Source organism: Xanthomonas sp. NCPPB 1067, assembly GCF_020783795.1.
In the GTDB taxonomy this organism is placed as follows: Bacteria; Pseudomonadota; Gammaproteobacteria; order Xanthomonadales; family Xanthomonadaceae; genus Xanthomonas; species Xanthomonas melonis.
Map to the genome: position 1 here is coordinate 115344 of NZ_JAJGQG010000001.1, position 56113 is coordinate 171456.

Sequence of the window (56113 nt, forward strand, 5' to 3'; positions counted from 1 at the left end):
GCCGGTGCAGCGACGTCGCCATGCAGCGTGCCGCCATCGGTCTGCGGCAACGCGCGCGGTGCGCTCTGGCCGCTGAGATCGTGCTCCTCCCAACTCCCCGGCGCACGTGCCGCGGGCGTATCGCCGTGCAGGTGTGCCGGCATGCCGGCGCCAGCCATGCCCGCGGCGCGTTGCACTGCCGGCAGATCGATCGCCGCCAGGCGGCCCCAGGCGAAGGCCTGCCGGTTCATTGCAATGGCGGCGCCATTGAGCTCGATCGCACGCATCAGCGCCGCATGCGACAACGGCACCAATCCGTGTTGCCAGGCATAGCCCAGCACGAACAGGTTGCTGGCGATGGCATCGCCCAGCAGGGCGGTGGCCAGTTGCGTGGCATCCAGCAGCAACGGCTCGCGCCCACCCAGTGCGGTACGCACGCCGGCGATGATCTGCGCGGCGGGGAACTGCAGGTCCGGCTGGGTGGTGAACGTGCCCGGCATCGCCTCATAGGTGTTGAGCACCACCTGGGTACGGCCGTCGCGCACCTTGGACAAGGCCCAGTAATCGTTGACCACCACCATGTCGCAACCCAGCACCAGATCCGCTTCGCCGGCAGCGATGCGCACCGCGTGGATATCGTCGGGCCGGCGGGCGATACGGATATGCGTGGTCACCGCGCCGCCTTTCTGCGCCAGGCCGGTCTGGTCCAGCACCGTGGCGCCCTTGCCCTCCAGATGCCCTGCCATGCCCAGCAAGGCGCCGATGGTCACCACGCCGGTACCGCCGACGCCGGTGATCAGGATGTTCCAGGGTTGTTCCAGCGTCGTGCGTTGTGGCGGCGCAGGCAGTGCCTCCAGCAATGCGCTGGCGTCGCGTTGCTTGCCCTTGCGTGGCACACCGCCATGCACGGTGACGAAGCTCGGGCAAAAGCCCGAAACGCAGGAATAGTCCTTGTTGCAGTTGGACTGGTCGATCTGGCGCTTGCGCCCGAACTCGGTCTCCTTCGGCAGCACCGATACGCAGAAACTCTTCTCGCCGCAGTCGCCACAGCCTTCGCACACCAGCGAGTTGATCATCACCCGCTGGGGCGGGTCGATGAGCTTGCCGCGCTTGCGGCGGCGGCGCTTTTCGGTGGCGCAGGTCTGGTCGAAGATCAGGATCGACACGCCCTTGACGGTGCGCAGATGCTGCTGCACCGCGTCCAGTTCGCCACGATCATGAAATGCGACCTCGGCAGGAAAAAGGTCGCGTCGCCGCGTCCACTTGCCGATGTCGTCGCTGACCACCACGATCTCGTGGATGCCTTCGGCACGCAGCTGGTGGGCGATATCGGGCACGGTGAGCGTGCCGTCCACCGGCTGCCCGCCGGTCATCGCCACCGCATCGTTGTAGAGGATCTTGTAGGTGATGTTGACGCCGGTGGCCACCGACTGCCGGATCGCCAGCGAGCCGCTGTGGAAATAGGTGCCGTCGCCCAGGTTCTGGAACACGTGCGGCGTGTCGGTGAACGGCGCCTGCCCCGACCACGTCACCCCTTCGCCGCCCATGTGGGTGAAGGTGTCGGTGGCGCGATTCATCCACGTCACCATGTAATGGCAGCCGATGCCGCCCAGCGCACGCGAACCCTCCGGTACCGCGGTGGAGGTGTTGTGCGGGCAGCCGGAGCAGTAATGCGGCACGCGCGGGAACTGCGCCCGTGGCAGCGCCATCTCCGCTTCCTTGGCTTCCATCCAGCGCAAGCGCTGCTCGATCGATTCGGTATTGACCGTGCTCGTCTGCAGCAGGCGCAGGATGCGCTTGCCGATCACCGCGGCAATGGTGGCCGGGGTCAGCTCGCCGGTGGAGGGCAGGATCCAGGCGCCTTGCTCGTCGTACTTGCCGACGATGCTCGGCCGCGCGCCCGCGCTGGCTGGCCAGTTGTAGAACAGCTCCTTCATCTGGCGCTCGATGAAGGCCTTCTTCTCTTCCACCACCACGATATCTTGCAGCCCGCGCGCGAACGCGCCGATGCCCAGCGGTTCCAGCGGCCAGGTCATGCCGACCTTGTAGACGCGGATGCCGATCTGCGCGCAGGCGCGCGCATCCAGGCCCAGGTATTCCAGTGCCTGCAACACGTCCAGGTAGCTCTTGCCGGTGGTGACGATGCCCAGCCGTGCCTGCGGGCAATCCAGCACCACCTTGTCGATGCCGTTGGCGCGTGCGAATGCCTGCGCGGCCGCCACCGCATAGCGATGCAGGCGCATTTCCTGATCCACCGGCGGGTCCGGCCAGCGGATGCTCAAACCGCCCGGTGGCAGCGCGAAGTCCTCCGGCAGCACGATGCTGCGCGCGAACGGATTCACCTCGACCGACGCGGAGGACTCCACCGTCTCGGCGATGGTCTTGAAGCCGATCCAGCGCCCGGTGTAGCGGCTCATCGCCCAGCCCAGCAGGCCCATCTCCAGGATGTCCTGGACCCCGGCCGGATTGAGGATGGGCATCATCGCGCTGACGAATTCGTCTTCCGACCCGTGCGGCAGGGTCGAGCTGCGGCAGGCGTGGTCGTCGGCCGCCAGCGCCAGCACGCCGCCAAACGGCGAGGTGCCGGCGGCATTGCCGTGCTTGAACACGTCGCCGCTGCGGTCCACGCCCGGCCCTTTGCCGTACCACATGCCGTACACGCCCTGCACTTTCGCGCCGGGGAACAGGTTGGTCTGCTGGGTGCCCCAGACCATGGTGGCGGCCAGGTCCTCGTTGAGGCCGGGTGTGAAGGTCACCCGGGACGCCTCCAGATGCTTGCGTGCGCGCCACAACTCCAGGTCCAGCCCGCCCAGCGGGCTGCCGCGGTAGCCGCTGACGAAGCCGGCGGTGTCCAGGCCGGCGGCCTGATCGCGCAGACGCTGCATCAAGGGCAGCCGCACCAGCGCCTGCACGCCCGACAGATAGATGCGGCCATCGGCGCGCGTGTACTTATGTTCCAGCGTGTAGTCCGCATCCACTCGGCCGAGCTCCGGCGTGTTGGCAGAGTCGGGAGAGGAAAGTGCAGCGGTACTGGTCATGGCGTGCCCGGAAAGGGTGGCTGGGACCTTGAACGTGTCATCTGAAACTGCATGACCCGCCTGACGGTTCCAAAAACGGCATCGGCAAGTGTACCAGCCAGCCTTCACCCGCCTGGCCGGTTTGCGGATGCACAGCCGCCGCGCTGCGGTTAGGATGGGAGCGGGAAGGGTCGTTTGCTGTCAGGGGAAAACACAGTGAAAAGGAAATACGCATGGGCCGCCCTGGCCCTGCTCGGGGGCGTGTGGTCGTTGGCGCAGGCGCAAACTCTGCCCAAGCCCAAGGAGTTCTATTTCGACGAAGACCGCGCCACGACCAAGCCGGTGGTGGCGGTGCAGGGGCAGGGCGATGCCGTCGTCGATCGGCTGGCCACCATGGTGCAGCGTGACGCACGTGCGGCCGAACCGCGCGCGCAGCTGGCCTCGCTGGCCTACGCCGGTGGGCGAACGCAGCTGGGCGACGAGCTCTACCAGGGGGCGTTGGGGCTGGTCTCCAATGGCAGCCAGCAATACCGTGCCATTACCTGGAACTACGGCTGGGACCTGTTGCGCGCCGACAAGCCGGACAAGGCGCTGCAGCAGTGGGCCAACCTGGCCAACGGCCGGCCGGCCACGCCGCAATGGTTGCCCACCGCCGCCGCATTGGCGCTGTGGCGCGCCGGGCGCAAGCAGGAGGCGACCGAATGGTATGCCGCCGCGGTGCGCACCTGGCCGGATCGCTGGAGCAGTACCGCCAACTACGCCAGCCTGCTGCCGGACTGGCGCGACGCAGAGCGGGCCAGCCTCGCCGAGGTCCATGCGGCCTGGCAGGCCAACCCACCAGCGTTTCCGTAAGCGCCGCGCCGCGCTGCGGGGATGTCCTGCAGCGCGGGTCGTGCAGTGCTGAGGCTGGGCCAGGCACGCTCTGCCGATCAACCAGGCTCGATCTGGTGCGCCGGCAGGCCGCTTACCTGAAACGAGGACGCGTAACCTCGATTCCGCCAGCTCGTCGAAAGGTTCTACCGGGTCTGTACGCCTGAGTGGAACGATGGCTGAGCGCGTTGCTGTCCGAGGTTGCGAGGTCGCAAAGCGCTTGGCCTGTGGCTTGGCTGCAGGCCCTTGCCCGCCCACCATCGCAGGACACGCCGCAAGTACGTCCGTGCAGGCTCTTACGCGGCCTCCATGCCGCGTAAGGTCCCGCGACGGTAAGCGGGCAAGGACCAGTCGCGTTGGTCGGTGCGCGTGGTTCAACAAGCGGCCCGCAGACCACGGGCGCGGTCCTCGTCTTAAATAAAACCACCAGCCAACCGTCTGGTGTGGTGTCCTCGCCGCTTGGGCATGGATGCCGCATCGAGCCCATGGACGGGTCACGGCGTGTCCCGCGGGGAGCGGCGAGGGGCCCGTGCCGTCGCATGCTGGCTTCCGCCGATGGAAACAATGCCGCAATTGCGGCTTCGAGGTGATCGAAACTCGGTGGCGTGCGCCGCGCATCCGTCAAGCAACGCATCCACCGCTGCGCACACCGCGCGCCATGCGATCCTGTGCATCGCTTTCCCACGGACACGATCACCCCATGGCGGTGGATGCATTTGCCTTGATCCTGGCGATGTTGGGCCTGGGCCTGCTGTTCGCGCGGCTCAAGGTGTTGCCCGAGAACAGTGCCGATGTGCTCAACCGCATCGTGCTGTACATCTGCCTGCCGGCCTCGGTGCTGACCTATGTGCCGCGGCTGCACCTGGACGCCTCGTTGGGCGGGGTGATCGCCACCCCGTGGCTGCTGACCGCGCTCATCGTGCCGTTGCTGTGGGGCTGCAGCCGCCTGCTGCGGGTCGGCCGTAGCGAATACGCCGCGCTGCTGATGTGCGTGGTGTTCACCAACTCCAGCTTCATCGGGTTCCCGATGGTACGCGCGCTGCTGGGCGACCAGGCGTTGCCGTACGCGGTGGTCTACGACCAGTTCGGTACCTTCGTGCTGCTGTCCACCTTCGGCCTGTACGTATTGGCGCGCTACAGCGGCGATCGCCCGCCGACCACCAGGACGATCCTGGGCCGGGTGTTGCGATTCCCGCCCTTGTGGGCACTGCTGTTCGCGCTGACCCTGATGCCCGAGCAGCCCCCGGCCTGGATCGGGTCCGGTCTGAAGAGCCTGGCCGATGCCATGCTGCCGCTGGTGATGCTGGCGGTGGGCTTTTCACTGCAACTGCGCCTGCCGGCCGACGAACTCAAGCCGCTGGCGCTGGGCCTTGCGTTCAAGCTGGTTGTCATGCCGATCCTCGCGCTGCCGCTGTCGTGGGCGCTCGGCCTGCATGGCCTGATGCTGCAGACCAATGTGCTCGAATCGGCCATGCCCAGCATGATCACCGCCGCCGCGCTGGCCATCTCGCATCGTCTGGCGCCGCGTTTGGCCGCGGCCATGGTCGGCTACAGCATCCTGTTGTCGTTGCTGACCCTGCCTGCATGGGCCTGGCTGCTGGCGCAACTGGCCGGATGAGCCCAGGCGCGCCTGGGCGTACCCGCTGGACGGCTGGCCAGTCCAGGCGCATGCGCTGGCGGGCAGGCCGTGTTGCGTCGCGATGCCTGCCTGGCCCCATCTGCGGGGTACGCCTGCAGCGGACGATGTGCGGCAGTCCCCAGCGGTGATCGCCTGGGGTTCCCGCAGCCCCGCTGCCGCGCCTGGCGTTTTAACGCGTTTCGACTACCTCCTCACCTTGTCGCGGTGTACGCTGCCGGCTTGCTCCCGGAAGCGAGGCGTGCATGAAGACAGTTCTGGTGGCCGCCTCCAAGGGCGGCGTCGGCAAGACCACGATCGCCACCAATCTGGCCGCCTATGCGGCGCTGCAGGGCCAGCGCACGGTGCTGGCCGATGCCGACCCGCAGGGCTCGTCGACGCGGTGGGCGCAGCGGCGCGCCAGCCTGGACAGCGCCGTCCTGCCCATCGATGCCACCAAACGCCGCAACTGGCAGGCGGCCGTACCCGAGGGCACCGATCAACTGGTCATCGATGCACCCGCCGGTGCGATGGCCGACGATCTGGGCGGGTTTCTGGACCATGTCGACGCCGTCGTGGTGCCGGTGTTGTCCTCGGCGCTGGATATCGAAGCAGTGGTCGGCTTCCTCAACACCCTGGCCAAGGTGCCGCGCGTGCATCAGCGCAAGCTGCCGGTGGGTCTGGTGCTCAACCGCGCCCGCCCGTGGACCCAGACCTCGCAACAGGCCGCCGACATGATCGGCAGCTGGCCATATCCGCTGGTGACGCAGCTGCGCGACACGCAGGCCTACGTGGTCATGGCCGGACTGGGCCGCAGCCTCTTCGACTATCGCTCGGCGCAGGTGCGCGACCATCAACAGGACTGGGAGCCATTGCTGAAATGGCTCAAGAAGTCCTAGAACCGGAAAGTTTCCAATGCGCGAATTGATCTTGTTGCGACATGCCCATGCCGAGCCGGCCGACACCGGTCAGGCCGATCTGGATCGCCCGTTATCCCCGCACGGCATCGCCGAGGCCGAAGCGGCCGGGCGTTGGCTGCGCGAGCAACGGCTGGTCCCCGACCGCGTGCTGTGCTCGCCGGCCAGGCGCGCCCGCGAGACGCTGGAGGCGGTACTCGAACTCACCGGCTACATCGAACAGCGCCTGGACGAGCGCATCTACGAGGCGACGCCCGGCACCCTGGCCAGCCTGGTGGACGAGCATCGCGATGCCGAGCGCCTGCTGCTGGTGGGGCACAACCCCGGGCTGGAACGCCTGGCGGCGCTGATGCACAGCGGCCAGACCGGCGATTACCGTGGCATGCCCACCGCCTCGATCGCGTTGCTGGCACTGCCGCTGGAAGCCACCATCGAGCCGGGCATCGCCCGTCTGACTGCCTTCTGGTGGCCCTGATCCGTGTCATCGTCGTTGCGCTGGTACGCCTGGCTCGCGCTCTGGGTCACGCTGCCCTGCCTGGCGCAGCAGAAGGTGCATTCCATCGACCCGGCGCAATCGCGCTTCGGCTTCGAGATCAGAACCCGCTTCGGCATGAAGATCGAAGGGATTTTCCCGCGCTTTCGCGGTGAAGTGGTCGAGCTGCCCGACAAGCGTCAGCAGGTGCGGTTCCGGCTGGACGCCACCCAGGTGGAGATCCCGGGCAAGGACCGCTACACCGGCTGGATGCGGGGCGAGGACTTCTTCGACGTGGCGCGCTATCCGGTGGTGGAATTCGAATCGCTGCCGTACACCGACGACGCGATCAAGGACGGTGGCGACATCACCGGCAACCTGACCATTCGCGGAATCACCCACATGGAGACGCTGCATGTGGCGCCCGCCGAATGCGCGCGGCCGGGCTATGATTGCGAGGTGATCAGCCGAGGTACGGTGCTGCGTGGACGTTATGGAATGAATGCGTGGCAGATGGCCCTGGGCGACAGGGTGACGTTCATTCTGCGTGGGCGCCTGCAGGAGGCAAGGCGCCCGTGAAGTTGCTGTTGAAGGGCTTCGTGCTGGCAACGCTGTTGCTCGGCACCGGATGCGCCGGCCTGTCGAACATCGAACGCAACCGTGCCGCCGGCGTGGCCGCCGCCGCGCGCAGTACCGTGGTGGAGTGCAGCCAGGCCAACCACTGCGCCCAGCCGTCGCCGCTGCGCGCGTTGGGGGGCGAGGCCATCACCGCCTCTACCCCGACGGTGCCGCGGCATTACGCCACCATCCTCGATCACGGCGAGCAATCGCTGGTGGCCCGGCTCAACCTGATCCGCAGCGCCACCCGCAGCATCGATCTGCAGACCTACATCTTCGACAAGGACGACAGCGCGCGCATGGTGCTGGACGCCTTGGTCGATGCCGCCAGGCGTGGCGTCAAGGTGCGCATCCTGATCGACCAGCTGTCGGCGATCGCCGATCTGCAGATTCTCGGTGCGCTCGCCGGCAGCCATGAAAACCTGCAGCTGCGTATCTACAACCCCACCTTCGGCAAGGTCAAACTCAATTACTTCGATTACGCCGGCAGCGTGCTGTGCTGTTTCCGGCGTTTCAACCAACGCATGCACAACAAGCTGCTGGTGGTGGACGATGTGCTGGGCGTGGTCGGTGGGCGCAACTACCAGGACGACTATTACGACTGGGACAGCGAATACAACTTCCGCGACCGCGACGTGATCCTGGCGGGGCCGGAAGTGCGCGCGATGGCGGCCAATTTCGATGCGTTCTGGCGTGCACGGCGCAGCATCCCGGCCGAGCGTCTGAACGATGTGGGCCGGCTGCTGCTGGAGCAGGGCGTGCCGCCGATGCCGTCGGCACAGTTCCGGCGCCCCGAACGGGTGGCACGGGTGGACCGGGAGGCGCGCGATCCGCAGTTCGTGCGCGATGTCTTCGTCACCCCGGCCATGCCGGTGCGGCGGGTGCTGTACGTGGCCGACCTGCCGCAGAAGCACCGCAGGGAACCTGCCTCCAAGGCGGTGTCCACCGCCCCGGAACTGGACAGCCTGATCGCCGGCGCGCAGCAGGAAGTGCTGCTGCAGACGCCGTACCTGGTGCTGTCCGACGAGGCGCAGGCCATCTTCCGTCAATTGCGCCAACGCCCGCAGCCGCCGCGCATCGTGGTGTCCACCAACAGCCTGGCCGCAACCGACAACCCCATCGTCTATGCGTTGTCGTACAAGTTCAAACGCCGCAACCTGCGCGAGCTGGGTTTCAATGTGTACGAATTCAAGCCGTTTCCGCTGGATGCGCCGGTGGACTACGCCAACCTGCTGCCGGATCCGCTCAATCCCGATGCCGCCAGCGACGATGACGAGCGCGGCACCCGCCTGATCGGCGGCAGCGCGGCCGGCAACGCGGTGCGCGGCAGCGGCGGCGCCAGCGGCACTGGTAGCGCGCAGAGCGCGCCGGCCAGCGCTCTGCGCGGCAGCAGCGGCAGTGGCCGTGCGCCCGGCGGCAGCGAGGTCGATCGCCGCGTATTGCGCACCGAAACGCGCCCCTCGTTCCTGGGCACCCGTGCGGTCAACAAACCGCTGCCGGTGACCCGGGCCGGCGCGCGCATGGGCTTGCATGCCAAGTCGCTGGTGGTGGACCGCCGCATCGGCGTGATCGGCACGCACAACTTCGATCCGCGCAGCGAGAACTACAACACCGAGGCGGCGGTGGTGATCGACGATGTGCGCTTTGCGCAGGCGCTGGCGGCCAGCATCGAACGCGACATCGGCCCGGAGAACGCCTGGACGGTGGCGCCGCGCGAAAAGCCGCCGCTGCTGAGCGGCTTGAACTACAGCGTGGGCAAGGTGTCCGAGGCGCTGCCGGTGCTGGACTTCTGGCCATGGCGCTACGCCACCAACTACGAGTTCCAGCCTGGCCCCGGCTGCCCGTTCCCGCTCAAGCGGCAGGACCCGCAGTTCCGGCAGTGCTATGTCGCCGTGGGCGATTTCCCCGAGGTCAACGTGGGACCGAAGTGGCTGCTGGTGCGCATGCTCACCGCCTTCGGTGCCGGTCTGGTGCCGATACTCTGAGCACCGCGCGGTCGGCCGCGTACACCGGCGCCGCATGCAGCACCGGGACCCGCACCACCCGGGATTGAAGACGACCGCGGGTCGTCGGGTCCGATTCCGCCAGCGTCCGACAAGCAACGACCCCGCTCGGCCTGTTACCGTCCTGGCGTGAACCACCCCGTGGCTGCATTGCATCAGGCCCCGGCCCCGCAACCGCTGTTGCGATTCCCAATCCCCAATCCCCAGCCCATGACCTTCCGCGAACCCGTCGACCTCGCCGCCCTCAACGCCAGCAGCCGCAACACCCTGATCGAACATCTAGGCATCGTGTTCACCGATGCCGGCGACGATTGGCTGCGCGCCACCATGCCGGTGGATGCGCGCACCCGACAGCCCTACGGCCTGTTGCACGGTGGCGCATCGGTGGTGCTGGCAGAGACCCTGGGCAGCAGCGCCGGCAATCTGTGCGTGGATATGCGCAGCCAGATCTGCGTGGGGCTGGAGATCAATGCCAACCACCTGCGTGCCGCCACCCAGGGCCTGGTCACCGGCACCGCGCACGCCGTGCACGTGGGGCGCAGCACCCAGGTCTGGGACATCGTCATCGAGAATCCGGCCGGGAAACGGGTCTGCGTGTCGCGCCTGACGCTGGCCGTGGTGGCGCGCAGCGATGGTTGAGTGCGCCCGGCAAGCGCATGGGTGGAACAGCGCCGTGCGCGGCCGGCACTGCACCGCGGCCAAGCTGCTGTCACAATAGCCGTGCCTCCTTCCCCTGTTACCGGTCCCGTTGGTCGAATGAGCGAGTCATCCCTGGACGCCACGCGCGATGCTGGCGGTGTGCTGCGCTGGTTCCGGTACCTGTATCGGGTACCACTGTTGTTGCTGCACCTGAGCCTGTGCCTGCCGGTCACCATGCTGTGCGTGGTGGCGCCGCCGCTGGCGCGCATCCGCATCGGCCGCGACGACACGCTGGAATACGTGATGATCCGCTGGTGGCAGGGCAACCTGATGCGCATCTTCGGCTTCCGCCTGCGCCGTTTCGGCAAGCCGCTGCCCGGCCCCACCTTGTTCGTGGCCAACCATGTCAGCTGGGTGGATATCCCGATGCTGCACAGCCAGCGCGTGATGGGCTTCGTGGCCAAGCGCGAGATCGCCGGATGGCCTCTGGTGGGGTGGCTGGCGGCCAAGGGCCAGACCATCTTCCATCAGCGCGGAAATACCGAATCGATGGGCGGGGTGCTGCAGGAAATGCTGCAACGCCTGCGTGGCGGCAGACCGGTCGGCGTGTTTCCGGAAGGACGCACCCGCGGCGGCACCGAGGTGGGACCATTCCACGCGCGCATCTTCCAGGCAGCGGTCGAAGCCGGCGTCCCGGTGCAGCCGGTCGCGCTGCGCTATGGCGTGCGCGGGGATGCACAGGCGGTGGTGGCCTTCGGCGAACGCGAAAGCTTCTTCGCCAACATCGTGCGCCTGCTCGGTGAGCCGCCGCGGCTGGCGGAAGTGCATTTCCTCGAGCCGATCGGGGCATTCGACATCGAGGGGCGTCGCCGTCTGGCCGATACCTCACGGCAACGCATCATCGCCGCGATGGAATCCTGAGCCGACGATGCGCGCGCCCCTGCCTCCCGCGGTCGCCACGGCAGTGCCCGGCCGCACGCGCGCATGAACGCCTCCGATTACCTGCCGCCGCGCTGGCTGCGCAACCCGCATGTGCAATCGGTGCTGGGCAGCAGCGCCCTGCGCCGGATCCGCAGCCGCCAGCTGCTGAGCGCCAGCGGTGCGGTCACCAGCGAGCATATCCTCGATGGCGGCGATGGCGTGCGCCTGCAAGGCTGGCTGAGCGTGCCGCCCGGCGATGCACCGGTGCGCGGCACCGTGCTGCTGCTGCACGGCTGGGAAGGCAGCGCCGATTCCAATTACATGCGGCTGACCGCCGCGCGTTTGCTGGGTCTGGGCTACCAGGTGTTTCGGCTCAACTTCCGCGATCACGGCGGCACGCATCATCTCAATGTGGACCTGTTCCATTCCGATCGCATCGACGAAGTGGTCAATGCGGCGGGCGATCTGTGGCGGCGCTTTCCCGCCCCGCAACTGCTGGCGGCCGGGTATTCGCTGGGCGGCAACTTCGCGCTGCGGCTGGCCCTGCGCGCCCCGGCGGCCGGGCTGCCGCTGGCCCGCGTGGCAGCGGTGTGCCCGTTGCTGGATCCGGCCGCGACCATGACCCAGCTGGAAAAGGGCCCGCAGTTCTACGATTGGTACTTCCGCCGCAAATGGCGCGACTCGTTGCTGCGCAAGCGCAAGCTGTTTCCCGACCAGCACGGTTACGACGATGCCACCCTGGCGCTGGACATGCGCGGACTGATGGCCTGGCTGGCGGTGCAGCACACCGGACACGGCTCGCTGGAAGCGTATTTCGACAGCTATTCGATTGCCGGCGACCGCCTGGCCGGCCTGCAGGTGCCCTCGGACATCCTGATGGCCGAGGACGACCCGGTGATTCCGTACGCAGACTTCGCCGCCTGGCGCCTGCCGACGCACGCGCAGCTGGAGATCGCGCGCTGGGGCGGGCACTGCGGATTCCTGGAAAACGCGCGCGGCGACGGCTTCGCCGAACGCTGGGTGGCCGAGCGGCTGACGGCGGCGCGCTGACCGTGCCGACACGACTTCCGTGGATGGATGCAGTGGTCGGCGTTCTGGCAGTGGTTGTCGTTGCGTGATGATACAGAGCGGCTAACAAGACGACTGCGCAGCCGCCAGGCGGGCGCGGCCGGTGCTCGGAATCGGCATGGATCACCCGTACACGCCAGCCGCAGCAGCGCGCATCGTTACAATAGCGGTTTGTCCGGGACACGCCGCCGCCATGCAAGACGCCATTCTTCAAGCCCTGCGCCGCAACGCGGCCGACGATGCGGTGGCGCTGGCCCGCGAGTGGGCGGCCAGCACACCGGACGATGCGCAGCCGCATCGGTGGTTGGGGCTGGCCCTGCAGCAGCAAGGTCAACCGGCGCTGGCCTTGGCCAGCATCCAGACCGCGCTGACGCTGGCGCCGGAAGACGCTGACCTGCACCTGTTGCATGCTGGGTTGCTGCTGGCCGCGCGCGACCTGTCCGCAGCCGACGCCGCGTTGTCGCGCAGCACCGCGCTGGACCCCAACCAGTTCAACGCCTACGTGATGCAGGCGCATCTGGCGGTGGCGCGCGGCGATCTGGACGAGGCGCAGCGGCTGAGCCGCACCGCCGGGCGGCTGGTGCCGGAGCATCCGCAACTGCTGGCGGTCGATGGCGTGGTGGAGATGCGCCGCGGCCAGGCCGACCGCGCGCTGGCCTTGCTCACCCGCGCGGCGGAACAGTTGCCGGACGACCCGCGGGTGATGTTCGCGCTGGGCTTTGCCTACCTGCAGAAGGAGCATTTCGCCTTCGCCGAGCGCGCGTTCGAGCGCGTGGTCGAGCTCAACCCACCCGGCACCGCCTTGCGCGCCTTCATTGCCCAGCTGGCCCAGCGGCAGGGCCGCCTGGACGATGCGCTGGCCGCGATGGAGGCGGTGCTGGAGCAGCCCGGCGGCGACAGTCCGGCAATGCGCCGGCTGGCCGGCGAGATGGAGTTGCAGGCCGGCCGCCCCGATCAGGCCGCCGCGCACCTGCGCCTGGCGCTGGCGCACTGGCCGTCGGACCGGCGCACCCTGCATGCGCTGCTGACCGCCTGGGAGCGCCTGGGTGCGGTGGATGCCGCGCGCGACACGCTGGATGCGGCGCTGGCCACGTTCAGCGGCTCGCACGACCTGTGGCTGGCCCGGCTGGCAGTGGAACCGGTGGGAGGGCCGCAGGCCCAGGCGGTGATCGAGCGCTGGCTGCTGGCCATGCCCGAGCATCTGCCGGCGCTGGAAGCGTTGATGCGCGTGCACGACATGCAGGGCCATGCCGACGAAGCGGAAATGGTGGCGCGGCAGATCGTGGCAGTGGAGCCCGGCCGCATCAGCGGCGAGCAACGCATCGTCGAGGCCCTGCTCGCGCGCGACCCTCCGGCGGCGATCGCCTGCGTGCAATCGCTGATCGAGTCCTTGCCCGCGCCGCAGCAGACCGTGCTGCGGCCCTGGCTGGGCAATGTGCAGGACCGCGCCGGCCAGCCCGACGCCGCCCTGTCCACCTGGATGCAGTTCCAGCGCGAGCAGGCCCCGCACCGCCTGCCGTTGCCGCCGCAGGCCGCCAGGCAGCCGATGCAGTGGCCCGCGCTGGGGACCATTCCCGACACCGTCACCGCGCGTCCGCTGTTCGTCTGGGGTACCCCCGGTTCGCACGTCGAACGCCTGATCGCGGCGATGGACGCCGCCACGCCGCTGGTGCGCGGCGACCGCTACGGCACCACACCGCCGTCGGACGCGTTGCAGAGCTACCGTACCGTCGAGCAGCTGGCTTCCGGCGAACTGGCCCCATTGGCGCTGGTGGAAGGCTGGAAGGCGCAGCTGCCGCGCCGCGCCATCGACGATGGCAATGTCATCGACTGGCTGCTGTGGTGGGACAACAGCCTGCTTGCCGCACTGCGCCCGCACCTGCCCGAGGGCCGGCTGGCGATCGCATTGCGCGACCCGCGCGACATGCTGCTGGACTGGCTGTCGGCCGGTGCGCCGGCACCGCTGGCAGTGGAGTCGCCGCAGCAGGCCACCGACTGGCTGCTGGTCGCGCTGGAGCAACTGGCGGTGCTGCACGAGCGCGATCTGTACCCGCACCGGATCATCCGGCTCGACGGCATCGAAAGCGACCCGCAAGGCATCTCCAACGCATTGCAGCAGGCGTTCGGGCTGAGCTTCCCGTTGATCGAACCGCGCGGACCGGCACGGCTGGCAGCCGGCCGCTGGCGCGATTATCGCAGCGTGCTGGGTGGTCAATTCGATCAACTCACGCTGATCGCGGTGCGCTTCGGCTACCCGCAGGACTGACGCACGTCGCAGGAGCGGACCCGGCCGCGACGGGCGTTATCGATCACGCATGCGCTCGACCGCGCCAGCCGCGCCACACACGGTTCCATGACGGCGACTTCCGCTGCTGCCCCAATCCAGGCACGCTGGGGCACCTCGCTCCATGGAGACCTTGCATGCGTCTGACCAGTACCAGCATCGAAAACGGCAAGCCGATCGCGGTGGAATTCGCTGCCGGCACCCCGGACGGCTTCGCGCCCAATCGCAACCCGCACCTGGCCTGGAGCGATGCGCCCGGCGGGACCCGGTCGTTCGCGCTGCTGTGCCTGGACCCGGATGTGCCAACGGTGCCGGACACCGTGGGGCGGACGGATCTGCAGATCCCGGTCGAACAACCACGCACCGATTTCGTGCATTGGGCCATGGCCGATATCCCCGCGACCGTGCACACCATTGCGCCAGGCAGTTGCAGCGAGGGGTTCGTCGCCAAGGGAAAGCGGCAACCCGCCGGCCCGGCTGGCGCGCGCCAGGGCCTGAATTCCTATACACAATGGTTCGCCGGCAATCCCGACATGGCCGGCGACTACCTGGGCTACGACGGCCCCTATCCGCCGTTCAACGACCTGCGCATGCACCGCTATTTCTTCCGCGTGTTCGCGCTGGATGTGGCGCAGCTGCCGTTGCCGACGCCATTCACCGCGGCCGATCTGCTGACCGCGATGCAGGGCCACGTGCTCGCCGAGGCCGCGCTGCACGGCACCTATACGCTGAACCCATCGCTGCGCTGAGCACAGATCAGCACCACCGCATCGGCTGCATCGGCCGATGCGGCCATGGTGCCGCAAGGCACCCGGGCAAGTTGATCGCGTCGGACGCGCCGACCGCCGAACCACGCCTGCAACGCTCAGCGAATCCCGAATCCCGAATCCCAAGCTACCCACTCGCCTCGATCATCTGCTGCAGTACATACACCGGCGCACCCCCGCTGTCGGGAGCGGCAGGATAACGGGTGACGCGCAGCAGGGTGCGTATGCCGGCTTCGTGCTCGAAGCCTTCGATATTGCCGTCCAGCGGTAGCCACGGCCCGGTCGCACGCTGTCCTTGTGTGGTCTGCTCGCGCACCTGCAGGCACGCGCGCGCCGGGTCGGCGGGGCAGGGTATGGTGTCGGCCGCCACTTCCAGCAGCACCGTCTGCCCGGGGCCGCCGTGGCGGCTGTCGGCGGTGGGCGCGCCGCCGAACAGCAGGCGGGTGCCGTCGCTGCGGGCCAGACGCAGCTGCGGTGCGGCCTGGGTGGTGTCCAGCGTCACCGCAAAGCTGCCGGACAACAGCTCGCTGGCCGCCCGTTCCTGCGCCATTTTCCGCGGCTGCGCACACAGCCGCTTGCTGGAGACGACCCGGCCGATCTGCAGCCGCGCAGCGGTCACGCCGTAGCTGGCGCCCAGCGCGTTGCAGGACTGGCTGACCTGGACGCGCTGATCGCCGAACTCCAGTTGCAGTGGCGCGCTGCCGGCGACGAACAAGCTGTTCAGTGCGCTGCCATGCGCATCGCTGGCCTGCCGCAACTGCCAGTGGCGGGCCTGCAGGGCAGCGCGTAGCGCGTTGTCGGCGACCGAGCTGGCCGGCGCTGTCGCTGCAGGCGCCGCAGCCGTCTCCGATCCAGGGCGCACGGCGGCAGGACGGTCGGGCGCGGCACCCGAACCGCAGGCCGTCACACCCACCGCCAGCAGCGCTGGGGCCAAGAACACGGCACGCATGGACAGCTCCCGGTGATCGATGGCTCAGTGATACCGCCGGGCTGCGGCCAGGGCAACCACCGCCGTCACTGCTTGCGCATCCGCTTCGGGCAGTGCGCTCGCAGCCGCGACCGGGCTGCCGCGCGCCAGGGCCTCAGGCCACCGCCGGCAGCCACAGCAGCAAGGCCGCGCCGAGCACGATGCGATACAGCGCAAACACGGTGAAGCGGTGCTTCTTGATGTAGCCCAGCAGCCACTTCACCACCACGAAGCCGGTGATGGTGGCGGCCACGAAGGCCACGGCCACATCGGCCCAGTTCTCGCTGCCGATGCCGCCTTCCTTGTACATCTCCAGCAGCGCATAGCCGCTGGCCGCGAACATGGTCGGAATGCCCACCATGAACACGAAATCCGCCGCCGCCGAGCGCTTGCTCAATCCCAGCAGCATGGCCAGGAAGATTGCCGAGGCCGAGCGCGAGGTTCCCGGGAACACACCGGCCACCACCTGCGCCAGGCCCACGGCAATGGCCACCTTCCAGGTCACCACGTCGCGCTCGGGCAGCTTGCTGGCGAAGTGCTCGGCCACCAGCATCCAGACGCCACCGATCAGCAGCGCCCAGGCCACCGGGTGGATGGTTTCCGGCAGTTGCCAGCCGGCCTTGCGCACGATCAATCCCACCACCGCGGTCACCAGGAAGGCCACGCCGATCTTGAGCACGTAATCGCGGTTGGCGCGTTCTCCCAGGCCGGTCGCCAGCGTCCACAGTTTCTGTCGCAGCGCCAGGCAGATCGCCAGGATCGCGCCGGCCTGGATGACGATGTTGAAGAAGTCCGAGCGGCGTCCGAGCCACTGTTCGGCGATCAGCAGATGGCCGGTGCTGGAGATCGGCAGGAATTCGGTAAGGCCTTCGAGAATGCCAAGCAGCAGGGCGGAGATGAGGTCGGACATCGGACGGGGACAGGTGCGGGGGAGGCGAGAGGATAGTGCATTGCGGCATGCCCCATATTGGTGCAGCATGCAAACCGGTTTGCACCAAGCCGGTGATCTTCCGCCACAGCGATCTCAAGCGAGGTCAGCGAAATCAACGACTTGTGAAAGCGCGCGGCTTGGCATGGTCCCTGCTGTCAATCCGCTCACGAGCCACTTCACTCCAATCCGAGGTTTCTTCCGATGTCCGTGGAAAACGTTGAAAAGCTGATCAAGGACAACAAGGTCGAGTTCGTCGACCTGCGCTTCGTCGATATGCGCGGCGTGCAGCAGCACGTGACCTTTCCGGCCAACATCATCGAGCCGGCGCTGTTCGAAGAAGGCAAGATGTTCGACGGCAGCTCGATCGCGGGTTGGAAGGGCATCAACGAATCGGACATGGTGCTGCTGCCCGACGCCGGTACCGCCTATCTGGATCCGTTCTTCGCCGATCCGACCGTGGTGCTGACCTGCGACATCCTCGACCCGGCCACCATGCAGAGCTACGTGCGCGACCCGCGCGGTATCGCCAAGCGTGCCGAGGCCTACCTCAAGTCCTCCGGTATCGCCGACCAGGCCTTCTTCGGTCCGGAACCGGAATTCTTCATCTTCGATTCGGTGCGCTTTGCCAACGACATGGGCCACACCTTCTTCCAGGTGGGTTCGGAAGAGGCGGCCTGGAACACCGGCACCAAGTACGAAGGCGGCAACAGCGGCTACCGTCCCGGCGTGAAGGGCGGCTATTTCCCGGTTCCGCCGACCGACACCCTGCACGACCTGCGTGCGGAAATGATCAAGACCCTGGAGCAGGTCGGCATCGAGACCGAAGTGCACCACCATGAGGTGGCCACTGCCGGCCAATGCGAGATCGGCACCAAGTTCAGCTCGCTGGTGCAGAAGGCCGACGAACTGCTGACGATGAAGTACATCATCAAGAACGTCGCCTACCGCAACGGCAAGACCGCCACCTTCATGCCCAAGCCGATCGTCGGCGACAACGGCAGCGGCATGCACGTGCATCAGTCGCTGACCAAGGGCGGCACCAACCTGTTCTCCGGCGACGGCTACGGCGGGCTCTCGCAGCTGGCGCTGTGGTACATCGGCGGCATCTTCAAGCACGCCCGCGCCATCAACGCCTTCGCCAATTCCGGCACCAACAGCTACAAGCGCCTGGTTCCGGGCTTCGAAGCGCCGGTGATGCTGGCCTATTCGGCACGCAACCGCTCGGCCTCGTGCCGCATCCCGTGGGTCACCAACCCGAAGGCGCGCCGCATCGAAATGCGCTTCCCCGATCCGTTGCAGTCCGGCTACCTGACCTTCACCGCGCTGATGATGGCCGGCCTGGACGGCATCAAGAACCAGATCGACCCGGGCGCGCCGAGCGACAAGGATCTGTACGACCTGCCGCCGGAAGAAGAGAAGCTGATCCCGCAGGTGTGCTCCAGCCTGGATCAGGCGCTGGAAGCGCTGGACCAGGACCGCGAGTTCCTCAAGGCCGGCGGCGTGATGAGCGACGACTTCATCGACGGCTACATCGCGCTGAAGATGCAGGAAGTCACCAAGTTCCGTGCCGCCACGCATCCGCTGGAGTACCAGCTGTACTACGGCAACTAAGGTTCCACCGCGGCGGTGGTGCAGGCTCCCCCTCCCACCTGCACCATCGCCGCCCATTGTCTGACCACGCCGCGGCGCTGCCGTGGCGTTGCGGGGTACGAGAGAGCACACAGTTCGCGGCGCGCGGGCCTGACCCTCTCCCACCAAGCGGATGCGTGGCATCCGCCGGGGTCTGCGCGATCCGCGAAGCATTGGATGCCGGGGTTGGCATCCAGGTGAATGACACCGCCGGTCGGCGCGACGCCGGCCGGTTCCTTCCACCATTCGGGGTATGCGCATGAAATTGATCACCGCCATCATCCGGCCGTTCAAGCTCGACGAGGTCCGCGAGGCCCTGTCTGCTGCTGGCGTGTCGGGCATCACCGTCACCGAGGTCAAGGGCTTCGGGCGCCAGAAGGGCCACACCGAGCTGTATCGCGGTGCCGAGTACGTCGTGGATTTCCTGCCCAAGATCAAGATCGAAACGGTGGTGACCGACGACCGGCTGGACGCGGTGGTCGAGGCGATCCAGAACGCGGCCGGCACCGGCAAGATCGGCGACGGCAAGATCTTCGTCACCGCGATCGAGCAGGTGGTGCGTATCCGCACCGGCGAAATCGGCGCCGATGCGCTCTGAGTCCATCCTCCCCGGAGTCCGTATGAAGACAGCTCTTTTTGCCGGGTGGAAGGCCCGGTTCTACAGCGTGTGCATGCTGATGCTGTTCAGTGCGCTGCTGGCGGGCGGCATGGGCAGCGCGCATGCGCAGTCCGGTGCGCAGATCACCCCGTTGCCGACCGAGCCGGTCACCACCGAACCGCTGCCCTCGCTGCAGCCGCAGGCGGCGCCAGTGGCCGCGGAGGCCGCGCCGGTGGTCGACAAGGGCGATGTCGCCTGGATGCTGACCTCCACGCTGCTGGTACTGATGATGGTGGTGCCGGGCCTGGCGTTGTTCTACGGCGGCATGGTGCGCGCCAAGAACGTCCTGTCGGTGCTGATCCAGATCGCAGTGGTGTTTTCGCTGCTGACCATCCTGTGGGTGATCTACGGCTACAGCCTGGCGTTCTCCGGCGAAGGTGCGTGGATCGGCAATCTGGACAAGGCGCTGCTCAAGGGCGTCACCATCGAAACCCTGGCGGCCACCTTCACCAAGGGCGTGAGCCTGCCCGAGTACGTGTTCGTCGCCTTCCAGGCCACCTTCGCCGGCATCACCGGTGCACTGGTCGTCGGTGCCTTCGCCGAGCGGGTCAAGTTCGCCGCGGTGCTGCTGTTCTCGGTGATCTGGTTCACCTTCGGCTACCTGCCGCTGGCGCACATGGTCTGGGCCACCGGTGGCTACCTGTTCGGGCTGGGCGCGCTGGATTTCGCCGGCGGCACGGTGGTGCACATCAATGCCGGTATCGCCGGCCTGGTGGGCGCCTACTTCGTCGGCAAACGCGCCGGGCTGGGCCGCGAGGCGATCAAGCCGCACAACCTGACCCTGACCTTCGTCGGTGCCTCGTTGCTGTGGGTGGGCTGGTTCGGCTTCAACGCCGGCTCCAACCTGGAAGCCAATGCCGGCGCGGCGCTGGCCTTCCTCAACACGCTGCTGGCCACCGCCGCGGCCATCCTGGGCTGGTCGCTGACCGAGAAGATCATCAAGGGCAAGTCCTCCGCCCTGGGTGTGGCCTCGGGCATGGTCGCCGGTCTGGTCGGCATCACCCCGGCCTGCGGCACGGTGGGTCCGTTCGGCGCCATCGTGATCGGCCTGGCCGCCGGTATGCTGTGCGTGTGGGGCGTCACCGGCCTCAAGCGTCTGCTCGGTGCCGACGACAGCCTGGACGTGTTCGGCGTGCACGGCCTGGGCGGCATCGTCGGCGCGCTGCTCACCGGCGTGTTCTCGGCGGCCTCGTTGGGCGGCCAGAAGGGTGGCGACTACGACATCGTGCATCAGGTCGGCATCCAGGCGCTGGGCGTGGGCATCACCGTGGTGTGGATCGGCGTGGTGTCGGCGGTGGGCTTCCTGGTCGCCAAACTGGTGTTCGGCCTGCGCGTGAGCGAAGACGCCGAGCGCGAAGGCCTGGACATCACCTCGCACGGCGAAGCGGCGTACGAGTCCTGAGCATGACCGCCCGTGGCGACATCGCCGCGGGCGGCGCAACGGTCCGACCGGCGCCGCCTGCGCCGGATCGGTGTCTCCCCCGCGACGTGGCGCGGATCGATTGCCGAGGTGACTGCATGACCAGCCCCACGCCTGTCACGGCCGGCGCGCAGCTGCGCCGGGCCGGTGCCCGCCGCCGCCGTCCGGCGCGCTCCTCTGGGACCCCGGCGGCCGGCATGCCATCCGCGCAGCCGGCGCTCGATTGCACCAGATTGGTGCAATGGCGATGACGGTGCCCACTCCCTCGCTCGATAGCCTGGGCACCCCGGTGGCGTGGGCCGACCGGGAGGGTCGCGTGCTGGGCGTCAATCCGGCCTTCGCGCGCTGGCTCGGGGTCAGTGCGCGTCGCCTGGTCGACCAGCCTCTGGCCGCGCTGGAGGTGCAGGGCGATGCGTTGGGGCGGTTCCTGCTCAACGACGAGCGCGATGTGCTGCGCCTGCACCGGCTGGCGCTGGGCCTGCCCAACGACGCCCCGCGCTTTGCCGAGGGCTGGCTGTCGCGGCTGGACGATGGCGGCTGGTTGTTGGAAACCCACCCGGTCGACGAGTTTCCCGCGTTGGACCCCACCCATGCGCTGCCCAACGCCTTGAGCGCCGCACTCAAGGGGCTGGCGCACGAATTGCGCAATCCACTGGCCGGCCTGAAGGGCGCCGCCCAACTGCTGGCGCGGCGCTCGGCCGGGCGCGACGAGGACGAGCGCGAACTGATCGAATTGATCGGCACCGAGATCGAACGCCTCAACACCTTGCTCGAACGCCTGCTCTCGCCGTCGCCGTTGCGCCCGCACGAGGGCCTCAACATCCACGTGGTGCTCGAGCGCGTGCTGCGCCTGGCCGAGGCCGAGGGCGGCTGGTCGGTGCAGGTGCAACGCGATTACGATCCCAGCATTCCCGACATCCTCGGCGATGCGGACCGCCTGACCCAGGCGGTGTGGAATCTGGTGCGCAACGCCTTCCAGGCCGGCGCCACCCGGGTGACCCTGCGCACCCGCGTCGAACATGGTCAGCGCATCCGCGACCGCGTACATGCGATGTCGCTGCGGCTGGAGATCATCGACGATGGCGGCGGCGTGCCCGAGGAACTGGCCGAGCACCTGTTCCTGCCGCTGGTCAGTGGCCGTGCCGAAGGCAGCGGCCTGGGCCTGGCGCTGGCCCAGCAGGTCTCGCGCGAACACCACGGCACCCTGACCTACCGCTCGCGTCCTGGCCATACCGTTTTCACCCTGCTGTTGCCCGAGCTGGCCGGCGACCACGACAAGGATTCTCTGCATGGCTGAGGCCGCCGCCGCATCCCACCATATCTGGGTGGTCGACGACGACCGTTCGGTGCGCTTCGTGCTGTCCACCGCACTGCGCGACGCCGGTTATGCCGTGGACGGCTTCGACAGCGCCGCCGCCGCGCTGCAGGCGCTGGCGATGCGGCCCACCCCGGACCTGCTGTTCACCGATGTACGCATGCCCGGCGAAGACGGCCTGACCCTGCTGGACAAGCTCAAGTCCAAGCATCCGCAGCTGCCGGTGATCGTGATGTCGGCGTATACCGACGTGGCCAGCACCGCTGGCGCCTTCCGTGGTGGTGCGCACGAGTTCCTGTCCAAACCGTTCGACCTGGACGATGCGGTGGCGCTGGCGGCGCGCGCGCTGCCCGATGCAGAGGCCGGCGCGCAGCCGAGCATCGCCACGCTGGTGGCCGACGGCTCGGCATCGCTGATCGGCGATACCCCGGCGATGCAGGCACTGTTTCGCGCCATTGGCCGGCTGGCGCAGGCGCCGTTGTCGGTGCTGATCAATGGCGAGACCGGCACCGGCAAGGAACTGGTTGCCCGCGCGCTGCACAACGAGTCGCCACGCGCGCGCAAACCGTTCGTGGCGCTCAATACCGCCGCCATTCCCGCCGAGTTGCTGGAAAGCGAATTGTTCGGCCACGAAACCGGTGCTTTCACCGGTGCGACCAAGCGCCATATCGGCCGTTTCGAACAGGCCGACGGCGGCACCCTGTTCCTGGACGAAATCGGCGACATGCCGCTGCCGTTGCAGACCCGCCTGCTGCGCGTGCTGGCCGAAAACGAATTCTTCCGCGTCGGCGGGCGCGAGCTGATCCGCGTCGATGTGCGCGTGATCGCCGCCACCCACCAGGATCTGGAAGCGCTGGTCGAACAGGGCCGCTTCCGTGCCGACCTGTTGCACCGCCTGGACGTGGTGCGCCTGCAGCTGCCGCCGCTGCGCGAACGCCGCGGCGACATCGCGCAACTGGCCGAGAATTTCCTGGCGATGGCAGGGCGCAAGCTCGACATGTCGCCAAAGCGGTTGTCCTCGGCCGCGTTGGAGGCACTGCGCCACTACGACTGGCCCGGCAACGTGCGCGAACTGGAAAACGTCTGCTGGCGTCTGGCCGCACTGGCCACTGCCGACATCATCGATGTGATCGATGTGGATGCCGCGCTGGCGCGCGGCCGCCAGCGCACCGGCCGCAGCAGCGCCGGACAATGGGACGACATGCTCTCGAGCTGGGCCGCGCAACGGCTGAGCGAGGGCGCCCAGGGCCTGCACGCAGAAGCGCGCGAACGCCTGGACAAGACCCTGCTCGAAGCCGCCCTGCAGCTGACCCAGGGCCGCCGTGCCGAAGCCGCCGCGCGCCTGGGACTGGGCCGCAACACGGTCACCCGCAAGCTCGGCCCGGGCCGCAAGCGGCGCTGATTGGCCCGCACGCGGAGTTGAGTCCCGCTCCCGTCTGCGCGAGAGGGGCTGGAGGTGAGGGGCGCCTGCGAAGAGCCGTACCGCGTGTCGGAGCCGTGCAGCGAACCGGCGAGTTCGAAGGGCATTACGACGGCAGGCGCGCATGAGCTCGCCGTTTTCTCGTTCGCACCCACCACGGTCTCGATGAGCTCGCGGTGCACGACACCCCCATCCGCCCTTCGGGCACCTTCCCCCGCACGCGGGAGAAGGCGGAATCACAGGCAAGCTCGCCGTTTTCTCGCTCGCACCCACCACGGTCTCGATGAGCTGGCGGCGCACGACACCCCCATCCGCCCTTCGGGCACCTTCCCCCGCACGCGGGAGAAGGCGGAATCACAGGCCAGCTCGCCGTTTTCTCGCTCGCACGCGCCACTGTCTCGATGACCTGGCGGCGCATGACGCCCCCATCCGCCCTTCGGGCACCTTCCCCCGCACGCGGGAGAAGGCGGAATCACAGGCCAGCTCGCCGTTTTCTCGCTCGCACGCGCCACTGTCTCGATGACCTGGCGGCGCATGACGTCCCCATCCGCCCTTCGGGCACCTTCCCCCCGCACGCGGGAGAAGGCGGAATCACAGGCAAGCTCGTCGCCCTGGACAAGCACCTTCCCCGCACGCGGAAGACGGCAAGACGCGCGGGCAAGGCAAGCATCGATCTTCGCAGTCGAGCCCTTCTTGCGCCTGCGGGAGAGGGATTGGGGTGAGGGCGCAAGTTGCGCAGGTCCCGGCCCGCAATCCAGCCCCGTAAACTCCCGGCCTGCCGCCGAGTGCATTTCATGACATGTGAACACGCACCCGCATAGGTTCCAAACCTGATCAGGAGAAAAGTTCGATGCGTTATCGGTCGTCTACGCTCGTTGTGCTTGCCGCTCTGGCGCTCGCTGCCTGCAGCAGCACGCCGCCGGCTCCCACGCCGCCGCCGGTGCAGGCGCGGGTCGTGCCCACGCGCCCGGTGCAGCAGGCCGAAGCGGCGTTGGCTTCGGCATCGGGCAGCCTGGTCAGCGGGCGTGTGGTACTGGTGCCGGCATTGCAGGGCATCCGCATCACCGGCACGATCGGTGGGCTGCGTCCTAGCGCGGCGGCCGGATTCCACGTCCACGAGCGCGGCGACTGTAGCGCAGCCGATGCCAGCAGCGCCGGTGCCCATTTCAACCCGACCGCGTCCGCGCACGGCCGTGCCGGCACCGTGCCGCATCACCTGGGCGATATGGACAATCTGCGTGCAGATGCCGAAGGCGTGGCGCACCTGGACATGATCGTGTCGGGCATCAGCCTGGGCGATGCGGCGCCGACCGATGTGGTCGGCAAATCACTGATCGTGCATGCCGACGCCGACGATTACCGTAGCCAGCCCAGCGGCAATGCAGGCGCCCGCACCGCATGCGGCGTCATTCGCGTCACGCAATGGGGCGCGGCCCCTCCGCAGCCCTGATTCGGGGCATTCATGGCCGCAGTCGCGGCGCTTCCGGGAGTTCTTTCATGCGTATCGTTCCTACCACCTTGTTCCTGGCCACTGCCCTGGCGTTGACCGCGTGCAAACGCGAGGAGCCCGCACCGGCCGAGCCGGCGCCCGCTCCGCAGGCCGGCACGCCGGCCGAAGCCGCGCATGGCGGCGAACATGCAGCGTCGATGGTCACCGAGGCAACCGCTGCCACCACCGCCACTGCCGAGCTCAAACCGACCCAGGGCAACGAGGTCAAGGGAACGGTGACGTTCAAGACCGTCGATGGCGCGCTGCGCGTCACCGGCCAGCTGAGCGGGCTCAAGCCCAATAGCGAACACGGGTTCCATATCCACGAGAAGGGCGACTGCAGTGCGCCGGACGCCAGCAGCGCCGGTGGCCACTTCAATCCGGCCCAGACCGATCACGGCAACGTCAGCGCCGATCCGCACCACGGTGGCGACATGCCCAATATCAAGGCCGATGCGCAAGGCAACGCCTCCATCGACGGCCCGGTGTCGAGCAACGTCAATCTCGGCAAGGCCGATCAGTCCGATATCGCCGGTCACGCGGTGATCGTCCACGCCGACCCGGACGACTACAAGACCCAGCCCACCGGCAACGCTGGCGGACGTCTGGCCTGCGGCGTGATCACCACCGACAACGCACCGGCGCCTGCCCGGTAAGCGGAAAAACGCCGCGATGCCTGCATCGCGGCGTTGCCTGGAGGCGGCGGTGGAGTCCTCAGGCACCATCGCCAGCCGGCTGGCTGGTCTGCATCGTGCCGGTTCGAACGACGCGCGCCGGTGTCACCGGTGTGGCGCAATGCCGATGCGTCGTTCCTGCTGCCAATCGCAGTGCCGACGATGGATGCTTCTTCGAGCCATGCTTGTCAACCGACGCCCCGGCGGCATGCACGGCTCAATAGTTCGCCCACAGCCCGGGTGTGGCCAGCTCCACCAGATGTGCGTCCGGGTCGCGGAAATAGATGCTGTGTCCGCCCCCTGGCCATTGCGTGCGGCCTTCGATTTCGATTCCGCAGCGCTGCAGATGCGCCAGCCATCCATCCAGCGCATCGGTGGCGATCGCCAGTGCGTAGTGTGTGCGCCCGCTGCCGTCGTGCGGGGGAATGGTGCCGCCTGGCAGCGTCACCATGGTGGAGGTACTTCCCTGCAGGAACAGCAACAGGACCTGCGCCGGTGCGAGCGCGTACGCGGCCATGCGCGCATCGCGGTGCATCGGCTGCAGTCCCAGCACGCGGGCATAGAACGCGCAGGCGCGTTCCAGGTCGGCGACGTAGATGCCGGTTTCCAGCACGCCCTGCAGCGCAGGTGGTGCCGGTAGCGGCGTCTGGCTCACGCGGCCAGCGCCTGACGCGGATCCTGGCCAGGTTCCACATGCACATAAAGCACCGGCAGGCCGTGTGCCTCCAGCACCGCCGCCATCTGTCGCTGGCGTGACAGGAAGTGTTCGTAGACGCCGCGCAGGCGCTCGCAATCCCCGCGATCGTGCGCGTAGTAATCGCACCAGCCTGCGGGATCGAACAGGGCGATGCGCACCTCGCCATCGACATAGCGCAACACCGGCTCCGGTGCCTGATCCAGCCATTCCTCGCTGGTCGGCGCGAGCAGGGCGGCTTCGATCAGTGGCCACAGCGGCGCCAGGCCCTGATTGTCGTACTGCATCGAGATCATCGCAGCCAGATCGTGCGCGGTGAGATAGCGCGCATGCTCGATGCGCGCGCCGAAGCTCTCCTGTGCCAGGAGCGCGGTGTCGGCCTGGGCCATGCCCTGAGCCAGCAGCACCTCTTCCATCGCTTCTGCCACCGTGGCGACGGTCTGCGCGTTGCCGGTGAGCAGGAACGGCAATACCCGCAGTCCGCCGCCGGTGAGCTGGGCGTCGGCCTGGAATGGCAATGGGATCTCGCCGTGCGCATCGGCGCCGAAGGCCAGCAGGCGCGGACCCTGGTCGCGTCCCGGCGCACGGGCGTGCAATTCTTCCAGCCGGCGATGCAGCGGCCAACCCGGGCGCAGCACTTCGGCCGGGTCGAAGTGCGCCATGGCCACGCTGAGCTCGAGTTCCCGGACCTCGGGAATCCATTGCGCCAGGTCGCGGCCGATGCGTTCGGCCAGCATGCCGGCCTGTTCCGGCGCCAATGCGCCGCGCTCGGGGACGGTGCCGCCGGTCAATTCCAGCGCCAGTACACCCATGGCGGTCACGCCGTGTTCGGTCTTGCTCATGATTCGCGGTTGGCCCATCACGGGGTCGAAGCTACACTGCCGACATTATGCCTGCCGGCCCTGTGCAGGCCATGTCCCCGAGTCCTCCATGCCAGGTCAACCGATGCCCGCAGCCCGTCCCGTCGCCATTCTTGGCGGCGTCCGTATCCCGTTCTGTCGCCAGAACACCGCTTATGCGGATGTGGGCAATCTGGGCATGTCCGTGCGCACGCTGGGCGCGCTGGTCGAGCGTTTCGGGCTGCACGGCCAGCAACTGGGCGAAGTGGCGATGGGGGCGGTGATCAAGCATTCGGCGGACTGGAACCTGGCGCGCGAAGCCACGCTCTCGTCCGGATTGTCGCCGCTGACACCCGGCCTCACCCTGCAACGCGCCTGCGGCACCAGCCTGGACTCGGTGATCACCATCGCCAACAAGATCGCGCTGGGGCAGATCGATTCGGGCATCGGCGGCGGCTCGGATACCACTTCCGAAGTGCCGATCGTCTACGGCAAGAAACTGCGCGCCCGGTTGATGGCGGCCAATCGTGCCAAGGCGACCGGCGACAAGCTCAAGACGCTGCTGCGCGGTTTCAAGCTCGCCGAACTCAAGCCCGAGTTCCCCGGCGTGGCCGAGCCGCGCACCGGCAAGAGCATGGGCGACCATTGCGAGGACATGGCCAAGGAATGGAACATCTCGCGCGATTCGCAGGACGAGTGGGCGGTGGCCTCGCACCACAAGCTCGCCGCGGCGTACGAGCGTGGATTTTTCGATGGGCTGATCGCGCCGTTTCGCGGTGTCTCGCGTGACAACATCCTGCGTGCGGACACCTCGCTGGAAAAACTCGCCACGCTGCGACCGGCGTTCGACAAGACTTCCGGCCGCGGCACCCTGACTGCGGCCAATTCCACTCCGCTCACCGACGGCGCCGCTGCCGTGCTGCTGTCCAGCGAAGCGTGGGCGCTGGCGCATGGCCACACGCCGATGGCCTATCTGCGCGATGCGCAGGTGGCGGCGGTGGACTTCGTGCACGGCGAAGGCCTGCTGATGGCGCCGACCATTGCGGTACCGCAGATGCTGGCGCGCCAGGGCCTGACGCTGCAGGATTTCGACATCTACGAAATCCACGAAGCCTTCGCCGCACAGGTGCTGTGCACGCTGCGAGCGTGGGAAAGCGAGGACTACTGCCGTAACCGGCTGGGCCTGGATGCGCCGCTGGGCCGCATCGATCCGGACAAGATCAACCCGCTGGGCTCCTCGCTGGCCACCGGCCACCCGTTCGCTGCCACCGGTGCGCGCGTGGTCGCCACTGCCGCCAAGCAGCTGGAAGAGCGGGGCGGCGGGCGCGCGCTGATCTCCATCTGCACTGCCGGCGGCATGGGCGTGGTGGCGATCGTCGAGCGCTAGGCTGCTGCGCAGCGGGATTGGGCATTCGGGATTGGGGATTGGCAAAGGCAAAACCCGTTCTTGCGAATCACGAATTCCGAATCTCCAATCCCGAATCCCCAACCTGCAAGGAGACATGGATGTCGAACGATGAACGGCGCGAGCCACCCAGCCTGTATCTGACCCCGGCACACGGCGATGTCTGGCGCGAGGGCGATGTGCTGGTCTGCACGCCGGGCGCCAACCTGCCGCCGCGCTGCGTCAAGTGCAATGCGCCAGCGGATCTGCCGCCGCGGCGCTATATCTTTCACTGGCACCATCCGGTGATCTACGCCTCCCTGCTGCTGGGGGTGCTGCCGTATCTGATCCTGGCGATCGCCCTGCGCAAGCGCAGCGCGCATGTGCTCACCTTGTGCAGTCGGCACGAGCGCCGCCGCGTGCGCTACGTCGCCGTGGCGCTGGCCTCGGTGCTGGCGCTGCTGGTCTGCGGCCTGTCGCTGGACAGCGACTTCCGCTGGGTGATCGGCAGCGCGGTGATGGCGGCCATGCTGCTGGTGGGCCGGCTGGGGTCGCGGGTGCTGTCGCCGCGATCGGTCGGTCACTGGCAGGCCCGCTATCTCGGGGCCTGCGATGCGTTTCTGCACGCGTTGCCACCGCCCCCACCGGACGCACGGCGCCGCGACTGATCGCGCTGGCCGCGCATGTCCCGGCAATGGATGGCCTGCACGGTTCCTCTCGCACCTGCATGCGCACAACGGCGGTTCCGGTGCCAGGGTGAAAGCAGCGCGGCGACCGAGTGCATAGTCGCGTGCGGGCGTCCCGACGGCGACCGCCGCCAGCCTCGGGCCGCTCCCGCCGGGAAGCGGCTGTGCGGTCAGGGCATGCGGTCGTCCGGCGCCAGCGGATCGGCGGCGGGCGTCGGCCCTACCGCCACCAGCGGTCCACGCGGCGACTGCTGCGGCAGGCCCTCGTGCACCGGCTCGCCGCGTGCGGCGCGTAGCGCGTTGGCATAGCAGTGCTGGGCCGACAGCAGGTCGCCGGCAGCAGCAAACCCGTGTCCCAGCTCTTCCCAGGCCTCGCTACCGGCGCCATTTGCGAGTGCGCGATGCAGGAATTCCTCGGCCTGCGACCATTGTTGCTGGTGGCGCGCCAGGCGTGCCAGCGTCAGCAGCAAGCCCGGGCTATCCGGAAACTGGGCCAGCCAGCGCTGCGCACTGGCGCGGCGCGAATCGTATTTCTCCAGTGGCAGCACGCCGTACAGACGTATCAACGCTTCGTTCCACTGCGCATCCAGCGCCTGCTCCAGGCTGTGCACGGCGGCATCGTCCCAGTGCAGCACGGCGGCGCGCTGCGCATAGGCGGCCACGACGGCGGGATAGGTCCGCAGCGCCTTGGGCAATGCTTCCCAGCGTTCGGCCAGCGCGTTGGCATCGCCGGCCTGCAGCAGGGTCTGCTCGGCCAAGGTGGCTTCCAGCGCGGCGTATGCCTCCGGTGCCAGCACCGCCTGCTGGCGCAGGGCACCGAGCTGGCCATAGGCCTCGTCGGCGCGCCCGATCTGCGCCAGCGCATGCGTGCGCAGCAACAGGCCACGGGCCGGAAGCGGCTGCGCGGCGGCGCTATCGAGCGCATTGATGGCCTCCACCGGGTGCTGGCGGGCCAGGTGACGCTCGCCCTGCAACAGTGCATGCGCGGTGGGGTCGCGCTCTGCCAGCCGCTGCGCCAGCGCATCGGCCGAGGCCGCGTCGCCGCGCGCATCGGCCACCCGCACCGCGCTGGCCAGCGCGATGCCGCTGACTTCCTCGTCCTCGCTGGCGTTGACCAGCAGCCGCTCGGCGCGTTGCCACTGGCCATGGTCGGCCGCGCGCAGGCCTTCGATCAGGCGTGCACGGCCCTTCTTGCGCCGGTACTTGCCCCAGACGCGGAACGGCAGGCTGACCAGGGTCCACAGCAGCCACAGCACCAGCAGTGCGATGACCAGGATCAACACCGCCTGCGGCATGGCGGCGCGGTAGTCGTTGCCGCCGATGCTGACCGCCACGTTGCCCAGGTCGTAGCTGTTCTGGTGCGACAACCATTGCGCACCGAGGACACCCAGGGCCACGGCAACCAGCAGGATCAGGACGGTACGCAATACTTTCATTGGGTGGATCTCCCTTCACGCATGGCCTGCAATTGCAGCAGGGTGGTGCCCAGCTCCGGCAGGCGCGGACGCAGTGGCGCTTGTTGCAGCGTGCGCAGGCGTGCACGCACCTGGCCACGCTGCGGTGAGTCGGGCCATAGCCGCACGGTCCAGCTATCGACACGGCGCAGTGCCTGCGCCAAGCCGTCGGCATCGCCGCGTTCGGCAGCCGCGCGGGCCAGGCTGATCTCGACCTGCAAGGCGTCGGCTGCGGCGTGACGTTCGCTGCCGGTGAGCAGGGTCTGACCGCGGCTGGGACGGATGTCCACCAGCGGCGCCAGCGCCTTCTGCCACCATGGGCGTGCGGCGTCGCCGGGCTGGGCGGCACGTTCGGGCAGCCGCTGCAGATCGCCGGCCAGCCGGTCCAAGGCCTGGCCCACCTGGGCCTGCGGGCCGGCGCCGAGGCGATCGAGCGCATCGCGCTCCTGCACCAGCGCCTGGCGCAGGTTGAGATAGCCCGGATCGTCGATGCCGTTGAGCGCGCCATTGGCCAAGGCGTAGGCGCGTCGCGCGCCGTCGGCGTCGCCGGCCACGCTCAGCCGCTGCTGGCCCAGCCGCAACAGCAATTCCACTTCGTCCAATCGCAGCGCCTGCGCGCCGTGGCGATTGGGGTCGGCCAGTTTCTGCACGGTGTCTTCGAGCAAGGCACTACGCTGGCTCAGGCCCAACATTTCATCGCGCAGGACACGATTGGTGGCCGCCGCGTCCTGCAGGCGTTCATTGGCCAGGCGCTGATCGCGTCGCAGCGTTTCCAACAGCTGTTGCGTGCCGTCCCAACGCTGTTGCTGCGCCTGCGCGGCCTGCACCTGCGCCGCCTGGTACCCCTGCCATGCGCGCCAGCCGAAAAACAGCGCCGCAGCCACGGCCGCTGCCGCGACTGCGAGCAGCAGCCAGACCCAGGGAACGCGTCGCGCAGGAGCGGACATTTCGGTCATTCGGACATCCTCGAGCGGTCACGATCGGCGCAAGCGCCGCAGTCATCCAGTACAGCATGGCGTGCCGCAGCGGACACCCGCAAGCTGTGCTCGAGTTCGTAGTTCAGCAAGGTCGCGGCGGTGTCACGACCGCTGCCGCAGCGGCGGCCAGCTGCATCGGCAGCGGTCCTGGCGCGCGCGTCACCTGATGGAAGCCCGCTGCCTGCGCCGCTGCCAGCATGCGTTCGCTGGAGGCCACCACGGGGCGTTGCCGCCATGCATCGAGCACCGCATCGGGCAACTGCTGCACGATCAGCGCCAGCGCCTGCGCACTGCTCAGGGCCAGCACGCTGCGCGGAAGTGCCTCCACCAGCGCCTGCATCGCCGAGCGGCGCAGTGGCAGGGCCACGCGCCGGTAGACGTCGGCGCGCAGAATGCATGCGCCGCGTTGTTCCAGCGCCGGTGCCAGCATGCCGCGCCCGCCTGGGGCCGTGATCAGCCCCACCGCCTGCAATGGCGCGCGGAGCAGGGGCAAGTCCAGCAAGCCCTCGCTGTCCATGCGTTGCGGACACACCACCTCATCGACCCCGCACGCCTGCAAGGCGCGCGCAGTGCCCTCACCGACACTGACCCAGTGCGTCTGCGCCGGTGGTCGTAGCGGCGCGAGCCGATGCGCGGCCTGAACCGCCGCCGGGCTGGTGAACACCACGATCGGTGCCTGCAGTGCCAGCTGCAGCGCAGCGCGGGCCTGCTCGGTGCCGTCGGTCTGCAGCCGCCAGGGCGAGAGCGCCAGCACGCGGCCGCCATACCGCGCGGCGGCACGCCGCAGTGGCGCATGCTCCCCGCTGGGTCGCAGCGAGATCAGGGTCCAGGGATCGGAGGCAACGCGGGTCATGCCGCGATTATGCGAGAGCCACAACGCCGTGGTGCGATAGCGGGGGCGGGCACGGCGCGTGGGGCGATCCGGGGGCATGGCTGCCGCGTGGTACGCGAGGTCGCCGGGGCAGCCCAGTCCGAATAGGTCCTTTTTGAGACTTTTGTCTCATTCGGTCCCCTCTTGCAAACGCATCCAATCCCGCCACGATCCGCCACTCCCAACCGAGCTGGAGTGGCGCCGTGATCAAGTCGTATCTCATCAACATGCAGCGCAGCGGCGACCGGCTGCAGGCGATGTCGGCACGGTTCCAGGCGTTGGGTCTGCCGTTCGAGCGCCTACCCGCCGTCGACGGCGCGACCCTGACGCCCGAGCAGATCGCCGACTTCGTTCGCGAGCGCCCGCTGGAAGGCTCCGGCGATGCTTACAGTTCCGGGCCGCGTCGATGGACGGCCTCCAACATCGGCTGCTTTCTGAGCCACTACGCGGCATGGCGCGTTGCGGCCGACTCGCAGGACGCCTACACCGCCATCTTCGAGGACGACATGCACCTGTCCGACGCGCTGCCCAGCTTGCTGCGCGATACCGCTTGGCTGCCGGCGGGCAACAGCATCGTGCGCCTGGAGCCCTCGTACAACCGGATCAAGCTGGATGCCCAGGTGACCGAGATCGCCGGACGCCGGCTGCATCCGGTACATCCGTCGCCGCATCAGCATTGCTGGCCGGTGTGCGCCGGCGCGCTGATCGTCAGCCGCGATGCGGCACGGCTGCTGCTGGCAGCCGAGGCGCGCTGGCACACCATGGCCGATATCTTCCTGTTCGGCTGGAACGAATCGCCGGTCGCGCATCGACTGGCCACCTATCAGCTCTCGCCGGCTGCCTGTATCCAGGACAAGTTCTTCCATGCGGCGCCGGAGCAGATCGTGTTCGCCAGCACTATCGATGCGCCGTTGACACAGGCGCAACGCCAGCGCAGTGCGCACTGGAAAGCCAAGGCCACCGCGTTGCTGCGCGTCGCACAGGGCTACCGCAAAGTGCAGTTCGCTCCCTGACCTCGTACCGGCCGCCGCGCGGCGGCTGCAAGGGGCGATGCGGCGGTGGCCGGCATGCTGCCTCCATGCATGCCGGCACGCGCGTGGTCGACCGCGCTGCTGCCAACGGCAGCCGAAGTGATGGATGTCTGCGGTGCCCACCGCTGCAATCCCATACGCGTTCACCATGCGGTACCGCATGTCGTGTCGTCGCACAAGACGCTCGCCGGACATTGCGGCATGATGCCGCCCTTCGCCGTCTTCCAGCCGTTGCCGATGACCTCTTCGTGCTCGCTCGCATCCGCCCTGCAGTCGCTGCAGCAGCAGTTCATCGCCATGCCGCCGGTCCAGTCGATGGGTATCGCCGTCGATGGCCTGCACGACGGCGCGCTGCGCCTGCGTGCGCCGCTGCAGGCCAACGTCAACGACAAGGCCAATGCCTTCGGCGGCAGCCTGGCCTCGCTGATGACGCTGGCCGGCTGGGGCTGGTTGACCCTGCAACTGCAGCTGGCAGGGCACGATGCCGATGTCTATGTCGCCGACAGCCAGTTGCGCTATGTCGCACCGGTGTACGAAGACCTGGTGGCCGACGCGGCCCCCTCGGAGCTGGGTGGATGGGAGGCGTTCCTGGCCACCTTCCGCCAGCGTGGCAAGGCGCGCATCGGCATGCGTGCGCAGATCGCGCTGGGGTCGGGCACTGCCGCGGCGACCCTGAGCGGACGCTTCGTGGCGTTTCCGAAGCGGTAGGATGCGGTCTGAATCGGGGGGGAATGCAGATGCGGGCAGTCATTGGAGCGGTGGTCCTGCTGGGGCTGGCGATGTTGAGCGGGGCGGCCACCGCCGGCAGCCGGGCGCAGGCGCGCGCGCTGGAAACCACCCAGGCCGCCTATACCGCCGCCGTGCGCTGGAGCGATTTCGATGCCGCGCAAGGCTTCGTCGAACCGGCCTACGCGCAGGCCCATCCGCTCAGCGACCTGGAGCGCTCGCGCTACGAGCAGATCCAGATCTCCGGTTATCGCGAGCTGCGCGTGGGCGAAGACCCGGCCGGGGACCTGCGCCGGGAAGTCGAACTGCGCGTGATCAATCGCAATACCCAGGCCGAACGGCTGGTGCGCAGCGTCGAGATCTGGCGCTGGGACGCCGAGCGCAAACGCTGGTGGCTGGCCAGCGGCCTGCCGGATCTGTGGAAAGGCCAGTAGCCGGCGATACGCCGCGCTGGCCGTCGCGTGCGCCAGCTGTGCGACAATTCCCGCCCGCTCGACTGACCCTGATCCCGTGAATTTCGAAGAGCTGCAGGCCTTTGTCGGCCGCAACCCCATGCTGTCGCTGGCCCTGGTGGGCCTGACCATTGCCCTGATCGTCACCGAGGTCGCGCGCCTGTTCCGCGGCTACCGCGCGCTCAAGCCGGCCGAGCTGACCCGGCTGATCAACAGCGAAAATGCACTGGTGATCGATCTGTCGCCCGCTGCCGATTTCGAGAAAGGCCATATCGCCGGCAGCCGCAACGTGGCGTTGGCCAAGTTCGACCCGGCCGGCAAGCTGCTTGCCAACGCCAAGGCATCGCCGGTGGTAGTGGTGTGCCGCAGCGGCAACGCCTCTGCAGGCGCCGCCAAGACACTGAAGAAGGCCGGCTTCGAGCAGGTGTACTGGCTCGAAGGCGGCGTCGCCGCCTGGCAGATGGCCGAGCTGCCTCTGATCAAGGGCCGTTGATCCGCCTTGTACGGCGCTTCCAAGCCCCCATTGCTTGCGTGAGAGACTCGCGCTTTCACGTCTGCATCACTCAACGCTGCATCCACCGAACCGTTTTCTGGAGTTAGGAATGTCCGACGAAATCCTCAACGGCGCCGCCGCGCCGGCCGACACCGCTGCTGGCCCCGCCTTCACCATCGAAAAGATCTACGTCAAGGACGTTTCCTTCGAATCGCCCAACGCCCCGGCCGTGTTCAACGATGCCAACCAGCCCGAGCTGCAGTTGAACCTCAACCAGAAGGTTCAGCGCCTGAACGACAACGCCTTCGAAGTCGTGCTGGCCGTGACCCTGACCTGCACCGCAGGCGGCAAGACGGCCTATGTGGCCGAAGTGCAGCAGGCTGGCGTGTTCGGCCTGGTCGGCCTGGAGCCGCAGGCGATCGACGTGCTGCTCGGCACCCAGTGCCCGAACATCCTGTTCCCGTACGTGCGTACCCTGGTCAGCGACCTGATCCAGGCTGGCGGCTTCCCGCCGTTCTACCTGCAGCCGATCAACTTCGAAGCCCTGTACGCAGAAACCTTGCGTCAGCGTTCGCAGGGCGAAGGCACCTCGCTGGCCGATTCCGAGCCGGCCGGCAACGCCTGAGCTGCGTTGCGCCGATGAGCGATTCGACCCACAAGATCGCCGTTCTCGGCGCCGGTTCCTGGGGCACGGCCTTGGCCGCGCTTCTTGCCAGGCACGGTCATCGGACCGTGCTATGGGGACGCGATGCGACGATGGTGGACGCCATCGACCGTCGCCACGAGAACGTGCGCTATCTGCCCGGCATTGCCTTGCCGGAGAATCTGCGTGCCACCACCGATCTGCAGTCGGCCATTGCCGATGCGCAGTGGATCCTGGTCGTGGTGCCGTCGCATGCCTTCACCGAGACCATCCGGGTGATCGCACCGTTGCGTCCGGCCGGCGCGGGCGTGGCCTGGGCGACCAAGGGCTTCGAACCGGGTTCCGGACGTTTCCTGCATGAAGTGGCGCGCGATCTGCTTGGCCCCGGCGTTCCGCTGGCCGTGGTGACCGGGCCGTCCTTCGCCAAGGAAGTCACGCTCGGCCTGCCGACCGCCATCACCGTGCATGGCGACGATGCCGCCTTCGCGCAGACCGTGGCCGATGCCATGCATGGCCCGACCTTTCGCGCCTATACCGGCGACGACATGGTGGGCGCCGAACTCGGCGGTGCGATGAAGAACGTGCTGGCCGTGGCCACCGGCGTGGCCGATGGCATGCAGCTCGGTCTCAATGCCCGTGCCGGGCTGATCACCCGTGGCCTGAACGAGATGCTGCGCCTGGCAGCCGTGATCGGCGCACGTCCCGAGACCTTGATGGGGCTGGCCGGGCTGGGCGATCTGGTGCTGACCTGTACCGGCGATCTGTCGCGCAACCGCCGGCTGGGCCTGGCATTGGGGCGCGGGCAGAGCTTGACCGATGCGATCCGCGAGATCGGCCAGGTGGTCGAGTCGGTGCAGACGGCCGACGAAGTCATGCGCCAGGCCGAACAGCACGGCATCGAACTGCCGATCTCCAACGCCGTACGTGCGGTCCTGCACGGGGAAATCACGCCGGAAGCCGGATTGAAGGGCCTGCTGGCGCGCGAGCGCAAGCCCGAGTATCCGCACACCCTGTTCACCTGATCGTCGGCACGCCGATCCGAGGCGACAGCACAACCCGAACCAGACGCCCGGCATCGCCGGGCGTTGTGTTTAGCGATTGCGGTAAGCCTTGTGGCGGCGCAGGTATTGGCCAGGCAACGGCATCGCCCTGCATATCGCCGGGCTGCCTGCCGACTCGGCCGCGAACGTATCACTCCTTGCCTGCCTGCAGATAATCCGGCGCTACCAGATGCAGAGCGTCCAGCAGCGCATGCCGGCATTGCCACGGTGCGCTGTGGCTGCACGGCGTGTCGGCGAACATCCGGTGGGCGCGAGCCGGTCAACACGCGGTGGCACATGTGCCCGCCCGATCGCGCAAAAGAAAGAAGCCCGGTCGGGGGACCGGGCTTCCGATGCGGCGCGGGAGAGAGTCGCGCCGCAGTCAAACGTGCGGTTTACCAGCTGAAACGCGGGCCGACCGACCATTCCTTGTTGCCGTCGCCATCCATGCGGATGTCGCCGTTGATGCCCCAGTTCTGGTTCAACTTCACCTGGGCGCCGAGGCGGCCGTAGAAGTTGTCGCCGATGTCGATGCCGCGCTTCTTCGAGAAGTCTTCGTAGCCAGCCAGGGCGTAGACTTCGAAGTGCTCGCCGAACGCATTACGCAGGCCCGCTTCCACGCTGTAGCCGTCGAAATTGACGTTGGGGGTGTCCAGATCCAGCTTGCGGTAGGCAACGCGTGCCAGGAAGTCGGTGCTGGTGGCGATCTCGTAGTTGAAGCCCACGCCCACGCCCCACTGCTGGAAGTCGGAGTTGGAGCTTTCGAACACGCTGTTGTTGTCGTCGGCGTTCTGCTTGCTGTAGTCGCCGAACACATGGAAGTTCGGTGCGAAGGCGTACGAGGCCTTCAGACCCCAGCCGTCGGCATCGCGACCTTCGGTCGGCGTGCGCACGTAGTCGCCTTCGACGAAGTTGTAGGAGATGTTTTCAGCAGCGGAGGCCGCAAACGGCAGGGCGGCGAGGAGGCCGAGGGCCAGCAGGGAATTCTTCATGATCAATACCTGTACTTATTGGTTTGGGCCGGCGCTGAGGCGAATGCCGTTCGCTGCCGAGATGTAAATTCTCCGTTATGCGATGGAACGCGACATGAATTCTGGACTGACCAGTCGATGAATCATCGCACCAGATTCAGCTGCGCTTTCTTGTGTTTCGCGTCGGTGCGACGAGCGCATACGTAAAGCGTGATGACGTATCGGTTATCGAGCGACGATGTGCCATTGCGAGGAATGTCGCGATGCGCGTTCGACGATACTCAAGAGCACATCGCGCTGACGGCGACGCTGGGAGCATTGGTTCCATCGCACAATCCGGAGCTGCCTCGTGGCAAAGAAGAAGACATTGGCCCGGTTTCTGGCCGAAACACTGGAAAGCGCTGGTGTCGAACGTATCTGGGGCGTGACCGGCGACAGCCTCAACGGGCTGACCGACGCCTTGCGCGAGATGCAGACGATCGAATGGATGCACGTGCGTCACGAGGAAGTGGCTGCCTTTGCCGCAGGCGCCGAAGCGGCGGTGACCGGCCGGCTGGCGGTGTGTGCAGGCAGTTGCGGGCCGGGCAATCTGCATCTGATCAACGGTCTGTTCGACTGTCACCGCAGCCGTCAACCGGTATTGACGATCGCTGCGCACATTCCGTCTTCGGAGATCGGCCTGAGCTACTTCCAGGAGACCCATCCGCAGGAGCTGTTTCGCGAGTGCAGCCATTTCGTCGAGTTGGTGACCAATCCGGCGCAGTTGCCGGAAGTGCTGCATCGCGCGATGCGCACGGCGATCCTGCAGCAGGGGGTGGCGGTGGTGGTGATTCCCGGCGACATCGCGCTGCTGGAGGTGGACAAGCAGTTGTCCAGCGCGTGGCCGGCCCTGCGTGCGCCGCGCGTGCTGCCGGCGGCCGAGGACGTGCAGCAACTGGCCGAGCTGCTGCAGCAGAGCAAGGCCGTCACCTTGTTGTGCGGCAGCGGCTGCGCGGGTGCGCACGATGCGGTGGTGGCGTTGGCTGATACGCTGGGTGCGCCAATCGTGCATGCGCTGCGCGGCAAGGAGCACGTGGAATGGGAAAACCCGTTCGATGTGGGCATGACCGGCTTGATCGGTTTCAGCTCCGGCTACCACGCCATGCTCAACTGCGACACGTTGATCATGCTGGGCACGGACTTTCCGTATCGTCAGTTCTATCCGAAGGACGCGACCATCGTGCAGGTGGATCGCGATCCGGGCGCGCTGGGACGGCGCACGCCTTTGCAGCTGGGGATCGCCGCCGATGTGGGCGAGACCATCGCGGCACTGCTGCCGCAGCTGCAGCGTCGCGAGGATCGCAGCTTCCTGGACAAGTCGCTCGCGCACTATCGCAGCGCGCGCGAGGGGCTGGACGATCTGGCGGTGCCCGCCGATCCCGGCGAGCCGTTGCACCCGCAGTTCGTGACGCGGCTGATCAGTGAGATCGCGGATCAGGATGCGGTGTTCACCTGCGACGTCGGCACGCCCACGGTGTGGGCCGCACGCTATCTTCGCATGAATGGTCAGCGTCGCCTGCTGGGCTCGTTCAACCATGGTTCGATGGCCAACGCCATGCCGCAGGCGCTGGGGGCGCAGGCGGCATTTCCCGGGCGCCAGGTGATCGCGTTGGCGGGCGATGGTGGATTTGCGATGCTGATGGGTGACTTCATCTCTCTGGCCCAGCTCGATCTGCCGGTGAAAGTGGTCGTCTTTAACAATGCCTCGTTGGGATTCGTGGCAATGGAGATGAAGGCCGCGGGCTACCTGGATACCGGCACCGAGCTGCGTAACCCCGACTTCGCCGCGATGAGCAATGCGATGGGCATCCTGGGTCTGCGCGTGGACGAGTCGGCGCAGCTGGAACGCGCCTTGCGGCAAGCATTCGCGCATTCCGGGCCAGCATTGGTGGATGTGCGAGTGGCCACCCAGGAGCTGGTGGTGCCTCCGGCGATCAAGGCCGAGCAGGCCAAGGGCATGGGGCTGTATCTGCTCAAGGCGGTGATGAGCGGACGTGGCAACGAGGTGATCGATCTGCTGAAAACCAACTTCCGCTGAGCGGCCGTCCACTCTCTGTCGCATCGCACGACCACTGCGGATCTCGTCATGCCTCGTTCGCTGCTGCAGCAATTGCTGTTGATCTGGGTGGTCATCGTGGCTGCCTGCCTGGGCGTGGCCACGATGCTGTACGGCCTGTATCGGCAGACCGAAGGCGTACGGCTGGACGAGGCGCGCCAGCAATTGAGCACGCAATGCGCGCGTATCGTGCAGCGCTATGCCGGCGCCAGCGAAGCCGCGCGTAGCGGCGACAATGGCGCCGGGCTGGCCGCGGTTGTGGTGCAGCTGGTGCTGGCCGATGCACCCGGCGTGGAGGGCGGGGTATGGAGCGTGAAGAAAGGCTTCATTGCCTATGCGTATCCGACCTATGACGGCAGCGATCACAAGACCGATATCCCGGCGGCCGAATGGGCCACCATCGTGGCGACCGCGCGACAGAGTGCGAGCGGTGGCAAGCCGGCGCAGTTTCGCCGCGATGGTCGCCGCGAGGTGGTGCTGATCAATGCCTGCCCCCTGGCGAGCGGTGCTGCCGCCTGGACCATGACGCGGGTGCCGGCCAGCAGTTCGGATGCATGGCGCCCGCTGGTAGTGGGCATGGTGCTGATCTTTGCGATGGTGGCGATCTCGGCGATGACGCTCGGCGTGGTGGTGCGGCGCTGGAGCCAGCGCCTGCAGCGTATCGGGCAGGCGCTGGCGGCCGACTCCGAACTGCCGCAGATTCCGATCACCGGAGCGCCAGAGCTCGATCGGCTGGGCGCGGCGGTCAACGACTATGCGCAGCGCAACGCCCAGGCACTGGCGCAGACCCGCACGCTGGCCACTGAGCTGGCTCGACACGAACGCCTGGCCGCACTCGGGCGCATGACCGCGACCGTCGCCCACGAAATCCGCAACCCGATTGCCACCATGCGCCTGGCGGTGGAGAACGAAATCGCGCGCCGCGCTGCCTCCACCGAGGATGCGGCGTATGCCGAGCTGATGCTCGGGCAGATCCGGCGCCTGGACGGGGTCGTCGAAAGCCTGCTCGGCATGGTGCAGCCGATCCGCCTGTCCCTGGAGACGGTGCCCGTACAGGACTGGCTGTCCGATCTGCTGGAGACGGCGCAGTTTCCGCACGATGCGCATCGACTGCAGCTGCAATTGCCATCGGCGCCATTGCAGTGGCGGCTCGATCGGCAGCAACTCGGGCGTGCGGTGCACAACCTGGTACGCAACGCGCTGCAGCATGCCGACCCGCAGACGCCGGTGACCTTGCACGCCTTCGAGCACGAAGGTGCGCTGCAGCTGCAGGTACGCAATCGCGGCGCACCCATTCCCGCACCCATCGCCGCACAGCTGTTCGAACCCTTCGTCAGCGGCCGCAGCGACGGCAATGGCCTGGGCCTGGCGTTGGTGCGCGAGATCGTCCGCGCGCATGGCGGGCAGGTGCAATATCGCCATGCCGATGGCGTGACCTCCTTCAATGTGGAGCTGCCATGGCGCGCATCCTGATCATCGATGACGACGAGGCGTTTCTGGCGACCCTGCAGGCCACGCTACGCTCGCTGGGGCACGAGGCGGTCACCGCGAGCGATGGTGCGCAGGGGCTTGCGCAATTGCGTAGCGGCGGTATCGACCTGGCGTTCGTGGATTTCCGCATGCCCGGCATGGATGGCATCGAGGTGTTGCGCGCGCATGTGGGCGATGCCGCAGCGCGGCCGGTGCCGCTGGTGATGCTGACCGCGCACGTGTCCAGCGGCAACACCATCGAAGCGATGACGCTGGGCGCGTTCGATCACCTGGTCAAGCCGGTGGGGCGCGCCGATATCGTCGATGTGGTCGAGCGCGCCCTGCTGAGCGGTGCGGATGTCGCAGCCGAGGCTGCGCCGGTGGGCTTGTCTGAGGAAGACGGCGCCCTGGTCGGGCATAGTCCGGCGATGCGCACCGTGCACAAACGCATCGGGCTGGCGGCGGCTTCCGATCTGCCGGTGCTGATCACCGGCGAGACCGGCACCGGCAAGGAGCTGGCCGCGCGTGCCCTGCATCGTGCCAGTGCGCGCGCAAGCGCGGCCTTCGTCGCCGTCAATTGCGCTGCGATCCCGCTGGAACTGATGGAAAGCGAATTGTTCGGCCATCGCAAGGGCGCCTTCTCCGGTGCCATCGGCGACCGTCTCGGGCTGATTCGCGAAGCCGACGGCGGCACCCTGTTTCTGGACGAGATCGGCGACATGCCGCTGCCGATGCAGGCCAAACTGCTGCGCTTTCTGCAGGAAGGCGAGGTAACCCCGTTGGGTGGGCGCGGCGCGCAGAAGGTGGATGTGCGCGTGCTGGCGGCGACCCATCGCGATCTGGCGGCCTGGGTGGCTGCCGGGCAGTTCCGCAGCGACCTGCGTTATCGCTTGAACGTGGTGCCGATCGAGTTGCCGCCGTTGCGCGAGCGCGGGCAGGACATCGTGTTGCTGGCGCAGCACTTCCTGCGCAGCGGGCAGGGCAGTGCGCGCACGCTGTCGGCCCCTGCACAGGCGCGCCTGCTCGCGCATCCCTGGCCCGGTAATGTGCGCGAATTGCGCAACGTGATGCAGCGTTGCCAGGTGCTGGTACGCGGGCACGGCATCGAGGCGGAGGATCTGGACGAGGCGCTGGGGCAGGCCATGCCGCTGCACATCGCGCCACCCCTGCCGGACACCAGTCTTCCCGAAGCGGTGGCGCGGCTGGAACGGCAGATGATCCAGCAGGCATTGACGAGCAGCCACGGCAATCGCGCCGAGGCCGCGCGTCGGCTGGGCATTCATCGGCAATTGCTGTATCGCAAGCTCGATGAGTATGGGCTGCAGTAGCGCCGCAATGCGAAGCGGGTCCGCGGCGGTGAGCGAATCGCACACCGGGCAGTTGGCAGCGGTGTCTGCAAAGCGGACAGCGGTGGATGAACTGCAGACGTCTGCCGGCCGCTCGCCTGCCGGGAATCCTTTCGGCACAAGGTTTGGGCGATTGGCACGATTGCTGCGATGTGCTCATTGCGGGCGGCGCTCCTGCCGCCCTGGAGATCACTCATGATGCGTCAGACCGCACTTGCCCTCGCCTTGGCCTGCGGCGTGGCCACCGCCGCCGCGCAGGTTCCTCCACCGCCTGCACCGCCGACCGCCGCGCGGGCGCCGGCCGGCATGCCGCCACCGCCGCCCCCGATGCCGCCTGCACCGCCCGCACCGGTAGCCGCCACCCCGGTGCAGCTCACCGGCACCGTGGAGCGCTTCATGCTCAATCCCAACGGTGAGGTGGATGGCCTGTGGTTGCGCGACGGCACCCAGGTCGGGTTCGCGCCGCATCTGTCCGCCGATCTGCTGGCCGCGGTGCGACGAGGCGATGCAGTGACCGTGCAGGGCTATCGCCTGGGCGGGCTGCCGGTGGTGCGGGCCAGCAGCATCCGCTCCACGCGCAGCAAGCGCGAGGTGGTGGATCGTCCGCCCATGGCCGACGGCGTGCCGCCGGCACCCCCTGCGCCCCCCGCACCCCCGGCACCGCCCGCGTTGACGCCGCTGGAGGCACAGGGCCGCATCGAGCGGCTGGTCTACGGCCCGGGTGGCGAGGCCAATGGCGCGTTGCTGAGCGATGGCACGGTGGTGCGGATGCCGCCGCACCTGGCGCTGCAGTTCGCCGACCTGTTGCGTATCGGCGCGCCCCTGAGCGTGCGCGGCTTCGGAGTGGCCAACGGTGCCGGGCGTTCGATCGAGGCCACTCGACTGGGCCGCGACCGCGCTTCGCAGCGTGACTTGTTCAGCCCTCCGCGCCCGGATGGTCCGCTGCCGCCGCCCGTACCGCCCGTACCGCCCGTGCCGCCGGCTGCGCCGCCGCCGCGCTGACCGGGGCGCCGTGGCCAGCCGCCACGGTGACAGGCCCGTTCGGACCTTCGCTCACGCCCGCCGTCGCCATGCCCAAGGCTGGTGGCGGACGCGGCTCGCCGGCACTGACCGGTCCTACCTTGTTGGAGCTCACCATGCATTGGGTCGATCCTGATTTCCTTCCTGAAACGCGCGGCACACTGGCGCGTTTTCTGCTCAATCCCAAGGCCGATATCGACGGCCTGCTGCTGACCGACGGTACCGAGGTGCACACCCCGCCGCACCTGTCGGCGGCCCTGCGCAAGGCGCTCAAGCCGGGGAGTGCGCTCACCGTGCGTGGCCTCAAACCGCGCGATGTCGACATGCTGGTGGCAGTGGCGATCGATCCGGAGGGCGGCAAGCGCATCCTCGATAAGGGCCCGCATGCGCCGCATGCCAAGGCCAGACCCAAACCGCCAGCCGGCAAACCGCCCAAGTCGCAGCACGTTCGGCACAGCGGCAGCATTACCCGGTTGCTGCATGGCCCGCATGGTCAGGTGCATGGCGTACTGCTCGACGACGAGGTCACGGTGCGGTTTCCGCCGCATGCCGGTGCCGATTTCGCCAAGCAGCTGGTGGTCGGCAGGCCGTTGGTGGCCGAAGGCGAAACCCAGGCCACCCCGCACGGTGTGCTGATCCATGCCCATGCGCTGGGTGGCAAGGCGGCCACGCTGAAGCAACTGGCGCATGGTCCTGCGCATCGACCCGGGCCCAGGCACTAGGAGCGGTCATGCAGCTGCCCTGCGTGCTTGCGCGGTTCGCTCCCGGGGTCTGCGATGCGTGCCGGCCTGTCCGATGGCGATGCATCGTGCAGGGGAGTTCGGCGATGCGGGTGACCAAGGGCAGGCCGCGCGGCACGCGCGCACTGGAAGCGCTGCATTTCAGCGTGGCCGACGTGCAGGACGGGTTGGGGCCGTTTCTCAGCGTGTTCCTGCAGTCCAGGGGATGGTCGGTGGCGGCGATCGGCACGGTGATGAGCGTGGGTGGCATCGCCGGCATGCTCGCCACCACACCGGCCGGTGCGCTGGTCGATGCCACCCGGCGCAAGCGTGCGGTGGTGGTGATCGGGTGCATGGCGATCCTGTTCGCCACCGCAGCGATCTGGCTGCGGCCGACCTCGTCCGGCGTGGTCGCCGCGCAAATCGCCTCGGCGCTCGCCGCCGCCGGCATCGGCCCGGCGCTGACCGGCATCACGCTGGGGCTGGTGCACACACGTGGGTTCGACCATCAACTGGCACGCAATCAGGTCGCCAATCATGCCGGCAACATGCTGGCTGCGCTGCTGGCCGGCTGGTTGGGATGGCGCTACGGATTTGGTGCGGTGTTCGTGCTGACCGCGGTGTTCGGTGCGTTGGCGGTGGCGGCGGCGCTGGCGATTCCAGCCAGCGCCATCGACGATCGCGCCGCGCGCGGCCTTCGCCAAGACGAAGGTCGCACTATGCCGGGCGGCTGGCGGGTGCTGCTGACCTGCCGCCCCTTGGCGCTGCTGGCTCTCACGCTGGGGCTATTCCATCTGGGCAATGCCGCCATGTTGCCGCTGTACGGCCTGGCGATCGTGGCTGCGCATGCCGGCGATCCCAGTGCACTGACCGCCACCACCATCGTGGTCGCGCAGGCCACGATGGTGGTGGTGGCCTTGCTGGCCATGCGTTGGATCCGGATACACGGGCATTGGCGGGTGTTGTTGGTGGCCTTCCTGGCCTTGCCGCTGCGCGCGCTGGTGGCAGCGTCGGTGATCCAGGGCTGGGGTGTGTTTCCGGTGCAGGTGCTGGACGGGCTCGGGGCCGGCTTGCAAAGCGTGGTGGTGCCGGCGCTGGTGGCGCGCCTGCTGCATGGCACCGGCCGGGTCAATGTCGGCCAGGGTGCGGTGATGACGGTGCAGGGAATCGGCGCAGCGCTGAGCCCGGCGCTTGGCGGCTGGTTGGCGCACGCGTTCGGCTACCGCGCCGCGTTCCTGTCGCTGGGCGCGATCGCCTTGCTGGCGGTGGCGTTATGGGCGGTCTGCCGCGGCGTAGTGCAGGCGGCTATCGGTCTGGAGTCGGCAACGCGAGACGCGGGCGTACTTCGCGGTGGAAGATCGTGAGCTGTGGCCGATGCCTGATCAGAATAAGGCAAGGGTGAGATTGGTCAGCGTCTCCCCAGTGCTGGTTGCACGGCACGGGCATGCGGCACCAGCGGAAAGGGACTGCGGGGGCGGAGACAAGTACTACGCCCTGCACTGCCACAGTGGACGGTCTTCAGATCTGGCGCGTGAGTGGCCGCGCGCGGCGGGCAGTGCACCCGGAGCGGTGCGGCGCACGAGGGAAAGTGAGTCCGGTCGTGTCGTTGGGGGACGTTGTCGCAGGCCGCGGCTACTGGCCGCCGGCGAAGTTCCACTGCCGCCAGGCTTCGAACACCATCACCGCGACAGTGTTGGACAGATTGAGGCTGCGGTTGTCCGGGCGCATCGGCAGGCGTAGCCGGTGCTCGGGCGCAATCGACTCCAGGACCTCGGCCGGCAGGCCGCGTGTTTCAGGGCCGAACAGGAACGCATCGCCATCGGCGAACCGCGGGGCGTCGTAGCGCACCGTGCTGCGCGTGCTCAGCGCGAAGACGCGACGTGGCGCGATCGTTGCCAATGCGGTGGGCAGATCGGCGTGCACCTGCAGTTGGGCATATTCGTGGTAATCCAGACCGGCGCGCTTGAGCTGCTTGTCGCTGAGGTCGAAGCCGAGCGGCTCGATCAGGTGCAGGCGCGCGCTGGTATTGGCGCACAAGCGAATCACGTTGCCCGTATTGGGCGGAATTTCCGGTTGGAACAGGATGACATCGAGAACGGGTGCTGACATGCGCGCAAGTGTAGCGGCGCGCGTGGCTCAGAGGCTTGCGGCGGCGCTGATCAGCGCTTCCAGTTCGACCGGCGAGGGCTGCAGCTGCGGGACCGGCAGCTGCACGATGACCTCGCCCACCAGCGCGCCGATCACCGCGGCGGCCTGGCCCGAAGCTGCCTGTGCGGTTGCGGCGGCGCTGTGGACGATGCTCTCGGCCCGCTGCTCGGCCGACGGACGGACCTGCACCGCTGCCAGAGTGACCACGCGCGGGCCGGCCAGTTCGGCGGCCAGCGCGGCCAGCTGCTCGGCGGAAGGCCGCACCTGCACGGCGGCGAGGGTCCGGATGTCGCTGTTGCGCTCCAGCGTCTGCTGGGCGATCTGGTCCGCGGACGGGCGCACCTGCACGGTGTCCAGCGTGGTCAGGGTGCCGGCCTGTGCAAAGCCGGCCAGGGAGGAACCGGCGATCAGGGCGGCGGAGAGGGCGAGGCGCAGGGTCTGGGTGTTCATGGCGGGTCTCTTGGTGTGGGTGATCAGTGGTGTGGTAGTAAGGTAGTACACCGTTTCGGTATGTGCAAGAACTTTCGTCGCGTCTTGATGATTGTTCAGCTAAAAGTCATGTTCGGCGAAGATGTCTGGACACAGCGAAGTCAGAGCAAGCCGTGTGCCAATCACATGTGGCTGTTTTATAAGGGTATTTTGTGCTTGGCCTGGTGTCCGCGTCCGGACACGCGGACACGTGTGCGGCAACGGACACGCCACATCGCCCGCAACGCCGCGCGTTCCGGCGGGTGCGTGCGGACTGAATGCGGTGTGTCGGCAAGGCAGACTGGCGTGCCTGACTGCCACTGGACTGCGGCACAATCCGGCTTTGCCCTCAGGTGTGAAGACGTATGCGCGTGCTGATGCTGTCCGTTCTGGTTGCCACGACTGCCGCCGCCTGTACCTGGGTGCCGATCGAACAAAGCGGCAAGACGGTGCGGGTTCTCCCCGCAGGCCCCGCCCCGGCGGGCTGTCAGCAGCAGGGCGAGGTGGTGGTATCGGTCAAGAGCAAGGTCGGCTTCTACAACCGCAATCCGCTGCGCGTGCAGGAGGAACTGGAAACCCTGGCGCGCAACGAGGCACCGGGGGCCAACGCCAATGCCGTACAGGCCCAGGGCCAGCCGGCCGAGGGCAGCCAGCGTTTCACCGCCTTCAGCTGCCCGCCGCGCTGAACCGTTGGGCTGGGCAGGCGGCGATTCAATTGTAAAGATGCGGTAAAACCGGCCAGCAGCTAGACTAGCGCCCCCTCGCCTGACGCCATGGCGCTACTTCGATGCTCTTCCAGAATGTCTCCATCGCGGGACTGGCGCACATTGATGCGCCGCATACGCTGACTTCCAAGGAAATCAACGAGCGCCTGCAACCGACCTACGACCGTCTCGGCATCAAGACCGACGTGTTGGGCGATGTTGCCGGTATCCATGCACGGCGCTTGTGGGACCAGGATGTCCAGGCCTCCGATGCGGCAACCCAGGCCGCGCGCAAGGCGCTGATCGATGCCGGGATCGGCATCGAGAAGATCGGCCTGCTGGTCAATACCTCGGTGAGCCGCGACTACCTGGAGCCGTCCACGGCCTCCATCGTGTCCGGCAACCTGGGCGTGGGCGACCACTGCGTCACCTTCGATGTGGCCAACGCCTGCCTGGCCTTCATCAACGGCATGGATATCGCCGCACGCATGCTCGAGCGCGGCGAGATCGACTACGCGCTGGTCGTCGATGGCGAAACGGCGAACCTGGTCTATGAAAAGACCCTGGAACGCATGACCTCGCCGGATGTCACCGAAGAAGAGTTCCGCAACGAACTGGCCGCGCTGACCCTGGGCTGCGGCGCCGCCGCCATGGTGATGGCGCGCTCGGAGCTGGTGCCGGACGCACCGCGCTACAAGGGCGGCGTGACCCGCTCGGCCACCGAGTGGAACAAGCTGTGCCGGGGCAACCTGGACCGCATGGTCACCGACACCCGCCTGCTGCTGATCGAAGGCATCAAGCTGGCGCAGAAGACCTTCCTGGCCGCCCGTCAGGCGCTGGGCTGGGCGGTCGAAGAGCTGGACCAGTTCGTCATCCACCAGGTCAGCCGCCCGCATACCGCCGCGTTCGTGAAGTCGTTCGGCATCGACCCGGCCAAGGTCATGACCATCTTCGGCGAGCACGGCAATATCGGCCCGGCGTCGGTGCCGATCGTGCTGAGCAAGCTCAAGGAGCTGGGCCGGCTGAAGAAGGGCGACCGGATCGCGCTGCTGGGCATTGGCTCGGGACTGAACTGCTCGATGGCGGAAGTGGTTTGGTGAGTCCTTGCGGGACGTGTTAAAAAAAATGGATTTTTAGTACACGTTGCAGCATCATGTTCGTTTGAAGAACATGAGCGAGGCAGGCATGGAAAGCGTGTCGACGTTTAACTCTGAGCTCCCTTACAACGATCTCCCGCTGCTTCCGCCAGCGGGAGATATCGAGACACGGAGCCTGCTCAAGGCCTGCATCACTGCGCGAACTGCATTGGCCGAACTGAAGCAGGCAACAGCGTTGTTGCCAAATCCTACGGTGTTGATCAATACCATTCCGATCCTGGAGGCGCAGGCCAGTTCCGAGATCGAGAACATCGTGACGACGACGGACGAACTGTTCCGCTACGCCGAAGATCAGGACAAGGCACAAAAGCCTGCCACCAAGGAAGCGTTGCGTTACCGCAGTGCGCTCTACGAAGGATTTCAGTCGCTACGGCAGCGGCCCTTGTGCACGGACACCGCGGTCGTCGTCTGCAGCCGTATCAAGGCGGTGCAGATGCAGATCCGTCGCGTGCCCGGGACTGCGCTGGCCAATGACCAGACCCAGCAGGTCATCTATACGCCGCCGGTTGGCGAAACGCTGTTGCGCGACAAACTGGCCAACTGGGAACGCTTCATCCATGAGAACACCGACGTCGATCCATTGATTCGCATGGCTGTCGCGCACTATCAATTCGAAGCGATCCACCCGTTCACCGATGGCAATGGCCGCACCGGGCGGGTACTGAACTTGCTGATGCTCATCGAGCAGGGCTTGCTCGATCTGCCTGTGCTCTATCTCTCTCGCTACATCATCCGCCACCGCAGCGACTACTATCGCCTGCTGCTGGATGTGACGCGGCATGGCCACTGGGCCGAATGGATTCACTACATGCTGGCTGCGGTTGCCGAAACCGCCGCATGGACGACGGCGAAGATCCAGGCGATTCGTGGGCTAGAGACGCAAGCCCGGGACTACATTCGTGATCACGCGCCCAAGGCCTATAGCCGGGAGTTGGTGGAGGTGATTTTCAACCAGCCTTACTGCCGCATCCAGAATGTCGTCGACATGGCGGGGGTCACGCGCCAGACCGCCGCACGACATCTCAAAGAGCTGACAAACATCGGTGTGCTGCAGGAGCAGCGCCTGGGAAAGGAAAAGCTATTCCTGCATCCGGCATTCCTTCGCTTGCTGTCCAATGACGACAATCAGTTGCCTGCCTACCACATACCTGCACGGAGTGTGGAACAGAATGCATGAGCAAGAAGATGACCAGCGCGATGGCCAAATCTTGATCGGTCTGCTGCGGCGGCGCGATGCCCAGTCGGGCACCGTTCCCTATCGCTGGGACGAGGACGACTTCTGCCCTGATTTGGTGGTGTCTGCGGCCGAGCATTCCGCTCGCGGTACCGCCCTGCTGAAGTTGAAGGGCGAGAACGTGTTGGGCAAGCCCGGTGACGTGGACAGGAGCGCGATTTCTTCTCTGCGCGAGGTGGGTGGACGCCCGCAAGGCGCGAGTTCCTTTGATCTGGATCGGATGCGATTTACATGAACTACCCCGGCTACCCCTTCACTCCCAAGCGCCTCGAGGTGCGGCCCGGCGTTGCGATGTCGTATCTGGACGAAGGCCCGCGCGATGGCGAGGCGGCGGCGGCGGAAGTGATTGTCATGCTGCACGGCAATCCCTCGTGGAGCTATCTGTGGCGGCATCTGGTGAGCGGCTTGTCCGATCGCTACCGCTGCATCGTGCCCGACCACATCGGCATGGGCCTGTCCGACAAGCCGGACGATGCGCCCGACGCGCAGCCGCGCTACGACTACACCCTGCAATCGCGCGTGGACGATCTGGACACGCTGCTGCAGCACCTGGGCATCACCGGCCCGGTTACGCTGGCGGTGCACGACTGGGGCGGCATGATCGGCTTCGGTTGGGCGCTGTCGCACCATGCGCAGGTCAAGCGCCTGGTCATCACCAACACGGCGGCGTTCCCGCTGCCGCCGGAAAAGCCGATGCCATGGCAGATCGCGATGGGCCGGCATTGGGGGCCGGGGGAATGGTTCATCCGCACCTTCAATGCGTTTTCGTCCGGTGCGTCGTGGCTGGGCGTGTCGCGGCGGATGCCTGCCGATGTGCGGCGCGCCTATGTGGCGCCGTACGACAGCTGGCGCAACCGCATCTCCACCATCCGTTTCATGCAGGACATTCCGCTGTCGCCGGCCGACAGGGGATGGTCGTTGCTGGAGCGCTCTGCACAGGCGCTTGCCTCGTTTGCCGATCGCCCGGCCTTCATCGCCTGGGGCCTGCGCGACATCTGCTTCGACAAGCATTTCCTGGCCGGCTTCCGCCGTGCGCTTCCGCAGGCCGAGGTCACCGCGTTCGACGATGCCAATCACTACGTGCTGGAAGACAAGCACGAGGTGCTGGTGCCGGCCATTCGCGCGTTTCTGGAGCGAAATCCGCTGTAAGAGCGGTCGCCACGCATGCCAGCGCATCGTGCATGAAGCGCTGTCGCCGGATGCTTTTCCCTTAGCGGCGTGGCATGGCCTCTGTCATGCCAGTGTCCGTCACTCGACACCCCGGCGCGCGGCGTGCGTCGGAACCTTACAGCGTTGGCAGCGGATTGCGTTGCGCGTCGTCCACGCCGACCCAGTCGGCCTCGGTCAACGCATGCAGGCCGTGGGCCAGGCGCGATTTGTCGCATTGCGCGCTGCGCTGCCCGAATTCCAGCGAGGCCGGCACCGCCGCGCAGGATGACGGGCGGCGGTCGTGGATGCTGCAGCGGCTGTAGCGGCCGATATCGGCATCCAGCGCAATGCAGCGCGGCTGCGACTGCGACGTGCCGCGCATCACCCGTTCATGGGTGCGCAGCGCATCGGTCAATTCGATCGGCACCCTGCCGCCCAACGCGGGATCGGCTTCGCTCCAGTGGAAGCTGACGCGGAAATAGGCGCAGCAGGCGCCGCAGGTAAGGCAGGGATGTGCCATGGCATGCCGGGCCTTGCGCGGCAAAACGAACGTGGAGAGCGCGGCATTCTGACCGAATTGCGCCGCGAAACAAGAGTGCGCGCTGCGGCGCTCTTAGCGGTTCACGCGCTGGCAGTGCCTGCCACCTGCGGCCGAGGTGCCGAACCGGATCGACAGCGCGTCCGCAGTACTGCCGATCGGCCGATGCGACGGCAGGACGCCCCGGAATGGCAAGCGTGGTGAAGCCTTGCAGGCGGACGAGCCTGCCTGGGCTGCGCATCACCGACGCAGCGTCTGGCCGGATGCGAAGGTGCAGGCATGACGACATAGCATGGAGTTCCCGTGCGCACCGCCTTATCCGCGATAATCGGGCAATGACCAGTCTCTGCAATATCGCGGCCACGCTGCCGCAGCTGGCGCGCGAGCGCCCCGACCAGATCGCCATCCGCTGCCCGGGACGCCGTGGACCCGACGGATTGGCCGCCTACGACGTGACCCTGAGCTATGCCCAACTGGACGCACGCAGCGACGCGATCGCGGCCGGGCTCGGCGTGCATGGCATCGGCCGCGGCATGCGCGCGGTGGTGATGGTGCGGCCGTCGCCCGAGTTCTTCCTGCTGATGTTCGCGCTGTTCAAGGCCGGCGCGGTGCCAGTGCTGGTGGATCCGGGTATCGACAAGCGCGCGCTCAAGCAGTGCCTGGACGAAGCGCAGCCGCAGGCCTTCATCGGCATTCCGCTGGCACAGCTGGCGCGGCGCCTGCTGCGCTGGGCGCGCTCTGCCAAACGCATCGTCACCGTCGGCGGTCGCTACGGCTGGGGCGGGGTGACGCTGGCGCGGGTGGAACGCGATGGCGCCGGCGCCGGCAGTCAATTGGCCGATACCGCGCCGGACGACGTGGCCGCAATCCTGTTCACCAGCGGCTCGACCGGCGTGCCCAAGGGCGTGGTGTACCGGCATCGGCATTTCGTCGGGCAGATCGAGTTGCTGCGCAACGCGTTCGGCATGCAGCCCGGCGGCGTGGACCTGCCGACGTTTCCGCCGTTCGCCTTGTTCGACCCGGCGCTGGGCCTGACCTCGGTGATTCCGGACATGGATCCGACCCGCCCGGCCACGGCTGACCCGCGCAAGCTGCACGATGCGATCACGCGCTTCGGCGTGACCCAGTTGTTCGGTTCGCCGGCGCTGATGCGCGTGCTCGCAGAGTATGGTCAGCCGCTGCCCAATGTGCGCCTTGCCACCTCGGCCGGGGCGCCGGTGCCACCGGATGTGGTGGCGAAGATGCGCGCGCTGCTGCCGGCCGATGCGCAGTTCTGGACCCCTTACGGCGCGACCGAGTGTCTGCCGGTGGCGGCCATCGAAGGCCGCACGCTGGAGGCCACGCGCGCAGCCACCGAAGCCGGCGCCGGTACCTGCGTGGGCCAGGTGGTCGCGCCGAATGAGGTGCGCATCATCGCCATCGACGATGCGGCCATTGCCGACTGGAGCGCCGTCAGCGAGCTGGCAGTGGGCCAGATCGGCGAGATCACCGTGGCCGGCCCCACCGCCACCGATACCTACTTCAACCGCGACGCCGCCACGCGCATCGCCAAGATCCGCGAACGCCGCAGCGATGGCAGCGAGCGCACCGTGCACCGCATGGGCGATGTCGGCTATTTCGATGCGGAAGGACGCTTGTGGTTCTGCGGCCGCAAGACGCAGCGCGTGGAGACCGCGCAGGGCCCGCTCTACACCGAGCAGGTGGAGCCGATCTTCAATGCGTTGCCCGGAATGTGGCGCAGCGCGCTGGTGGGTCTGGGCGAGATCGGCCGGCAGCGTCCGGTGCTGTGCTACGAACTGGACGGTTACGCCTGCATGTCCAGCCCGTTGGAGCTGGAGGAGTTCGAACAGCGACTGCGTGTTGCCGCTGCCGCGCATCCGCTCACTGCGGGAATCGTCGATTTCCTGCGCCATCCGGGCTTCCCGGTGGATATTCGCCACAACGCCAAGATCGGCCGGGAGAAACTGGCTGTCTGGGCGGCGCAGCAACTTGGATAAACGGTAGACGACAGACTGCAGACCGCACATCGACGGGCAGATCGCCAAGTCGGCTGCGTCCGGCTATGGTGTCGTCCCTCAGAGAAGAGGTGCGGTGCGATGAAGGTATTGGTGACTGGTGGTGGCGGATTTCTCGGCCAGGCGTTGTGCCGCGGCTTGCGAGAGCGTGGGCACGAGGTCGTGAGCTTCCAGCGCGGCGATTACCCTGTGTTGCAGAGCCTGGGAGTGGGCCAGATCCGTGGCGACCTGGCCGACGCACAGGCGGTGCGCCACGCGTTTGCCGGCATCGATGCGGTGTTCCATAACGCGGCCAAGGCCGGTGCATGGGGCAGCTACGACAGCTATCACCAGGCCAATGTGGTGGGCACGCAGAACGTGCTCGACGCCTGTCGCGCGCAAGGCGTGCACCGCCTGATCTACACCTCCACCCCCAGCGTCACCCACCGCGCCACCAATCCAGTGGAAGGGCTCGGAGCCGACGAGGTGCCGTATGGCGAAGACCTGCGTGCGGCGTATGCGGCCACCAAGGCGATCGCCGAGCGTGCGGTGCTCGCGGCCAACGATGCGCAGCTGGCGACCGTGGCGCTGCGTCCGCGCCTGATCTGGGGACCGGGCGACAACCACCTGCTGCCGCGCCTGGCCGCGCGTGCGCGCGCCGGGCGGCTGCGCATGGTGGGCGACGGCAGCAACCTGGTGGACAGTACCTACATCGACAACGCAGCGCAGGCGCACTTCGACGCGTTCGAGCACCTTGCCGTGGGCGCTGCCTGCGCGGGCAAGGCCTACTTCATTTCCAACGGCGAGCCGCTGCCGATGCGCGAGCTGCTCAACCGCCTGCTGGCCGCGGTGGACGCACCGGCGGTGACGCGCTCGCTCTCGTTCAAGACTGCCTACCGGATCGGTGCAGTGTGCGAAACGCTGTGGCCACTGTTGCGCCTGCCAGGCGAAGTGCCGCTGACGCGGTTCCTGGTGGAACAGCTGTGCACGCCGCATTGGTACAGCATGCAGCCGGCACAGCGTGACTTCGGCTATGTGCCAAGGATCAGCATCGAAGAAGGGCTCAACCGGCTGCGATCCTCATCTTCCAACGACATTGCCATCACCCGGTAAAGACCGGCAGATCCACAAGATACGTCTGCGCCGATTCGGCACGACAACTTTTGGAATCATTGCCATGCTGCATTACGCCATCATCTTTTTCGTCATCGCCATCATCGCTGCGGTGCTGGGCTTCAGCGGTATCGCCGGTGCGGCGACCAACATCGCCTGGATCCTGTTCGTGGTGTTCCTGATCCTGGCCGTGATCTCGATGTTCCGTCGCGGCAAGGTATAACGCCTCACACGCGAAACGCCACGGCAGCGGCGCTGCCGATCGGCGCGCACAGGGCCCGCTTCCGCAAGGAGCGGGCCCTGTGCGTTTGCGTTATGGCATTGACCGAGCCGCCAGCAAGGGTGAGTGCGAGCAGCCCTGGGAGGCTCCCGTTAGCGGTCATTCCGCGCAACAGACGCACCGCCGACGCACACCACACACCGCGTACGCGCAGATTGGGCGTGCGTCGCCGGCGCGCACATTGCAGCACATCGAGCGCAGTTGCGTTGCGGTGCATGCCGGGCGGATGAGGCCGTCGTCCAGCGGCCACGCTCCGGTCGCACCACGCCCACCGCACCACGCGCCCGCACGATATGCCAGGCGGCATGGGTGCCCACGACGCAGCGTTGCTCGGCGACCGACACGCTGCCGGCGAGTCCGGCACGTACGCGGCCGCTGCAGTGAGGCGACCTCGCGCCAAGCGCGGCGAGGTGCTCGCCCATGCGTGACATCGATAGGGCGACTGCGGCCCGTATCACGCCATCGGTCGGCTGTGACAGACAGGGGCGGTAGAATGCATCCATGCCCGGATCACTCTTCGACTCACTCAAGCCGCTCGCCGGCCAGGCCCTGCAGACCGCGCTCAATCGCGCGCTGGCGCTGGACCCGGATACCCGCGATGCCCTGCTGCCGCTGGAAGGCCAGCGCATCGCGCTGACCCTGGACGCGCCCGCCCTGGCCCTGCAGATCCGCGTGCACGAGCGCCGGTTGCTGGTGGGGCCGGTGGATCCGGCGCAGGAACCGGACCTGGCGGTGCGCAGCAGC

The 56113-nt window shown here is 67.6% G+C and carries 53 protein-coding genes (2 of these 53 only partly in view); 41 read left to right on the plus strand and 12 right to left on the minus strand.

Going from position 1 to position 56113, the window contains the following annotated elements:
- Nucleotides 1–3017, minus strand: partial view of an indolepyruvate ferredoxin oxidoreductase family protein gene (locus LL962_RS00455; RefSeq protein WP_228315489.1) — the 5' portion only. The gene continues 691 nt to the left of window position 1, outside the view; the window shows 3017 of its 3708 coding nt (coding positions 1–3017); it begins with the start codon at nt 3015–3017; its stop codon lies beyond the left edge, outside the window.
- A gap of 195 nt (nt 3018–3212) precedes the next feature.
- Between LL962_RS00455 and LL962_RS00460 the strand changes: the two genes are divergently transcribed.
- The 11 genes from LL962_RS00460 to LL962_RS00510 all read left to right on the plus strand — a co-directional run bounded on the left by LL962_RS00460 (nt 3213) and on the right by LL962_RS00510 (nt 15152).
- On the plus strand, nt 3213–3848 hold the full coding sequence (locus LL962_RS00460; RefSeq protein ID WP_104588507.1) for a tetratricopeptide repeat protein: 636 nt from the start codon (nt 3213–3215) through the stop codon (nt 3846–3848).
- Between the two features lie 718 nt (nt 3849–4566).
- Nucleotides 4567–5484, plus strand: a complete 918-nt coding sequence (locus tag LL962_RS00465; protein WP_228315490.1) for an AEC family transporter — start codon at nt 4567–4569, stop codon at nt 5482–5484.
- A gap of 263 nt (nt 5485–5747) precedes the next feature.
- Entirely contained in the window at nt 5748–6380 is a 633-nt protein-coding gene (locus tag LL962_RS00470; protein ID WP_104588509.1) for a ParA family protein, read from the plus strand.
- 16 nt (nt 6381–6396) lie between these two features.
- On the plus strand, nt 6397–6873 hold the full coding sequence (locus LL962_RS00475) for a SixA phosphatase family protein (protein ID WP_228315491.1): 477 nt from the start codon (nt 6397–6399) through the stop codon (nt 6871–6873).
- Nucleotides 6874–6876: 3 nt separating this feature from the next.
- Nucleotides 6877–7449: a YceI family protein gene (locus tag LL962_RS00480; protein WP_104588511.1), complete on the plus strand. Its 573-nt coding sequence runs from the start codon at nt 6877–6879 to the stop codon at nt 7447–7449.
- Nucleotides 7446–9473: a phospholipase D-like domain-containing protein gene (locus LL962_RS00485; protein ID WP_228315492.1), complete on the plus strand. Its 2028-nt coding sequence runs from the start codon at nt 7446–7448 to the stop codon at nt 9471–9473. The genes LL962_RS00480 and LL962_RS00485 overlap by 4 nt, the downstream gene beginning before the upstream one ends.
- Before the next feature lie 228 nt (nt 9474–9701).
- On the plus strand, nt 9702–10130 hold the full coding sequence (locus LL962_RS00490; RefSeq protein WP_228315493.1) for a hotdog fold thioesterase: 429 nt from the start codon (nt 9702–9704) through the stop codon (nt 10128–10130).
- 21 nt (nt 10131–10151) lie between these two features.
- Entirely contained in the window at nt 10152–11051 is a 900-nt protein-coding gene (locus LL962_RS00495) for a lysophospholipid acyltransferase family protein (RefSeq protein WP_228315654.1), read from the plus strand.
- A gap of 63 nt (nt 11052–11114) precedes the next feature.
- On the plus strand, nt 11115–12101 hold the full coding sequence (locus LL962_RS00500) for a YheT family hydrolase (protein WP_104588515.1): 987 nt from the start codon (nt 11115–11117) through the stop codon (nt 12099–12101).
- Nucleotides 12102–12312: 211 nt separating this feature from the next.
- Nucleotides 12313–14385, plus strand: coding sequence for a tetratricopeptide repeat protein (locus LL962_RS00505; protein ID WP_228315494.1), 2073 nt, complete (start codon nt 12313–12315; stop codon nt 14383–14385).
- A 155-nt stretch (nt 14386–14540) separates the two neighbouring features.
- On the plus strand, nt 14541–15152 hold the full coding sequence (locus LL962_RS00510) for a YbhB/YbcL family Raf kinase inhibitor-like protein (protein WP_228315495.1): 612 nt from the start codon (nt 14541–14543) through the stop codon (nt 15150–15152).
- Between the two features lie 145 nt (nt 15153–15297).
- Here the strand turns inward: LL962_RS00510 and LL962_RS00515 are convergent, their stop codons facing one another.
- Nucleotides 15298–16119, minus strand: a complete 822-nt coding sequence (locus LL962_RS00515; RefSeq protein WP_228315496.1) for an META and DUF4377 domain-containing protein — start codon at nt 16117–16119, stop codon at nt 15298–15300.
- 133 nt (nt 16120–16252) lie between these two features.
- Complete coding sequence (locus LL962_RS00520) at nt 16253–17047, minus strand: undecaprenyl-diphosphate phosphatase (RefSeq protein WP_228315497.1); 795 nt, start codon at nt 17045–17047, stop codon at nt 16253–16255.
- A gap of 222 nt (nt 17048–17269) precedes the next feature.
- On the opposite strand from LL962_RS00520, the gene glnA reads away from it, so the two are divergent.
- The 7 genes from glnA (at nt 17270) to LL962_RS00555 (ending at nt 25655) form a co-directional block, all read left to right on the plus strand.
- On the plus strand, nt 17270–18679 hold the full coding sequence (gene glnA, locus LL962_RS00525; protein ID WP_104588520.1) for a type I glutamate--ammonia ligase: 1410 nt from the start codon (nt 17270–17272) through the stop codon (nt 18677–18679).
- A 277-nt stretch (nt 18680–18956) separates the two neighbouring features.
- The gene (locus tag LL962_RS00530; protein WP_002808480.1) at nt 18957–19295 is read left to right on the plus strand and encodes a P-II family nitrogen regulator; all 339 of its coding nucleotides are present in this window, start codon (nt 18957–18959) and stop codon (nt 19293–19295) included.
- Between the two features lie 22 nt (nt 19296–19317).
- Complete coding sequence (locus LL962_RS00535; RefSeq protein ID WP_228315498.1) at nt 19318–20757, plus strand: ammonium transporter; 1440 nt, start codon at nt 19318–19320, stop codon at nt 20755–20757.
- Nucleotides 20758–21016: 259 nt separating this feature from the next.
- Nucleotides 21017–22072 carry a two-component system sensor histidine kinase NtrB gene (locus tag LL962_RS00540; RefSeq protein WP_425478198.1) on the plus strand — a complete coding sequence of 352 codons (1056 nt, stop codon included), beginning with the start codon at nt 21017–21019 and terminating at the stop codon, nt 22070–22072.
- On the plus strand, nt 22065–23492 hold the full coding sequence (ntrC, locus tag LL962_RS00545; RefSeq protein ID WP_228315499.1) for a nitrogen regulation protein NR(I): 1428 nt from the start codon (nt 22065–22067) through the stop codon (nt 23490–23492). The genes LL962_RS00540 and ntrC overlap by 8 nt, the downstream gene beginning before the upstream one ends.
- Before the next feature lie 868 nt (nt 23493–24360).
- A complete protein-coding gene (locus LL962_RS00550) occupies nt 24361–24960 on the plus strand; it encodes a superoxide dismutase family protein (RefSeq protein WP_228315500.1) in 600 nt (199 codons plus the stop codon).
- Between the two features lie 47 nt (nt 24961–25007).
- The gene (locus LL962_RS00555; RefSeq protein WP_104588523.1) at nt 25008–25655 is read left to right on the plus strand and encodes a superoxide dismutase family protein; all 648 of its coding nucleotides are present in this window, start codon (nt 25008–25010) and stop codon (nt 25653–25655) included.
- A 235-nt stretch (nt 25656–25890) separates the two neighbouring features.
- On the opposite strand, the gene LL962_RS00560 is transcribed toward LL962_RS00555, so the two are convergent.
- Both LL962_RS00560 and LL962_RS00565 read right to left on the minus strand, forming a co-directional pair.
- The gene (locus LL962_RS00560) at nt 25891–26328 is read right to left on the minus strand and encodes a VOC family protein (protein WP_228315501.1); all 438 of its coding nucleotides are present in this window, start codon (nt 26326–26328) and stop codon (nt 25891–25893) included.
- Nucleotides 26325–27209, minus strand: a complete 885-nt coding sequence (locus LL962_RS00565; protein ID WP_167395423.1) for a hypothetical protein — start codon at nt 27207–27209, stop codon at nt 26325–26327. The genes LL962_RS00560 and LL962_RS00565 overlap by 4 nt, the downstream gene beginning before the upstream one ends.
- Before the next feature lie 88 nt (nt 27210–27297).
- Between LL962_RS00565 and LL962_RS00570 the strand changes: the two genes are divergently transcribed.
- On the plus strand, nt 27298–28593 hold the full coding sequence (locus tag LL962_RS00570) for an acetyl-CoA C-acetyltransferase (protein WP_104588525.1): 1296 nt from the start codon (nt 27298–27300) through the stop codon (nt 28591–28593).
- Nucleotides 28594–28712: 119 nt separating this feature from the next.
- Nucleotides 28713–29258: a hypothetical protein gene (locus LL962_RS00575; protein WP_167395424.1), complete on the plus strand. Its 546-nt coding sequence runs from the start codon at nt 28713–28715 to the stop codon at nt 29256–29258.
- A gap of 188 nt (nt 29259–29446) precedes the next feature.
- On the opposite strand, the gene LL962_RS00580 is transcribed toward LL962_RS00575, so the two are convergent.
- The 3 genes from LL962_RS00580 to LL962_RS00590 form a co-directional block, all read right to left on the minus strand.
- Nucleotides 29447–30712, minus strand: a complete 1266-nt coding sequence (locus tag LL962_RS00580) for a heme biosynthesis protein HemY (RefSeq protein ID WP_228315502.1) — start codon at nt 30710–30712, stop codon at nt 29447–29449.
- Nucleotides 30709–31686, minus strand: coding sequence for a uroporphyrinogen-III C-methyltransferase (locus LL962_RS00585; RefSeq protein WP_104588527.1), 978 nt, complete (start codon nt 31684–31686; stop codon nt 30709–30711). The genes LL962_RS00580 and LL962_RS00585 overlap by 4 nt, the downstream gene beginning before the upstream one ends.
- A gap of 103 nt (nt 31687–31789) precedes the next feature.
- Nucleotides 31790–32560 carry a uroporphyrinogen-III synthase gene (locus LL962_RS00590; RefSeq protein WP_228315503.1) on the minus strand — a complete coding sequence of 257 codons (771 nt, stop codon included), beginning with the start codon at nt 32558–32560 and terminating at the stop codon, nt 31790–31792.
- Between the two features lie 221 nt (nt 32561–32781).
- Between LL962_RS00590 and LL962_RS00595 the strand changes: the two genes are divergently transcribed.
- The 6 genes from LL962_RS00595 (at nt 32782) to LL962_RS00620 (ending at nt 36945) form a co-directional block, all read left to right on the plus strand.
- On the plus strand, nt 32782–33591 hold the full coding sequence (locus LL962_RS00595) for a glycosyltransferase family 25 protein (protein ID WP_228315504.1): 810 nt from the start codon (nt 32782–32784) through the stop codon (nt 33589–33591).
- Nucleotides 33592–33846: 255 nt separating this feature from the next.
- Nucleotides 33847–34317 carry a YiiD C-terminal domain-containing protein gene (locus tag LL962_RS00600; protein WP_167395427.1) on the plus strand — a complete coding sequence of 157 codons (471 nt, stop codon included), beginning with the start codon at nt 33847–33849 and terminating at the stop codon, nt 34315–34317.
- Between the two features lie 29 nt (nt 34318–34346).
- Nucleotides 34347–34769: a hypothetical protein gene (locus LL962_RS00605; RefSeq protein ID WP_104588574.1), complete on the plus strand. Its 423-nt coding sequence runs from the start codon at nt 34347–34349 to the stop codon at nt 34767–34769.
- Nucleotides 34770–34845: 76 nt separating this feature from the next.
- Nucleotides 34846–35280: a rhodanese-like domain-containing protein gene (locus LL962_RS00610; RefSeq protein WP_104588530.1), complete on the plus strand. Its 435-nt coding sequence runs from the start codon at nt 34846–34848 to the stop codon at nt 35278–35280.
- A 109-nt stretch (nt 35281–35389) separates the two neighbouring features.
- Nucleotides 35390–35905, plus strand: a complete 516-nt coding sequence (secB, locus tag LL962_RS00615) for a protein-export chaperone SecB (protein WP_104588531.1) — start codon at nt 35390–35392, stop codon at nt 35903–35905.
- Between the two features lie 14 nt (nt 35906–35919).
- Nucleotides 35920–36945 (plus strand): NAD(P)H-dependent glycerol-3-phosphate dehydrogenase, encoded by a 1026-nt coding sequence (locus LL962_RS00620; RefSeq protein ID WP_228315505.1) that lies wholly within the window; start codon nt 35920–35922, stop codon nt 36943–36945.
- 413 nt (nt 36946–37358) lie between these two features.
- On the opposite strand, the gene LL962_RS00625 is transcribed toward LL962_RS00620, so the two are convergent.
- Nucleotides 37359–37955 carry an OmpO family porin gene (locus LL962_RS00625; RefSeq protein ID WP_104588575.1) on the minus strand — a complete coding sequence of 199 codons (597 nt, stop codon included), beginning with the start codon at nt 37953–37955 and terminating at the stop codon, nt 37359–37361.
- Between the two features lie 346 nt (nt 37956–38301).
- On the opposite strand from LL962_RS00625, the gene poxB reads away from it, so the two are divergent.
- The 6 genes from poxB to LL962_RS00655 all read left to right on the plus strand — a co-directional run bounded on the left by poxB (nt 38302) and on the right by LL962_RS00655 (nt 45948).
- Complete coding sequence (gene poxB, locus LL962_RS00630; protein ID WP_228315655.1) at nt 38302–40011, plus strand: ubiquinone-dependent pyruvate dehydrogenase; 1710 nt, start codon at nt 38302–38304, stop codon at nt 40009–40011.
- A 48-nt stretch (nt 40012–40059) separates the two neighbouring features.
- On the plus strand, nt 40060–41502 hold the full coding sequence (locus LL962_RS00635; RefSeq protein WP_228315506.1) for a sensor histidine kinase: 1443 nt from the start codon (nt 40060–40062) through the stop codon (nt 41500–41502).
- On the plus strand, nt 41487–42827 hold the full coding sequence (locus LL962_RS00640) for a sigma-54-dependent transcriptional regulator (protein WP_228315507.1): 1341 nt from the start codon (nt 41487–41489) through the stop codon (nt 42825–42827). The genes LL962_RS00635 and LL962_RS00640 overlap by 16 nt, the downstream gene beginning before the upstream one ends.
- 213 nt (nt 42828–43040) lie before the next feature.
- The gene (locus LL962_RS00645) at nt 43041–43847 is read left to right on the plus strand and encodes a hypothetical protein (protein WP_228315508.1); all 807 of its coding nucleotides are present in this window, start codon (nt 43041–43043) and stop codon (nt 43845–43847) included.
- 134 nt (nt 43848–43981) lie between these two features.
- Entirely contained in the window at nt 43982–44587 is a 606-nt protein-coding gene (locus LL962_RS00650; protein WP_228315656.1) for a hypothetical protein, read from the plus strand.
- A gap of 104 nt (nt 44588–44691) precedes the next feature.
- Nucleotides 44692–45948, plus strand: coding sequence for an MFS transporter (locus LL962_RS00655; protein ID WP_228315509.1), 1257 nt, complete (start codon nt 44692–44694; stop codon nt 45946–45948).
- Between the two features lie 268 nt (nt 45949–46216).
- Here LL962_RS00655 and LL962_RS00660 read toward each other — a convergent pair whose 3' ends face one another.
- Together LL962_RS00660 and LL962_RS00665 are read right to left on the minus strand one after the other, a co-directional pair.
- Complete coding sequence (locus LL962_RS00660) at nt 46217–46693, minus strand: tRNA (cytidine(34)-2'-O)-methyltransferase (RefSeq protein ID WP_228315510.1); 477 nt, start codon at nt 46691–46693, stop codon at nt 46217–46219.
- Nucleotides 46694–46720: 27 nt separating this feature from the next.
- Complete coding sequence (locus LL962_RS00665; protein WP_228315511.1) at nt 46721–47182, minus strand: hypothetical protein; 462 nt, start codon at nt 47180–47182, stop codon at nt 46721–46723.
- A gap of 383 nt (nt 47183–47565) precedes the next feature.
- Between LL962_RS00665 and LL962_RS00670 the strand changes: the two genes are divergently transcribed.
- The 5 genes from LL962_RS00670 (at nt 47566) to LL962_RS00690 (ending at nt 51444) form a co-directional block, all read left to right on the plus strand.
- Nucleotides 47566–47886 carry a DUF4156 domain-containing protein gene (locus LL962_RS00670; protein WP_228315512.1) on the plus strand — a complete coding sequence of 107 codons (321 nt, stop codon included), beginning with the start codon at nt 47566–47568 and terminating at the stop codon, nt 47884–47886.
- Between the two features lie 101 nt (nt 47887–47987).
- Complete coding sequence (locus LL962_RS00675) at nt 47988–49004, plus strand: 3-oxoacyl-ACP synthase III (protein ID WP_104588541.1); 1017 nt, start codon at nt 47988–47990, stop codon at nt 49002–49004.
- Nucleotides 49005–49074: 70 nt separating this feature from the next.
- Nucleotides 49075–50238 (plus strand): protein adenylyltransferase Fic, encoded by a 1164-nt coding sequence (gene fic / locus LL962_RS00680; RefSeq protein ID WP_228315513.1) that lies wholly within the window; start codon nt 49075–49077, stop codon nt 50236–50238.
- Complete coding sequence (locus LL962_RS00685) at nt 50231–50530, plus strand: hypothetical protein (RefSeq protein WP_228315514.1); 300 nt, start codon at nt 50231–50233, stop codon at nt 50528–50530. Before fic ends, LL962_RS00685 begins: the two co-directional genes overlap by 8 nt.
- Nucleotides 50527–51444, plus strand: coding sequence for an alpha/beta fold hydrolase (locus LL962_RS00690; RefSeq protein ID WP_228315515.1), 918 nt, complete (start codon nt 50527–50529; stop codon nt 51442–51444). Before LL962_RS00685 ends, LL962_RS00690 begins: the two co-directional genes overlap by 4 nt.
- Before the next feature lie 136 nt (nt 51445–51580).
- On the opposite strand, the gene LL962_RS00695 is transcribed toward LL962_RS00690, so the two are convergent.
- Nucleotides 51581–51964, minus strand: coding sequence for a YkgJ family cysteine cluster protein (locus LL962_RS00695; RefSeq protein WP_228315516.1), 384 nt, complete (start codon nt 51962–51964; stop codon nt 51581–51583).
- A gap of 353 nt (nt 51965–52317) precedes the next feature.
- On the opposite strand from LL962_RS00695, the gene oleC reads away from it, so the two are divergent.
- From oleC to LL962_RS00715, 4 genes are all read left to right on the plus strand, one after another.
- A complete protein-coding gene (gene oleC / locus LL962_RS00700) occupies nt 52318–53979 on the plus strand; it encodes an olefin beta-lactone synthetase (RefSeq protein ID WP_228315517.1) in 1662 nt (553 codons plus the stop codon).
- A gap of 99 nt (nt 53980–54078) precedes the next feature.
- Entirely contained in the window at nt 54079–55089 is a 1011-nt protein-coding gene (gene oleD, locus LL962_RS00705) for a 2-alkyl-3-oxoalkanoate reductase (RefSeq protein ID WP_104588545.1), read from the plus strand.
- 64 nt (nt 55090–55153) lie between these two features.
- The gene (locus LL962_RS00710) at nt 55154–55312 is read left to right on the plus strand and encodes a DUF1328 domain-containing protein (protein WP_003468167.1); all 159 of its coding nucleotides are present in this window, start codon (nt 55154–55156) and stop codon (nt 55310–55312) included.
- Nucleotides 55313–55870: 558 nt separating this feature from the next.
- On the plus strand, nt 55871–56113 hold the beginning of the coding sequence (locus LL962_RS00715) for a ubiquinone biosynthesis accessory factor UbiJ (RefSeq protein ID WP_104588546.1). The gene runs 402 nt beyond the window's last position; the window shows 243 of its 645 coding nt (coding positions 1–243); its start codon is at nt 55871–55873; the stop codon falls past the right edge of the window.

Excerpts from the sequence above, each read along its gene's own strand:
- LL962_RS00465 (WP_228315490.1), top strand. The coding sequence starts at position 4,567 with ATGGCGGTGGATGCATTTGCCTTGATCCTGGCGATGTTGGGCCTGGGC.
- LL962_RS00470 (WP_104588509.1), top strand. The coding sequence starts at position 5,748 with ATGAAGACAGTTCTGGTGGCCGCCTCCAAGGGCGGCGTCGGCAAGACC.
- LL962_RS00475 (WP_228315491.1), top strand. The coding sequence starts at position 6,397 with ATGCGCGAATTGATCTTGTTGCGACATGCCCATGCCGAGCCGGCCGAC.
- LL962_RS00490 (WP_228315493.1), top strand. The coding sequence starts at position 9,702 with ATGACCTTCCGCGAACCCGTCGACCTCGCCGCCCTCAACGCCAGCAGC.
- LL962_RS00500 (WP_104588515.1), top strand. The coding sequence starts at position 11,115 with ATGAACGCCTCCGATTACCTGCCGCCGCGCTGGCTGCGCAACCCGCAT.
- LL962_RS00505 (WP_228315494.1), top strand. The coding sequence starts at position 12,313 with ATGCAAGACGCCATTCTTCAAGCCCTGCGCCGCAACGCGGCCGACGAT.
- LL962_RS00510 (WP_228315495.1), top strand. The coding sequence starts at position 14,541 with ATGCGTCTGACCAGTACCAGCATCGAAAACGGCAAGCCGATCGCGGTG.
- LL962_RS00515 (WP_228315496.1), bottom strand. The coding sequence starts at position 16,119 with ATGCGTGCCGTGTTCTTGGCCCCAGCGCTGCTGGCGGTGGGTGTGACG.
- LL962_RS00520 (WP_228315497.1), bottom strand. The coding sequence starts at position 17,047 with ATGTCCGACCTCATCTCCGCCCTGCTGCTTGGCATTCTCGAAGGCCTT.
- glnA (WP_104588520.1), top strand. The coding sequence starts at position 17,270 with ATGTCCGTGGAAAACGTTGAAAAGCTGATCAAGGACAACAAGGTCGAG.
- LL962_RS00530 (WP_002808480.1), top strand. The coding sequence starts at position 18,957 with ATGAAATTGATCACCGCCATCATCCGGCCGTTCAAGCTCGACGAGGTC.
- LL962_RS00535 (WP_228315498.1), top strand. The coding sequence starts at position 19,318 with ATGAAGACAGCTCTTTTTGCCGGGTGGAAGGCCCGGTTCTACAGCGTG.
- LL962_RS00540 (WP_425478198.1), top strand. The coding sequence starts at position 21,017 with ATGGCGATGACGGTGCCCACTCCCTCGCTCGATAGCCTGGGCACCCCG.
- ntrC (WP_228315499.1), top strand. The coding sequence starts at position 22,065 with ATGGCTGAGGCCGCCGCCGCATCCCACCATATCTGGGTGGTCGACGAC.
- LL962_RS00550 (WP_228315500.1), top strand. The coding sequence starts at position 24,361 with ATGCGTTATCGGTCGTCTACGCTCGTTGTGCTTGCCGCTCTGGCGCTC.
- LL962_RS00555 (WP_104588523.1), top strand. The coding sequence starts at position 25,008 with ATGCGTATCGTTCCTACCACCTTGTTCCTGGCCACTGCCCTGGCGTTG.
- LL962_RS00565 (WP_167395423.1), bottom strand. The coding sequence starts at position 27,209 with ATGAGCAAGACCGAACACGGCGTGACCGCCATGGGTGTACTGGCGCTG.
- LL962_RS00570 (WP_104588525.1), top strand. The coding sequence starts at position 27,298 with ATGCCAGGTCAACCGATGCCCGCAGCCCGTCCCGTCGCCATTCTTGGC.
- LL962_RS00575 (WP_167395424.1), top strand. The coding sequence starts at position 28,713 with ATGTCGAACGATGAACGGCGCGAGCCACCCAGCCTGTATCTGACCCCG.
- LL962_RS00580 (WP_228315502.1), bottom strand. The coding sequence starts at position 30,712 with ATGAAAGTATTGCGTACCGTCCTGATCCTGCTGGTTGCCGTGGCCCTG.
- LL962_RS00585 (WP_104588527.1), bottom strand. The coding sequence starts at position 31,686 with ATGACCGAAATGTCCGCTCCTGCGCGACGCGTTCCCTGGGTCTGGCTG.
- LL962_RS00590 (WP_228315503.1), bottom strand. The coding sequence starts at position 32,560 with ATGACCCGCGTTGCCTCCGATCCCTGGACCCTGATCTCGCTGCGACCC.
- LL962_RS00600 (WP_167395427.1), top strand. The coding sequence starts at position 33,847 with ATGACCTCTTCGTGCTCGCTCGCATCCGCCCTGCAGTCGCTGCAGCAG.
- LL962_RS00605 (WP_104588574.1), top strand. The coding sequence starts at position 34,347 with ATGCGGGCAGTCATTGGAGCGGTGGTCCTGCTGGGGCTGGCGATGTTG.
- secB (WP_104588531.1), top strand. The coding sequence starts at position 35,390 with ATGTCCGACGAAATCCTCAACGGCGCCGCCGCGCCGGCCGACACCGCT.
- LL962_RS00620 (WP_228315505.1), top strand. The coding sequence starts at position 35,920 with ATGAGCGATTCGACCCACAAGATCGCCGTTCTCGGCGCCGGTTCCTGG.
- LL962_RS00625 (WP_104588575.1), bottom strand. The coding sequence starts at position 37,955 with ATGAAGAATTCCCTGCTGGCCCTCGGCCTCCTCGCCGCCCTGCCGTTT.
- LL962_RS00635 (WP_228315506.1), top strand. The coding sequence starts at position 40,060 with ATGCCTCGTTCGCTGCTGCAGCAATTGCTGTTGATCTGGGTGGTCATC.
- LL962_RS00640 (WP_228315507.1), top strand. The coding sequence starts at position 41,487 with ATGGCGCGCATCCTGATCATCGATGACGACGAGGCGTTTCTGGCGACC.
- LL962_RS00645 (WP_228315508.1), top strand. The coding sequence starts at position 43,041 with ATGATGCGTCAGACCGCACTTGCCCTCGCCTTGGCCTGCGGCGTGGCC.
- LL962_RS00650 (WP_228315656.1), top strand. The coding sequence starts at position 43,982 with ATGCATTGGGTCGATCCTGATTTCCTTCCTGAAACGCGCGGCACACTG.
- LL962_RS00655 (WP_228315509.1), top strand. The coding sequence starts at position 44,692 with ATGCGGGTGACCAAGGGCAGGCCGCGCGGCACGCGCGCACTGGAAGCG.
- LL962_RS00660 (WP_228315510.1), bottom strand. The coding sequence starts at position 46,693 with ATGTCAGCACCCGTTCTCGATGTCATCCTGTTCCAACCGGAAATTCCG.
- LL962_RS00665 (WP_228315511.1), bottom strand. The coding sequence starts at position 47,182 with ATGAACACCCAGACCCTGCGCCTCGCCCTCTCCGCCGCCCTGATCGCC.
- LL962_RS00670 (WP_228315512.1), top strand. The coding sequence starts at position 47,566 with ATGCGCGTGCTGATGCTGTCCGTTCTGGTTGCCACGACTGCCGCCGCC.
- LL962_RS00675 (WP_104588541.1), top strand. The coding sequence starts at position 47,988 with ATGCTCTTCCAGAATGTCTCCATCGCGGGACTGGCGCACATTGATGCG.
- fic (WP_228315513.1), top strand. The coding sequence starts at position 49,075 with ATGAGCGAGGCAGGCATGGAAAGCGTGTCGACGTTTAACTCTGAGCTC.
- LL962_RS00685 (WP_228315514.1), top strand. The coding sequence starts at position 50,231 with ATGCATGAGCAAGAAGATGACCAGCGCGATGGCCAAATCTTGATCGGT.
- LL962_RS00690 (WP_228315515.1), top strand. The coding sequence starts at position 50,527 with ATGAACTACCCCGGCTACCCCTTCACTCCCAAGCGCCTCGAGGTGCGG.
- LL962_RS00695 (WP_228315516.1), bottom strand. The coding sequence starts at position 51,964 with ATGGCACATCCCTGCCTTACCTGCGGCGCCTGCTGCGCCTATTTCCGC.
- oleC (WP_228315517.1), top strand. The coding sequence starts at position 52,318 with ATGACCAGTCTCTGCAATATCGCGGCCACGCTGCCGCAGCTGGCGCGC.
- oleD (WP_104588545.1), top strand. The coding sequence starts at position 54,079 with ATGAAGGTATTGGTGACTGGTGGTGGCGGATTTCTCGGCCAGGCGTTG.
- LL962_RS00710 (WP_003468167.1), top strand. The coding sequence starts at position 55,154 with ATGCTGCATTACGCCATCATCTTTTTCGTCATCGCCATCATCGCTGCG.